Origin of the sequence: uncultured Psychrobacter sp., from assembly GCF_947488565.1 — a bacterium.
Taxonomy (GTDB): Bacteria; Pseudomonadota; Gammaproteobacteria; order Pseudomonadales; family Moraxellaceae; genus Psychrobacter; species Psychrobacter saeujeotis.
In genome coordinates this window covers 519,043-576,713 of the sequence record NZ_CANKZC010000001.1, presented here as the reverse complement: position 1 = coordinate 576,713, position 57,671 = coordinate 519,043, and the positions used below count along the sequence as shown (strand labels likewise).

Below are 57,671 nucleotides of genomic sequence, written 5' to 3'. Positions count from 1 at the left end.
CTGGGTTCAAACGACGCCTTTATCGTTTTAGAAGATGCCGATTTAGAGCTTGCTGTACAAACTTGTACACAAGCACGTCTCATCAATAATGGTGAAACCTGTGTGGCTGCAAAGCGCTTTATCGTCGTTGACAGCTTATACGATGAGTTCCGTAAACGTATCGTTGAAGAATTTGCAAGCAAAAAAGCTGGCGATCCGATGGACGATAGCTCAGATATTGGCCCATTAGCGCGTAAAGATTTACAAGAAAAACTGCATGAGCAGGTAGAAGAGAGCGTAAGCAAAGGGGCGACAATCTCTGTTGGCGGTACGCTACCAGAAGGCAAAGGTAGTTTCTATCCTGCAACTATCTTAGAGAACGTCGAGAAAGGTCAACCAGCTTACGATGATGAGTTATTTGGACCAGTAGCCTCGCTAATACGTGCTAAAGATCAAGATGATGCTTTGCGTATCGCTAACGATAGCCGTTATGGTTTAGGTGGTGCAATTTTCTCTAAAGATGAAGACAAAGCTATCCGCTTAGCCAATGAAGAGTTTGATACAGGTATGGTCTATATCAATGGCTATGGTCTTGCCAATCCAGCACTACCATTTGGTGGCGTAAAAAACTCAGGTCATGGCCGTGAACATGGTGGCTTTGGTATTAAAGAGTTTGTTAACATCAAAGGTGTACACGTCCATAAAGGTTAATAATGCATAAAAGTATTGAGAGCTAAAACCCTCTAAATACTCTTTAAAAGTAAACAGTAAAAAGCCCAGTTATTCAAAGTATGAATGACTGGGCTTTTTTATGATCGATAGTTTTAAATGGTTAATATCTTTTTTTGCTTCTTACCATTGCTTTAACTGTTTAAATATAGCTTCAAAGGTAATGTCGGCATATAGGTAGGTTTCTGATTTGATAATTGCTCATTGTTCAACGATAAGACACCTTTGGATATTAGCAAGATTGTCCAAGGCAACAATTGATGCTCAAGCGTTTGCACACGTGTTTGCAAACTATCAGCAGTATCTTTAGGATTGATTTCTAGCAGTGCTTGGGTCAAAACAGCACCGGCATCCAGCTCAGCTGTAACCACATGAATACTACAGCCATGCTGACGCTCGCCTGCTTGTATGACGCGTTGATGCGTAACAAGCCCTTTATAGGCCGGCAACAAAGAAGGATGTAGATTAATCATTGGCGCTGACATATTGTCGATAAATTCGGCGCTTAGCACCCGCATAAAGCCCGCCAATACAATCAGATCAGGTTGCCATGTCGCTATCTGGGCGCTGGCATGAGTCTCAAAAGTCTTAATCCCCATGCGTTTACCGCTCGCAGCATGTGACAACACCGCTACTGGAATAGAAGCATCTTTTGCGCGTGTGATGGCATAAGCGTCATCGCGGTTGCTGATGACCCCGACTATCTCAACTGGTAGTGTACCTGCTTGCACCGCGTCTATTAACACTTGCAAATTGCTACCGCTACCGGATACTAAGACAGCCACTCGCAATGGTTTGTGGTTCCCTTTTTTATGACTATCTTTTTTATGACTGTCTGACATTAACGGTATACCACTGCGTCTGCTTCACGGCTAACCATTTCACCGATTTGCCAAGCGTTTTCACCCGCCTCGTTCAACGTTTTAATAGCGATATCTGCTTTGTCTTTTGGTACTACGATGACAAAACCAACCCCACAGTTAAAGGTGCGATACATCTCGCTTTGCTCAATATTACCTTGGGTTTGTAGCCACGTAAATAGCTCTGAGAACTGCCAGCTACTCGTATCAATACTAGCAGCCAAGTTATCTGGTAATACCCGTGGTAAGTTATCTGTTAAGCCGCCACCAGTAATGTGTGACATGGCATGTAAAGCCGAGCTACCAAGCGTATCTTGCAAAGCTTTAATGGCTTTTACGTAGATACGAGTCGGTGCCATTAGGGCATCTTGAATAGGCTGGCCGTCTAGCTGCTCATCGCTGCTAGTGACATCAACGCCGCTTACCTCAATAACTTTACGTACAAGAGAGTAGCCGTTTGAGTGCGCGCCACTTGAAGCAAGTGCGATCAATACATCGCCCTCGCTGACATTTTCACCAGTGATGACCTTGCTTTCTTCGACTACGCCGACACAAAATCCAGCCAAGTCATAATCATCATCTTGATACATGCCTGGCATCTCAGCTGTCTCGCCACCGATAAGTGCGCAGTTGGCAAGCTTGCAACCATCGCCGATGCCAGTGACTACAGTTGCCGCTACATCGACATCCAGCTTACCAGTCGCATAATAATCTAAAAAGAATAATGGCTCTGCACCGCATACTAGTAAATCATTAACGCACATGGCGACCAAATCAATACCAATAGTGTCATGACGGTTTAGTTGTAACGCCAATTTAAGCTTGGTACCGACACCATCAGTACCAGAGACCAGTAACGGAGAAGTATACCCTGTCGGAATACGACATAACGCGCCGAAACCGCCCAGACCACCCACAACTTCAGGGCGAGTAGTGGCTTTTGCTACGGATTTGATTCGTTGAACCAACGCATCGCCTGCATCAATATCAACACCGGCATCTTTGTAGCTTAAAGAAGGCTTGTCACTCATAGTCATCTCACAATTGGGGATAGATAATTGGAATCAATAGTTGAAGTCGTTCATCAAAATGAATAATTGTAGTCAATATTAGGGAATCTGAATGTAGTGCGCGCATTATACCCAAAAATGGGCCACACTCGCAAAGCAACTTACCAATATTTAGCCAAGATTCGCTATAAGTCACAAATAAAAAGCTAAGACACAAAAAATGACTGCTTTTTTACTGTACTTTGCGATAATAAGACGCCTAAGTCATTATAAAATTAACGCACTAATGATGGCTGCTATAGTAAATTATTCTATAAATGACATAACCAAACTTGGTAACGTTATTATTTTTAAATCAGATTAATTGTAGGATTGTCCTTAATGATAAACCAACCAATAGATCCATTTTTTCGGCGCTTATTTATTGTCGTTGCTATTGTTGTAACCTTATTTCTGTTGTATTTAATGTTGCCGGTTATTATACCGTTTTTAATTGCTTTTATATTGGCATATTTGCTAAATCCGTTGGTTAGACGTTTATCCAAATATGTCAGACGTTGGATAGCGATAATCGTCGTTTATGCCATATTGACGTTGAGTATGATACTGCTACTTTGGTTGATTGTGCCAACGTTGTGGCATCAATTGCAGGCAGCTTGGGAGTATCTACCTAAGATTTTGAACTGGTATGATGAGGTTGTGCGCGCATGGTTTAGTGCCAATACTCGTTTTCGTCTACCAGAGTTAGAGGCCAAAGGGCTGTCTGAGACATTAATGGACTATATGCAAACACATTATAGATTTTCAGACGCCAGTACTTGGATGACTCAAATAATCGCCTCAAGTATGAATTTTATTAATAGCGCTGGACTTATTGTGCTAGTGCCCATTTTGACTTTTTACTTTTTGTTTAATTGGGACAAACGTTTACTTAGCTGGAAAGTTGCCATCCCCAATGCTTATTGCAAAACAGTGATTGAGGTTGCTCAAGAGTGTGATCGTGCATTGATGGCTTTTATCAAAGGTCAGCTGTTGGTCATGGTATTATTGGGAATCATTTATGCTGTACAATTACAACTTATTGGGCTTGAGCTTGGTATAATCATCGGTATGGGTGCAGGTATCGCAAGCTTTGTTCCTTATCTAGGCTTTGGTCTTGGTTTTATTGCTGCTGTTATCGCTTGTCTCTTCCAGTTTGGTTTGAATTGGACTTATCTGTCTTTGATAGTGGGTGCGTTTTTGGTAGGTCAGGCAGCAGAAGGCTATATTCTACAGCCGTTGTTGCTGGGTGATAAGATTGGCTTGTCACCACTTTGGGTGATATTTGCAGTATTGGCAGGCGCAAGTATCTTAGGGTTCGTTGGTATGTTGATTGCCTTGCCTGTATCCGCTGTACTAAACGTATTGTTTCATCATTTATATGATTATTACCGTTCTACGGATCTTTATAAGGGACGTAAACAGTTAAACTTATTCGAAAAAAAGTAAATCATATAGTATCGGAGTTCATAGCCTACATTGATGGCGGTAGTCAGACAGCAGTCTGCATACAAATGGTTAATGTAGGTTAGGGAGCAAAAGAGTTGTCAGTCATTTTATAAATATGTTATATATAGGCGCAGTATTGACTAGAGTAATTGCTTATTCATTGTTCTTAAAAAAGACATTCATTAATAAGATGTCGGTTAAAAAAGCCACAGTCAATAGCAGCAAATTCATGTTACACAGTATTCAAGTCAGTTAAAAGAGAGTCATTAGTCAGGTGGTTTTTCTTTTTTTTGTACGATGCAAAACGAGTTGATGATTCATGGCAGAAGCACAGCTAAGTCTTAATCTAGACATTAAACACGATGCAAGCCTCAGTGACTTTTCAGGTCCAGGTTGGATGTCGATTATTGATGCAGTGCGGCAACTACATGTCGGCCTGATAGGTCAGCTGTACTTATTTGGTAGCCCCGCTACTGGCAAGTCTCATTTATTATCGGCTATTTGCGAGTCATTTATTGAGATGGACAAGACTGCAATTTGTTTATCGCTTAATGAATTGATCCATACAGATGTCCATGTACTGTCATCTCTAGAAAATTTTGATCTTATTGCTATTGATGATTTGGAAGTATTAGAACATAGTAGTCAATGGCAAGAAGCCTTATTTCATTTAATAAACCGTAGCCGAGAAGGGCAGCGGCAGTTGCTATTTGCTGCCAATCGGCCAGCCAGTGAGCTGCCGTTTCAGCTGACTGACTTACTGACACGTTTAGCACAAGCGCCTACTTTTAAAGTACCTAATGGTCATGAGTTGGCAGATCGTCAAGCACTATTACAATCTATATTACGCAGGCGAGGTTGGCAGTTCGATGGGCGTATTATTGATCATTTGCTTACCGATGGTCCTCATCGTATCGGTGCAATGATGGAAGTACTCAATTATATTCAGCCGATGTTCTCTAATCTTGGACGTAGCAATATATCAAAAGCAGTCATAAGCGATGCTTTGCGTACTATTGATGAGCAAACGCTTGCCGCTGAGCTTGCAGACATTGCTCAAGAAGTCCATGACGATAGTGAAGCGGCAAATAATGATAATCATACAATACCCTTAGATTTTTAGATATCAAAGCTCACTAAGGTAAGCTCATTAAAGATAGATAGCTTGATACTGTAACTGTTAATTTTCTCACTAAATTTTTTATCGTGGATAGGATGTCTTATGAAAATCTCTGCTTCTTTGCTCAAAAAAATGACCACCAGTATGCTATTCGTAAGCGTAGGTGCGGTATCTATGCTCTCACATGCAGAGGTTACTTTAAACGTTGATGATCATATCAAAGTAACGGCTATCAACGGACAGGAAGTCAAACAAAGTGCATTTCAGCCTTTAACGAAGACGTTTACTTTGCAGCCGGGTCAACATGCTATTACTGCTAAATACGACCGTTTATATAAATTATCTCATGATGAGCATGATTATTTGCGTTCAGGCAACATCAGCGTAACAGCAGGGTTGGCTGACAACCAAACATACCGTTTGGCTATGCCTAATCAACCAGAAGACTATAAAGCCGCCAAAGAATATGCTGAGCGTCCAACACTGGCGATACTAAGCAATGACACAGTGATTGCGAGTCAACAAAGTCTTGGTGGGAATAACGGTGGTTTACTCTCAGGCATCGGTAAAGCTCTAGGCGGCGTATTCGGTGGTGGTGATGATGCTGAACTACAAAATCAGCGTGCCATTGCTGCAATAGAACAGCCAAGCACATCACAAATTGTGACCACACAGCCTAGAGTAAACACTGGCGCGATAGGCTCTACAACTACAGCACAGACTACAAATACGCTTGATAGCTTTATGCAGATCTGGCTTAATGCAACCCCTGCTGAGCGCGAAAAAATGCGTCAATGGATCCAAAAATAAAGTCTTAGTATTAAAAAGCTTCACTATTATAAAAATAAGCAATAAAAAAGCACCTAATGATAGGTGCTTTTTTTGTCTTGATTTCTATATGTTTTAATCAAACTATTAACCTAAGAATGCATTGTACATCCATATCAGTTTTTCTTGCTCTTGTACGTATGCATCTATCAAATCAGCAGTACCTTGGTCATCACCTTCTGCCGCTAGTGAAGACACTTGGCGTTGTTCTGCGATTAATGCTTGCAACCCTGAAACCACGCCTTTAACGCAGCTTGTACCATCTTTAACGTTTTTATCTTCACTGATGCTAGTATGCTGCGTAAAATCGCTATAAGCATGGAGTGGCGTACCACCCAAGGTCAAGATACGCTCAGCAATCTCGTCAATCTGTAATTGTAGCGACGTATACAATTCTTCAAATTGAGGATGCAATGTAAAAAAGTGCTCGCCTTTTACGTTCCAATGATAACCGCGTACGTTTAAATAAAATACATGATACGTTGATAGTAGATTGTTTAACTGTGCAATGACTGCGCTCATGTCTGCTTTTTCTAGACCGATCTGATTAGTAGCGTTATTAGAATTACTCATAGTATCGTCCTTATAGTGTGAGTGTGGTTATACGATAATAAATAAAGAAGAGCAGGTGTTCTACTAAATTTGGTTATAGATAAAATACTTCGCCGTTCATCTATATCTATCAATATATACTCTATCTCTTCCTTTGATGCTTATAATAATAGCAAACTATGATGCATTGGTTAATTTTAATAAATATAACTATATGATTGATTCTATAAAACCTTACTGTGAAGGTGGTTGTAAGCTTTCAGGGTTTAAGCCGCGTATCGGCACGACTTCTTGTAAGTGCTGGCGGACAGTATCGATAGGGAATTTCTGTGCTTGTAAACGTTTGGGTACAATTTGACTGCCTTGTTGCCCTTTCATTTCAAACATCATAAAGATATAGTCATCAGTCTCATCCCAGCTTTTTATGGCAGTCCATGGGATGACCGCTTGTTGGGTAGCGCCAGCTCGCATCTGCATACCGCGCATCTTATTACTGTTCATCAAGTCTGGCTGATTGGAGGGCATTGCCATGACTAAGCCGTGTTTTTGCACGCCAAGCTTCATTTGACGCATCTCATCTGGCATCTCTTGTTCAGCGACTTGTTTATCAAACTGTTTTTTGACATACCATTTAAAGCCTAAAGTACGAACCAATAGGTAAATGACGACCGAGACCAGCATGACCCAAAATATAATAGTGGAATAGCCTGTCACGAATATTAGCCCTGCAACCGCCAGTATGACGACCACCGCCATAATAATCCATTCTTTTATTTTGATACTTTTTAGACCGAAAGAGGGGCTGGCACTGGCAAATAGCTCATACTGTGCTTGATGAAATTCAGCCTCAGTCAGGTTTAGGGGGACAGGTTGTAGCGTGTAGGGGTACAGGGCCATAAAGGTTTCTCAAATACTTATATTAAAAGTGTTGGGTTGAAATTGCCAAAACGAAGCAGCTACGCATATTTGGCTGAAAGTGGAGTAAAGGTATGCGCTTATCTTACCGAAAAGTACTCTTAAATGGAACATATAAGGATATCTGTTCACTGATAGATGCCATATTAATGATATTAATGCACGTATTTATAGCTCAGTTGATTAAATAGTAAGCTCTACGTGTCAAAAGGGTAGTATAAAACCACTGCATTTTAGCGTGTTGCAATTGGAATAATTCAAATAATGTGCTGCAGGTAATGTACTGTAAATAATAATTAATCATCTTGTTAAAAAATGGTCGAAACTCAGTTTAAACAGGGTCGAAACATGGTCAAATCTGCTAGGTCTTGGTATTATAGCGACTACTATTGATTCTCATAACTAAATCAGCTGCCATCAAGTTTGATTGTCACTCTCAGCTGTACGATTCTTATATTAATAATATTATTTAAACCTTTTATTCACACTCATCGTTACAGGCAACTATTATGATTGATCCAAAACTCTTGCGCGGCGACTTAAGCGATTTACAGCAACAACTTGCCACTCGTGGCTACGAGCTTGACATGGCGTTCTGGCAAACCATCGAAAATGAGCGTAAATCGCTACAAGTCAAAACTGAAGAGTTGCAATCGCGCCGTAATATAGGTGCAAAACAAGTGGGCGCGCTAAAAAAATCAGGCGAAGATGCCAGCGAGCTATTGGCTCAGATGCAAAGTGTCAGCGGTGAGATTAAAATAGCAGAAGATGACCTGCGCACCCTACAAGAACGTATCAATCAAGTTGCCCTGCAAATCCCAAATATTCCAGCAGCAGATGTGCCAGTGGGGACGTCAGAAGATGATAACGTCGAAGTACGCAAGTGGGGCACGCCACGCGAGTTTGATTTTGAGATTCAAGACCATACTCACATTGGTGAGACGCTCAGTATGCTTGATTTTGAAGCCGCAGCGAAGCTTACTGGTAGCCGCTTTAATGTATTAAAAGGTCAGTTGGCACAGCTTCACCGTGCCTTGATTCAATTTATGCTCAATACGCATACCATTAAGTACGGCTATACAGAAACGTATGTGCCTTATATTGTCAACTCTGAGAGCCTGACTGGCACCGGTCAGTTGCCAAAGTTTGAAGATGATTTGTTTAAATTGACCAATCATACCAATAACGATGAGATGGATTTTTATCTCATTCCAACGGCGGAAGTACCGATGACCAACTTGGTACGCGGTGAGCGTCTGGATATCAAAGAGCTACCGCTTAAGTTCACCGCGCATACGCCCTGTTTCCGTAGTGAAGCCGGCTCACACGGCCGCGATACTCGTGGTCTTATCCGTCAACATCAGTTTGAAAAAGTTGAGATGGTCAATATTGCCTCAGCTGAGCAATCTGATGAGCTATTAGAGGCGATGACGGGACAGGCTGAGTATGTTTTGCAACAGCTTAACTTACCATATCGCACCGTCAAATTATGTACGGGCGATATGGGGTTTGCTGCACAAAAGACTTATGACATCGAAGTATGGTTACCGAGCCAAGAGACCTATCGTGAAATCTCAAGTTGCTCTAACTGCGGTGATTTCCAAGCACGCCGTATGGGTACACGGGTCAAAGACGGCAAGCAGACCAGTCTTGCGCATACGCTAAATGGCTCAGGTTTGGCAGTCGGCCGTACCTTACTTGCGGTGATGGAAAATCATCAGAACGCTGACGGTAGTATCACTATTCCAGAAGTATTGCGTCCATTTATGGGCGGTGCTGAGACTATTTCAGTTTAATAAGTGTTTTGAACATATAAATGGCAGTTTATAATGCAAACTTGTCATTTGTTATTTTTAGCCAGTTGTTTGATAGAACCGATATAAGTCATGGGTTAAATACGAACGATTTTATGATACCGTTTTTGGTTTGGCTTATGGCAAATATGTTAATATTGCACCTTAATTAAATACCTTATTAGCAAGAGCGTTTATCGCGCTTTTATTTCATTGTTCAATCGATTTTCCTCTTATCCTCCATACTTCTCATTCGAATATTAGGACACTCTATGCCCACCCCAATTAACGAACGTAAATTAGCCAATGCCATCCGTGTACTCTCATTTGATGCGGTTCAAAAAGCCAACTCTGGACACCCAGGCGCGCCGATGGGTATGGCTGATATTGCTGAAGTTCTGTGGCGCAAATTTTTAAAGCACAATCCTGCTGACCCGCAATGGCACAACCGCGATCGCTTTGTGTTATCGAACGGCCATGGCTCGATGCTTATTTACTCGTTACTACATTTATCAGGTTATGATGTTAGCGTTGACGACTTAAAAGGCTTTCGTCAGCTACATTCAAAAACCCCCGGCCATCCTGAGCTTGGCTATACACCAGGTGTAGAAACCACGACTGGTCCACTCGGTCAAGGTATTGCCAATGCGGTTGGTTTTGCTATCGCTGAGAAGACGCTAGCGGCACAGTTCAACCGTGACGGTCATAATGTCGTCGATCATCATACCTATGCATTCCTAGGTGATGGCTGTCTCATGGAAGGTATCAGTCATGAAGTGTGCTCATTAGCGGGTACGTTAGGGCTTGGCAAATTGGTATTTTTCTATGATGACAACGGTATCTCTATCGATGGTGATGTCGAAGGCTGGTTCACTGATGATACTGAGGCCCGTTTTGAGTCGTACGGCTGGCAAGTCATCAAAGTTGATGGTCATGATACCGATGCGATCACGCAAGCAACTGAACAAGCGATTGCAGAGAAAACTCGTCCAAGTTTAATCATTTGTAAAACGACTATCGGTGCTGGTAGCCCGAACAAACAAGGTCTAGCCGCTAGCCATGGTGCGCCACTTGGTGATGATGAAATTGCCTTGACTCGTGATGCGTTATCTTGGAAGCATGCACCGTTTGAATTAGATGATGAAATCTATGAAGCGTGGGATGCCAAAGCCAAAGGCGATGTCCAACAAAAGAACTGGGATGCGGACTTTGAAGCGTATAAAAAGGCTTATCCAGAATTGGCAAGCGAGCTATTACGCCGTTTAAATGGCGAATTGCCAGCTGACTTTGACAAGCAAGCAAAGGACTATATCCAACAAACCCAAGAACAGGGCGGTGATGTTGCCAGCCGTAAAGCCAGTCAAAACGCGATTAATACGCTACAGCCATTATTACCAGAGTTGTTAGGCGGCTCAGCAGATCTTGCTGGCTCAAACTTGACGCTATTTAAAGATGCTAAAGGTATCGAAACTGACAGCGACGGCAACTATGTTTACTATGGCGTGCGCGAGTTCGGTATGACGGCGATTGCCAATGGTATTGCGCTCCATGGCGGCTTTATCCCTTACGTGGCAACTTTCTTGATGTTTATGGAATACGCGCGTAATGCGGTCCGTATGGGTGCATTGATGAAGCAACGTATCATCCACGTCTACACCCATGACTCTATCGGCCTGGGTGAAGATGGCCCAACGCATCAGCCAGTTGAGCAATTGACTAGCCTGCGTACCACGCCAAACCTACGTACATGGCGTCCTTGTGATGCGACCGAATCTGCTACTGCTTGGGTAGAAGCGATTAAATCGGAAAACAATCCATCAGCGCTCATCTTTAGCCGTCAAAGCTTGCCACATCAAGCACGTGACAATGAGCAAGTCGCTAACATTACCAAAGGTGGTTACGTACTAGCGAAGGAACAAGGCGAGCTAAAAGCCATCATCATCGCCACGGGTTCAGAAGTTGGCTTGGCTATGGAAGCGCATAAAACGCTTAGCGAAAATGGCGTTGGCGTGCGTGTGGTCTCTATGCCATGTGCTGAAATCTTTATGGAGCAAGACGCCAGCTACCGTGACGCTGTATTACCTGCCAATATCCGTGCTCGCGTCGCTGTCGAAGCGGCCCATGTCGATTACTGGTATAAGTTCGTCGGCCTAGATGGCAAAGTCATCGGCATGACCACTTATGGCGAATCGGCACCTGCTAGCGACTTGTATAAAGAGTTTGGTATTACAACTGATGCTGTGGTTGATGCGGTGAATAATTTGGTTTAGGGTTTAGGCTGCGGCTTTAGCCCAGCACTTAGCTATGATTTTTAGTTAAGTTAATAATGTTGCACGAAAGAGAGCTGCTGGATAATTCTGGTGGCTCTTTTTTTGGTTGGTTTTTGGCTTTTAATTGATATTTGTTTGTTGTTCTGCTTAACTAAATGGAAATCTGCTTAGTAAGCAGTATGCTTCTTTGCAAACTAAGTTTTTAGAATAATACTTTAGGATAATATTATGGCAGCCTATATCACTGTTGGCGCTACAACTACATATGGCGGTACAGTTATTACGGGTTCACCGCATACCACGCACAATGGCGTGCAAGTCTCACGTAAAGGGGATAAGGTCATTTGTAGAAAGTGCAAAAAGGTCACTACTATTCTGACAGGTGATCCTACTTTTATCGTCGATGGTGCGCCTATTGCACGCGGTGGTGATGTGACGAGCTGCGGTGCGAAATTGATTGCTATTCAGCAGTCGTTTGCGGAGTCGGACTTTGAAGTGTTTGGCGTTGAGCAGCCTACATGATGAATAACGATTAATATTATGTTTGGTTTACCAATTTAAGGGCGCTTTGCGATGTGTATTTGTTTTGTACTAACACGTTGATTAGACAATGATATTAACTTAACATCAAGTATCCAAACAATTTATACAATACAATTGAGGAGTTGCCTTATGTCAGACAAATCTGCTAAGAATAATACAAAAGATGATATCACACTCAGTAAAAAGGTTAAGAAACAGCTGAGTAAGCTTGATAAGTTGCGCCAAAAAGAACAAGATAAAATAGACAAGGCGCGTCAAAAGGAGCTTGGTAAAGTAGATAAGAAACGTCAAAAAGAGCAAGACAAAGTAGATAAGATGATTCAAGGCTTAATTGACGATATCAATCAAAAAGCTAGTAAAAAACAGGAAAAGATAGACACCAAAATTCAGAAAAAAAGAAATAAATTAGACACGGCTGGTATAGAACAAGACCAACCATGGCAGTATTAAGTAATATATAAAAGTACCAAAATAAATATAAATTTGGTAGCACTCATTCAGACTTAGATGTGTATGACTTTATAGTTGCAATATTACCTTATTCGGTAAATGAAAACTTTAATGTCAGCGCGTCTAAGTCTTTTTTTATCTCGTATTTAACATTGTATTGCAGACCCAAGTCTAGGCAATTATTTATCTCAACCATAAATCTCTTCCAACCGTAAACAAGACACCAATCGACCATCCCACTCTCGTAGCTCGGGCTCTATTTCACTACATTTAGGCTTAGCATAAGGGCAGCGTTTATGCAGTGCGCAACCACTTGGCGGATTAAGTGGGCTTGGAAGCTCGCCATGTAAGGTTAAGTCGTTTTTTTGACCTGCTACTGTCGGTGCAGCCGCTAACAAAGCAATGGTATAAGGATGTTTTGGCGCATTATAAATGGCCTTTTTAGGCCCGTGTTCGACCGCTTGGCCTAAATACATTACCATCACATCATCGGCGACATGGCGTACCACTGAGAGGTTGTGCGAAATAAAGACGTAAGCAGTACGATACTCATCCTGCAAATCCATAAATAAATTTAGGACTTGCGCTTGAATCGAGACATCGAGCGCGGAGGTTGGCTCATCAGCGACCACAATTTTTGGATTGAGCATCATAGCACGGGCAAGGGCAATCCGTTGACGCTGACCACCTGAAAACATATGTGGATAACGGCCAGCATGTTCGGGACGTAGACCAACATGCCTCATCATCTCATTTATCTTACTACGCTTTTCTTCCTTTGATAGCTTAGTATGGATATCTAACGGTTCAGTCAATTGATAACCGATAGTATGACGCGGATTTAAGCTGCCATAAGGGTTTTGAAAAACCATCTGAATCTCAGTGCGCAAATCTTTTAATGCTTTTCGGCTGTAGCCAGTCGTTGCTTCATCATTGATAAATAACTCACCATCAGTAGGCTGTTCAATCAGCGTCAACTGGCGGGCAAGCGTTGATTTACCGCAGCCTGATTCACCAACGACCGCTAGCGTCTTACCAGCTTCAAGCTCAAATGAGATGCCGTTTAGTGCTTTAACATAAGCTTTAGGTTTGCCCAAACCTTGTGAGACGGGATAATGCTTGTGTAAATTGTCTGCTTTTAAGACCACTTTATTACTCATGCTTGGGACTCCAAAGTAGCAGCGTTGGCGATAGAAGTGTGAGAAGGTAAGTCTGGCAGATCTGAGTGAATACAGCGCACGTTGCCAGTAGGCGTCGCTAAAATGGGCGGTGGTACATCACAAGCTGGCTCTTTATACGGACAACGAGGAGACAGTAAGCAACCATTTGGCCGATCGTATTGACTGGGTACCACACCTGGCAAGCTGTTGAGTCGGTCTTGACCGATAGCCAGCTCAGGAATAGCCTGTAACAAAGCTTCAGTATAAGGATGCGCAGGTTTTTGAAAAATCTCTGGTACGGTACTGGTTTCAACCACTTGTCCGGCATACATGACGACGACATCGCGTGAATTTTGTGCGACGAGGCCTAGGTCGTGAGTAATAAGTACCATGGCCATTTGTTTTTCGCGTTGTAGTCGGCTAAGCAGATCCATGATTTGCGCTTGGACTGTAACATCGAGCGCGGTGGTTGGCTCATCAGCGATAAGGAGTTTTGGCTCACAGGCAATTGCCATTGCAATCATGACCCGTTGACTCATGCCACCCGATAGCTGATGCGGATAGACTTTAAGACGATTTTTGGCATCAGGCATCTCGACCAATTCTAGCAGCTCCAAGATACGTGTTTGAACCGCCGAACCCCGCAAACCAAGATGCTTGCGTAATACTTCACCCAATTGCATCTCAACCGTAAAGCTTGGATTTAGACAAGACATCGCATTTTGAAAAATCATCGAGATGTCTTTGCCAATAATGCCGCGTTTTTCTTTGGCTGGCATACTTAGCATGTCTTTATTATCGAACATTACCCGCTTAGCACGAACTGTCGCAGAAGGTGGCAGTAGACCCATCAAGGCCATCATCGTGACGGATTTTCCTGAGCCAGATTCTCCGACTACTGCCACCACTTCGCCTTGCCTGATCTTCAATGACACATCGTCCACTGCGCGAAAAGCACGCGCTCCTTCACCGAAAGTCACCGAAAGATTCTCAATATCTAGCAGTAATGGGGTATTGGTTGCCGCAGTATCTGTTGAATTTACTACAGCAGCATTGTTCAAAATCTTTGTCATTAGGTCACCTGCTTCAATTTGGGATCTAGTGCATCGCGTAGGCCATCACCAGTTAAATTAATTGACAAAGCAGCTAAGAAAATAGCGACACCTGGCCAAATGGCTAGCCAAACATTACTTTGAATATATTGACGCGCTGTACCAAGCATCGCGCCCCATTCTGCATCTGGCGGTTGTACGCCAAAACCTAAGAAACCAATCGCGCCTGCTTCTAAAATAGCAGAGGAGAAAATCATCGTCGCTTGTACGATAAGTGGGGCCATACAGTTGGGCAGAATGGTCACAAACAATAAACGCAACACGCCAGCACCCATCACTTGTGAGGCAACAAAATACTCACGTTGTAGCTCTACCATCGCGGTAGCACGTGTCAGGCGGATAAAAGGTGGCGTACAAACCAAGGCAATGGTGATAATCGTATTGGTCATAGAAGGGCCTAGGATAGCTGCAATAATGATAGCCAATAGCAAGCTTGGATAGGACATCAAAATATCATTGACTAGCATCACCGCTTTGCCCCAAACCTTTGGCCAAAATGCAGCGCTAAGTCCTAATGAAACACCGACCAGCATAGCGAGAGTAGTGGCACTTAGACCAATAAACAATGAGTAACGTGCGCCATACATCACCCGAGATAAAGTATCTCGACCTGCATCGTCAGTGCCGAGCCAAAACATCGCATTGCCACCGTCCAAAAAAGCGGGTGGGAGCTGCTCTTGGCCGGTGAATAGCTCATAAGGATCGTGAGGCGCAATAGCGGGCGCAAGTATGGCGATAATCACCATTAACGCGAGTACAATAAAACCAAGTACAGCGCCTTTATTTCGGCAAAATGTCGATAAAAACAGCTGCCAAGACGAAGGCGGTGTGGCTGCTAGATTGACATCGGAGGGAAGAACAGAAGGCTTCATGAGCAATTCCTGTAGTGGTCGGCGCTTTAAAGGCGTTTAGAGTCTTATTCCTAAAAAATACTTAAAATTTTAAAATTGCTCTAAAGCATATAAGCGCCAATCATCACTATTTGTAATATAATTATTTATCAATGTTAAATTAAGAAGTATGTCGAATACGTGGATTAATAAGACCATACAAAATATCAATAAATAAACTAACCAAAATCAAGGCGGTGGCGACCAGTAAAATACCGTTTTGCACAATTGGATAATCACGAGTAAAGAACCCATCAAGTAGCCAATTACCAACACCTGGCCAACTAAAGATAGTCTCAGTGATAATGGCGCCAGCAAGTAATGTGGCCATCTGTAAGCCAACGACAGTAATTACCGTAATTAAAGCATTACGCATAACGTGCACTAATATCACTCGGCGCGGCGATAAGCCTTTGGCTCGTGCTGTACGTACATAGTCTTCATCTAGCACCTCTAGCATTGCAGAGCGCGTCATCCGCGCAATCATCGCTAGAGGAATGGTTGATAAGGCAATAGACGGCAGAATAAAGTGTTTTACCACATCCCAAAATGCACCAGGCTCTCCTGACGTCAAAGAACCCAATAGCCATGAGCCATACAAGGGCTGAACATCCAAAAACTGAGCGACAGATATCACCCCAGCAACTGGTAAAAGACCTAAATAATGGGCGAATATACCTGTTAGGATGGGTCCCAATAGATAGATAGGCATAGAGTATCCTGCCAGCGCCCCTGACATCAAAGTATAATCAATCCACGTACCACGCCTGAGTGCGGCAAAGATACCTAAGCTGACACCAATGACGCTAGCAATGACAATGGCGCACAAAGCCAGCTCTAAGGTTGGGACAAAATGGGCAAAGAAATCTTGCAATACTGGAGTACGTGTACGAAAGGACTGACCAAAATCACCGGTCAAAATACCGGTTAGGTAATCCCAATATTGGACGATGAGAGGTTTATCTAAACCAAGTCTTTCTAAGGCACGAGCATGTAATTCTGGATCGACCATACGCTCACCCATCATAATCTCAACGGCATCGCCAGGGACGAGACGAATCAGGGTAAAGGTTGATAGCGTTAAGCCAAGGTAGACAGGAATTAAAATGGCAATACGACGCAAAATATAAAGTAGCATGGGCTGCTCAATAGTTGTGGTTCAATGATTAGAGTGTTGACAGTGAAAAGAGTGCCCGTGACAAAACAGTTAGTTTATATAAAATCGGCTAGAGCAGAGGGTCTGACCTAGCCGAATACGAATTAAACAATCGTGTATGTCGTACCGGACTTTATCAGTTCAGGTTATTCAACCTTGACACTATCGAAGCGTATTGAACCCAGTGGACTAATCTTATAATCGACAACGTTTGGTGCTGTGAATACGGTCACCACCGAATGCGCCATCGTCGTCCAAGGCAGCTGCTCTTTGAATATCTGCTGAGCTTGTACATAATCACTGACGCGATCATCTTGATTGGTAATCTGGCGGGCGTTGGTCACTAAACTGTCAAAGTCCTTATTACACCAGCGTGAGTAGTTGTTACCACCGACAGCATCGCAAGATAATAACGTGCCAAGCCAGTTATCTGGATCACCATTGTCACCAGTCCAGCCAGCTAAAATAACATCGTGCTCACCTTTAGCAGCTCGATTTAGGTACTCGCCCCATTCATAAGTGACAAGCTTGGTATCGACGCCAATCTTCGCCCAATCTGCTTGTAGCATCTCAGCCATGAGCTTGGCATTAGGGTTGTATGGGCGTTGAACTGGCATATACCATAGGTCAATTTCAAGATTATCAGCGCCGGCTTCTTTGATGAGCGCTTTGGCTTTTTCAACATCATAAGAAGCGTCTTTAAGCGACTCATCATAACCCCACTGTGTTGGCGGCATAGGATTGGTCGCTTTGAGTCCCTCACTTTGATAAACCGCATTGATAATAGCGTCTTTGTTGATGGCCATATCCAATGCTTGGCGAACTTTTAGGTCACTAAGCTTCGGTTTTTCGACATTGTAGCCCACATAGCCGACGTTGAAGCCAGGCTGATCAAGCACCGTGGCCTTACCAGATTTTTTGACAGAGTCGATTTCAGCAGGCTTAGGGTAGGCGGACACATGGCATTCACCAGCTTGAACTTTTTGGGCGCGAACCGCTGAATCTTTGGTAATGACAAACACTAGGTTATCGATGTGAATATCATCTTTGTTCCAATAGTCTGGGTTTTTGGTATAGCGAATTTGCGCGTCTTTTTGATAAGAAGTAAAGACGAAAGGTCCGGTACCAACAGGTTTAGTATTGATATCAGCGGCATTGTCTGCAGCCATTAGCTGATCTGCGTATTCAGCAGAGTTGATGTAAGCAAAGGCCATCGCTAGGTTCTGTAAAAACGGTGCGTTGGTCTCGCTGAGGGTAACTTTTACCGTATAGTCGTCAACCTTTTCGATATCAGAGATGATATCAGGCAGCCCCATACCAACCGAATATGGGAATTCAGCAGGATAGGCTTTGTTGAACTCAAAGTCTGGATTGGTGATACGTTCTAGCGTAAAGACAACGTCATCAGCGTTAAAGTCGCGGGTTGGGGTAAAGTAGTCTGTTTTACCAAATTTGACCCCTTTACGTAGATTAAAGGTATAGGTTTTGCCGTCTTCGCTAATATCCCAGCTTTCAGCCAGCCCTGGTTGAATCTCGGTGTCAGCTCTTTTGAATTCTACCAAGCCGTTATAGATAGGGTAGGCGCTGGCATCAAAGTCAGTACCAGAAGTATACTGTGCTGGATCGAAGCCAGCAGGGCTGCCTTCTGAGCAATAAAGCAATGTTTTAGCCGCTTTGGCATCTGAGCTAGCAGCGGATTCATCAGTGGTTTTGTTGTCGCCGCTACAAGCGCTGATACCTAAAATAACCGTAGCCAACAAAGTAAATTTGAAGAGTGATTTTTGCATTATTACATCCTATGTAAATGATAAGAAGTTTGCCGATATATGCACAGGTTCATACCTAAACCATAAACACAGTTGGCAAACTCTTAATTCCCTTTAAAGTTTTTATCAATATAATATTTTTAATATGCAATGCAGAACAAGAGTAATGTTTTGACCACTTTAGGTCAAGCATGCAAGAAAACAAATATAAATAAGTTGTTTGAATATACTCTTTTAAACAGCGGCAATGCAAGTTATCTGTAAACTAAATTCAACAAACACTGCTTTATATTAAGAACGTTTGTTTTTTAATTGAGTATAAACAACTAAACAGTAACCAATATTTAAGCAAAATAAATAAATAAAAATGACTAAGGCGTATGAATTAATTAGTACATCTTTGACAGCACAGGCATAACGAGCCAAGTTATTAAATCACTTATATTTCGCATATCTCTGAGCGCACGATAAAACGTTTGCCCTCTGGTATCTCAAGTGAAAAACTCGCTCCGCGACCGTCTACCACATCAATAGTTAGATCGGTATGCTGCCATAGTTTATATTGTGCTTTACCCATATAAAATGGACAGCCAGCAAGCTCACCGACTAACACGTCTTGCCCGCCAACTTTAAACTCGCCTAACGGATAACACATCGGCGAGCTACCATCACAGCAGCCGCCTGATTGATGAAACATCAGGTCACCGTGTTTAGATTTTAGTAGCTCGATTAATGCTTTACAGGATTCTGTCGCTTCAAGTTTCATGTCGGACTCCTTATCATGATAGTAGTTTATACAATGTACTTTACAGCAGTTTTATCGCTGGTTGGCTTTGATCTAGGGTTGGTAGCTCTTGCTCGTCCTTTAAGTCAACACCCGATAATTTAAGCTCACAAGATTTTTTCATTAGAGCCAATAGTCGATTTGCTGCCATTTTAATGGGCAGTCCAGCTGCTCGCACATTAGAGATACAGTTACGCATGGCGTCATGGCTATCAACATGCGCGTCCCAAGTATAATAAATGCCTAAACTGTCAGGGGAGCTAAGACCGGGCCGCTCACCAATAAGCATGATCAGCATTTTAGCATTGAGACGTTCTGCAATTTTGTCGCCTAAAGCCACACGGCTGCCAGTTGCAATGACTAAGGGCGCGATACTCCAGCCCTGCTCTTTAAATAACGGAATGAGCTCTGCTACCAGCTTTGGGCCATTTTCTTCTAGTGCCCGTGCTGACAGACCATCTCCCATCACCATGATGACATCATAAGATTTATCCGTGCCTGATTGCTCTAAAAAGTGCTCTAACTTGTCAGAAGATTCAGTGTTTAATAGCTTGCCCCAATCTGGGCGTTTGAGATAGTCAGATTTGTTTTCTGCCTGACTCATTACTTTGAATAGCTCCCAAACCTTATTTGATTGCTCCAAAGATGGTTCGTCACTTTTTTCTGAATCTGCTGCCGCAGCTTCTGTGTCCATATCTTTAAAAGTAAGATGGCATTGTGTAGATAAATCATTAACCAAGCGTTCGGTATCCAAATCTTGTAGTACCGCATCTTTGGCTTCGGCATGATCAAGCTGAAACTTTAATAAAGGCTTGGTAGGAATACTACAGCCAACTCGTCCTAGCGCGATTCTAGAATCTGTATATTCTTTGAGCTTCTGCCAAGGATCTAGATGAACCAATTCAGATCGTTGACTCGTTTCAGGTTTGTCTTCGTCAATAATCGACTGCTTAACTTGCGAATCATTCATAGACATAGCATTCTCCTTTATGATTCGGTATTGCGTGACTTTATAGATTTATTTTAATCATTATTATAGGGTTACATAATGCCAGAAAGCAGGGACGATGGTTTGTCTGACCACTGAATATGGTTTTGCGTTTGAGTATAAACGCCGTTTTCACTGAGCCAATGCGCAAACTCAGGGGCAGGGGTCAGTCCAAGTAGCTGCCGAGCATAGAGTGCATCATGGAATGAGGTGGTTTGATAATTGAGCATGACATCATCGGAGCCTGGAATACCCATAATAAAGTTGATTCCAGCGGTCGCAAGCAAAGTCAATAAGGTATCCATATCATCTTGATCGGCATCAGCATGATTGGTATAGCAAATATCACAGCCCATGGGGACGCCAAGCAGCTTGCCACAGAAGTGATCCTCAAGGCCTGCGCGAATGATTTGTTTGCCATCAAACAGATATTCAGGACCAATAAATCCAACGACCGTATTTACTAACAGTGGATTAAATTCTCTAGCCACTGCGTAAGCCCTTGCTTCAAGCGTTTGTTGATCGACATCGAAGTGTGCATTGCTTGACAGCGCACTGCCTTGTCCAGTTTCAAAGTACATAACATTTTGCCCAACTGTGCCACGATTTAAGCTAAGCCCCGCTTCATAGCCTTCTTTCAATAGCGCCAAATCTATACCAAAACTGGTATTGGCTTTTTCGCTGCCAGTAATTGACTGAAAGACTAAATCAACAGGCACTTTTTTTTCAATCAATTGGATAGCGGAGGTGATGTGAGTCAATACGCAAGATTGAGTAGGAATTTGATATTCAGATATCACATGGTCTAGCAGCTTTAGTAATTCTGATAAGTTTTGTAGATTGTCAGTGGCGGGATTGATGCCAATCACAGCGTCCCCGTTGCCATACATCAAGCCGTCGATAATACTGGCAGAAATCCCCAACATATCATCGGTAGGATGATTGGGCTGTAAGCGCGTAGACAAGCAACCATCAAGACCGATAGTGTTGCGAAACTTAGTAACGACTTGGCATTTCTTGGCGACTAGAATTAGATCTTGCACGCGCATTATTTTACTAACGGCAGCTACCATCTCTGGGGTAAAGGCGTATTTTAATTGGGCTATTTCATCTCTTGTGGCAGATTCCCCCAATAACCAGTTTCTTAAGTCACCAACGGTAAAGCTGGATATTTTGGCAAAGGCTTGTTTGTCGTGCTGTGCCATAATGAGCCGAGTTACTTCATCGTCTTCATAGGGAATGGTAATATCATCTAAAAAGTCGATTAATAAACAATCCGCTAAAGCCATTTGCGCCGCTACACGTTCAGTGGCATCAGAGGCTGCAACCCCAGCCAGCTCATCACCTGATCGTCGCGGTGATGCTTTGGCAAGTAACACTTTTAAACTCTCAAATTGGTAGGTTTTCTGCCCTACAGTATGTTGATAAGCCATTTTGTTCACCTTCTATCTATCAATTTTATAGGCTATAAAATACAAGCTCTATAAACATCATTAACTCAAATCATCTGACGCCGCTTGAATTTCTGCGAACTCTTCTTCTGGCGTGCCACTCACTAAGTGATGACGGCTGAATATGACAAAGTAGAGAATAAATACGACATAAATCCCCGCCGCCATAAACCAAACTTTGGGATCGACCATCAGTCCTGCGATTACGGCAAAAAAAGCGAGCATAAGCGCTATACCTGACGTCATGATGCCGCCCGGTGTCTTATAAGGACGCGGCAGGTCAGGACGCGATAAACGCAGTTTAATGTGCGAGGCCATCATTAATACATAAGAGATGGTCGCACCGAATACCGCCATAAGAATCAGAAGATCTCCTTCGCCAGTAAGCGATAACAGAAAACCTATAATGCCAGGGACAATTAGAGCCAAATAAGGCGCTTTATTGCTATTAGTGAGCGATAGTTTTTTGGGTAAATAACCTGCACGCGATAAGGCGAAAATCTGCCGAGAGTAGGCATAAATGATGGAAAAGAAGCTGGCAATCAGACCTGCAAGACCAACGAAGTTTACAAAACTTGCCAACCACGTATTCTCACCATATACGGCGATCAGGGCATCAACCAAAGGCGCCCCTGAATCTTTTAAGGTATCTGCACCCGCAGCACCTGGCCCTAAGAATAAAATAAGCAGCGCGAATGACGCTAAAATCAACATGGCACCGATTAGCCCACGTGGTAATGACTTAGCAGGATCTTTAGCTTCTTCAGCCGCTAGAGGCACACCCTCAACCGCTAAAAAGAACCAAATCGCATAAGGGACGGCAGCCCAAATCCCGATATAACCAAAGGGTAGAAACGGACTTGCTCCTGCTTGTGTACCAACGGCAATATCAAATAAGTTTTTACTATCAAAATGCGGAAACATCGATACGATAAATACCACTAAGGCAATACAGGCAACAGCGGTAATGCCAAACATAATCTTTAATGCTTCGCCTGCGCCTTTTAAGTGAATAGCGATAAAGACGATATAGCAGGTCAAATATACGATCCAGCCTCCGATACCGAACAACGACTCACAATATGAGCCAATGAACACTGCAATAGCGGCTGGTGCAATGGCATATTCAATCAAAATCGCAGTACCAGTTAAATATCCTCCCAAAGGCCCAAAAGCGGTACGGGCGAAACTATATCCGCCGCCTGCTGTAGGCAACATGGTGGACATCTCTGACATCGATAAACACATGCACAGGTACATGAGAGCTACGGCTATCAAGGCCACAAACATTCCGCCCCAACCACCTTGTGCTAGGCCAAAGTTCCAACCAGCAAAGTCTCCTGAGATGACATAGGCAACGCCAAGACCTATCAATAAAACCCAACCAACCGCGCCTTCTTTAAGTTGACGCTTGGCGAAATAATCTTTTTCAGCCTGAGTGCTGCCAGAGACCGCGCTTTTTTGATCGTTAGGCGTGCTTGTCATGTTGTTCCCCTACATAAAGACTATAAGTAAACTGAGGGTACTGCTAATTCATACTGTAAATAACTTCTTATTAAAAATTATTAACAACTGACCTCTAAAAGCTGAAAATAAAAAGGTCGTATCCCTTCAACTCAAACTGCTAGTAACGCATGGTTGAAATGATACGACCTGTTGTTAATGATTAGAGACAATAATCATTAGACCAATGTCAAAATGTCACAAAGCTATAAGGCTACATAGCGTAGTCAATCACAATGCGACCTTCAATTTTACCTTGGCGCATACGTTCAAGAATATCATTGATATTCTCAAGCGGTTCAGCCGCTACGGTCGCTTTTACTTTGCCTTCCGCTGCCATATCGAGCGATTCTTGCAAATCAAGCCGCGTACCAACGATTGAACCACGAATAGTGATGCCGTTTAGTACCGTATTAAAGATAGAGACAGGGAAGTCACCTGTTGGCAGACCATTACAGACCAAAGTACCACCGCGTCGTAACATCGTTAAAGCTTGATCAAAGGCCTTAGAGGATACGGCAGTTACGAGCACCCCATGAGCCCCGCCAATCTCTTTTTGTAGATACTCACCAGGATCAGTATTCTTGGCATTAACGGTGACGGTCGCACCCAGTTTTTTGGCAAATTCAAGCTTTTCATCGTCAATATCGACAGCGGCAACATTCAATCCCATAGCAATAGCGTACTGTACCGCCATGTGACCAAGTCCACCGATACCTGAAATAACGACCCAATCACCCGGCTTGGTGTCGGTCATTTTTAGACCTTTATACACCGTAACACCTGCACATAGGACTGGTGCAATCTCAACAGAATCAACACTCTCAGGGATGATGCCCACATAGTCAGCATCTGCCAATACGTATTCTGCAAAGCTACCATTTACTGAATAGCCAGAGTTTTTTTGTTTTAGACATAGAGTCTCCCAACCGCCCAAGCAATGGGTGCAGTGACCGCAGGCAGAGTAGAGCCAAGGGACACCGACACGGTCGCCTTCTTTGACATGATGTACGTTTTCGCCAACAGCGGTAATGAGGCCGACGCCTTCGTGTCCGGGGATAAATGGTGGGCTTGGTTTGACTGGCCAATCTCCTTCGACAGCGTGCAGGTCAGTATGACAGACACCTGATGCTTGCATTTTTACCACGATCTGACCGGCGCCTGGGGTCGGGATGTCAACTTCTTCAATCTGCAAAGGTTGATTGAACTCATGCAGAACAGCCGCTTTCATTTTATTACTCATGAGGTAACTCCTTATTAATAGCAGTTACTAACGCTCAACTCAATCGTTCAAACCGCCAATTATTTTATCTATAAATGCTTAGTAAGCATCAAGGTCGCACTTTACGGTTTTGCCATAAAGTGCTTTGAGAGATAGAGTTAAAAGAATCCCATCTTTTTAGGACTATAAGACACCAGCATGTTTTTGGTTTGCTGATAATGATCAAGCATCATCAGATGGTTTTCACGGCCGATACCGGACTGTTTATAACCACCGAAAGCAGCATGCGACGGATAGATATGATAGCAGTTGGTCCATACACGACCTGCTTGAATACCGCGTCCGAAACGATACGCTTTATGTACACTCCGAGTCCATACACCAGCACCTAGACCATATAAGGTGTCATTAGCAATGCTCATCGCTTCGTCATCGTCTTTGAACTTCGTGACAGCAAGGACTGGTCCAAAGATTTCCTCTTGGAACACGCGCATGTCATTGGTACCTTCAAAAATAGTCGGCTTAACATAATAACCGTCTGATAGGTCGTCATTATGTTTGGCTTGTTCACCGCCGACTAAGACTTTGGCACCTTCTTTTTTGCCAATATCTAAATAAGAGAGGATTTTTTCTAACTGATCTGAGCTGGCTTGTGCGCCAATCATAGTATCGGTATCTAATGGATTACCCATTTTGATGGCTTCGACACGAGCAATACAGCGTTTGATAAATTCATCATAAATACTTTCATGTACCAGCGCGCGCGATGGACAAGTACAGACCTCACCTTGGTTCAAGGCAAACATCACTAGACCCTCGACTGCTTTATCTAAGAAGTCGTCGTCTTCATCCATGACATCAGCAAAGAAGATGTTGGGGCTTTTGCCGCCAAGCTCGAGCGTCACAGGAATGATATTTTCACTAGCATACTGCATGATGAGACGACCGGTGGTCGTTTCGCCAGTGAAAGCCACTTTATTGATGCGTGGGTTAGAAGCCAATGGTTTACCTGCCTCGACACCAAAACCATTCACGATATTTAGTACGCCTTTTGGCAAAATATCAGCGATACCGATGGTTTCTAGCATGAACAAGACAGACGCTGGCGTTTGCTCAGCAGGCTTCATGACGATACAGTTACCAGCAGCAAGAGCTGGGGCTATTTTCCATACGGCCATTAGGATAGGAAAGTTCCATGGGATAATTTGACCGACGACACCAAGCGGTTCATGAAAGTGATAAGCAACCGTGTCTTCATCTATTTGGCTAATACCGCCTTCTTGGGCACGAATCGCGCTGGCAAAATAGCGGAATTGATCGATAGCTAATGGAATATCTGCCATGAGGGTCTCACGTACAGGCTTACCGTTCTCATAGCATTCGGCAATAGCGATAGACTCTAGATTGGCTTCCATACTATCGGCGATTTTGAGTAGTAAGTTTGCGCGTTCAGCAACGCTGGTCTTACCCCAAGCGTCTTTGGCAGCATGAGCCGCATCTAACGCAGCTTCGATATCTGCTTCTTTTGAGCGAGCGACCTGACAGATGACTTTACCATCGACAGGACTTGGGTTGTCAAAATATTCACCATCAACAGGTGCAACCCACTCACCGTTGATAAAGTTGTCATATTTTTCGCGGAATTGGACAGGACTGTCTTCAGTATTAGGGTAGGCGTATAGCATCAACGACTCCTTGTTGTGTTGTGTGAGAGAGGTCACAGGAAAGTTTATTTATTGTTTTATAAAATATTATAAAAAATATATACTTACGTGTTTCATAATTAGTCTTCCTGACTAATTACTCACTCTATCGTACTTAGCTTTAAGACAGAGTGATAATGACTTTTTATAATGATATATTCTGTATCGCATAACTTTACGTTATATAAGCGCTGAAGATTAAAGTGGTTCGCAAAACTGGCGTAACTGTTATAATCGTTGCCAAGTAATTTAAGCGGTTGTCTTCAAAGCACTTATCCTTTGTATGGACTTCAATCTTGTCCAGTGTGCGCAGTGTACTTTTTATATGCAGCCGCATTTACTTATTTGTTTTTTAAGTTGCCTCAATTATACGTATACAATCGGTGACTTTATTTTTTTTACTTTTTTCTCATTGTTAACTTAATTGGTTTGAATATATGCGTCAATCTTCTGCTCTTGATATTTTAAAAACAGGTCAAAATGTCTTTTTGACAGGCTCAGCAGGTTCAGGTAAGACTTATACGCTCAACCAATATATCAACTATCTGCGTGCACGCCGCGTACCAGTAGCAGTTACGGCAAGTACAGGCATTGCAGCGACGCATATGAACGGCACGACTATCCATAGTTGGTCGGGTATTGGCATTAAAGATGAGCTGACGGACCGTGATTTAACCAATTTGTCGCGCAAGCAGTTTTTGGCAGATAGATTAAAAGATACAGCGGTACTAATCATAGATGAGATATCCATGCTGCATGCCAAGCAGCTCAATTTGGTCAGTCAGGTGCTCAAGTATGTGCGCAAAAATGACAAAGCATTTGGTGGTATTCAGGTCGTCGTCGCTGGTGACTTTTTTCAGCTGCCACCGATTGGTAGTAAGGGCGAGAGTAACCGTGAAAAATTTGCCTTTATGTCGGAGGCGTGGCTCGATGCCAAGTTTCATATTTGCTATCTGTCAGAGCAGCATCGACAAGTGAGCGAGGTGGCCAATGGCGGTCTGGATTTGGATGATATTTTGAACCAAATCCGCCGGCAAGAAGTGACCTTTGAGGCCATTGCGGCGCTTGAGGCCACCTTTGATCAAAACGTCGATATTAAGCGCACCCGTCTTTATACACATAATCTTAACGTCAATAAAATCAACGACAAAGAGCTGGTCGCATTGGCGGGTGAGACGATGCGTTTTGAGGCCACATCTACAGGTGATAACAAGCTGGTTGAGACCCTAAAAAAAACCGTACGTACTCAAGATGAGTTGATTCTCAAAGTTGGCGCTAAGGTGATGTTTATTAAAAACAATACTGAACTTGGCGTCTCTAATGGTACGATGGGTGAGCTAATAGGCTTTGCCGCTGTCAAAGTTGACGACAGTAAAGACCATAGTGATACGTTGATTGAAGACGATGAAACCAATAGCGATAATGAAACTAAGACTGCTAAAGAAAAAACCAAAAACAGTAAGAAAAAAGATACAGATACCGAGCAATCAAAAAATAAAAAAACCACCATGCAAAAAATGCCCGTGGTGAGACTCAATTCTGGTCGTGAGGTCATCGCTGAGCCTGAAGAGTGGATCATCGAAGATGAAACAGGAGATGTACTAGCAAGCTACCATCAAGTGCCGCTCTGTCTGGCGTGGGCGATTACCATTCATAAGTCACAAGGCATGACATTAGATGCGGCTGAGATTGACTTGTCGCGTACCTTTGAGCTTGGGCAAGGATATGTAGCTTTGTCACGATTAAAATCGCTGGCAGGACTACAACTGCTAGGTATGAATGATATGAGTTTACAGCTTGATCCGTTAGCGCGTGGCGCCGACAAGCGGTTTTTGGTACTATCTGAGGAAGCCGATGCCAACTATGCGATGCTTGATGAAAAAAGCATGAAGCAGGCGCATGATAAGTTTGTTTTAAAATCGGGCGGTACGCTGAGCCAGTCTGTGATTGATGCCTATACAAGCCTACAAAAAAGACGCCGCGAAAAACAGCAAGCGCAGCAAGATAAGAAGCTAAAGTTGGGCAATCAAGTCTCAGATAAGTCAGAGAGCACCTTGCTTGCAACGCGGCTATTGTTAGAGGAAAGCTTGTCCATCGCTGATATTGCTCAGACACGTGAGCTTGCGCAGTCAACGATTATGCGCCATATTAGTGATCTAAAACGTCAAGACCCAAGTCTTTCTTGTGATTATCTACGCCCTGATGACGATACAATGATGGCAGTAGGTAATGCTTATGTGGCAATCAAAGTGGCCAACAATCCTAATGATTTTAACGATAATGGCAGTGTAAAAATTAAGCCTATTTACGAGAGTCTTAAGCAAAGTATTGATTATAATACCATTAGATTGGCGCTGATTTTTATTACACCATAGACTTGCTATTTTTGCTCCTACATCATCTCCTACCTTTATAGCGATACTTTGTCATGCCTGAATTCTCTAATACCACTTACCACTTAAGCTCTAAACCTATAAGAGCGACGACTCATGCTGCTGGCGAGCACGCACAGCCATTGAGAGTGGCCATTAATGGCTTTGGACGTATAGGTCGTAACGTATTACGTGCGTTGCTAGAGCGCTTTGAGGTACTTGGACGCGCCATTCATGTGGTGGCTATCAATGATTTGGCCCCAGCTGAGACTTTGTTGCATTTATTGAAGTTTGATAGCACGCATGGGCGTTTGAGCAGACTGGGGGTCAGTGCCGAAATTGTTCAGGACGGCATCACTGATAAGGAACAAAAACCATCTGCTACTGCAAAAAGTGACATCCAGCTGTGCCTAACAAAAAACAATCTAACCTATTGTATTCGTCTATTATCAAGGCATGATCCAAAAACGCTGCCTTGGGACACTCTTGGTATCGATGTGGTATTGGAGTGTACAGGACATTTTCGCTCTTATGCTCAAGCCAATCTACATATTGAAGCAGGTGCGCAACAAGTTATCATCGGTGCTGCACCCTTTGACGATGTTGACGCTTGTATCGTAATGGGAGTTAATACTGAGCTACTGACGCGTGAGCTACCGATTGTCTCAGGTGTCTCTTGTACCACGCAAGCGCTAGTGCCACTGATTGATACGCTCGATAAGGCCTTTGGCGTCAAGTCCGCAATGATGACTGAGATTCATGCTGTCACAGCTGATCAAACGGTCCTTGATCAAGCACATCGTGACCCAAGACGCGCGCGAGCGTCTGGTCATAATATTATTCCTACAACATCTAGTAGTATTGCCGCCTCAGAACGCGTGTTGCCAGCGATGATGGGCAAGATTAATGGGCATTCTATTCGTGTGCCCACTATTGATGTTGCAGCAATCGATGTAACGTTTGTATTTAATGCATCGGGCATCAGTATCGATGCCATACGCGAAGTACTCAAGTCCGCCAGTCGAGCGCATTTGCTAGATATTATGGCCTATACTGATGAACCATTGGTCTCAAGTGATTTCATCCATCAGACAGAATCACTTATCATCGATGGGCAGCAACTCATGCAAGTGGATGATCAATACAAGGTTTTTGCGTGGTACGATAACGAGTGGGGCTATGCCAATAGACTACTTGATATGTGTTTGCACCTGGCTTCTAGCAAGCAGACATTCACTAAAAAACAATGAGAAGTAAAATAATTTAATTTATTTTAGATATGCGCTTGCAATATGAAACGATATCTATATAATGATGCACCAATGGAGACGTGGCAGAGCGGTTGAATGCACCGGTCTTGAAAACCGGCAAGGGTTCATAGCCCTTCGAGAGTTCGAATCTCTCCGTCTCCGCCAAATTTAAAAGACCCTAATCAGTTAATGATTGGGGCCTTTTTTTATGGCTGTTTTTTATATAGTTATAAAAATTAATCATCACATAGATAGTAATAAAACGTTCTATCTGTCGTATAAATAGTATATAGGTAGAGCCATTTATTTCTTAATAGTCTCTTTAAACTCAATTTGCTTTCCACTGGTTAAAAGTAGAACACCCTCACTAATCTCTATTGTGACATCTTGTGCATTCCTAATCGCACGCATGACATTCACATCCTCAATACTACTTTCAATGACAATTTTACCTGACTGTTCAGGTTCAATAGCAGGTTTGAACTGCGTAAGCGGAACATTGAATTTTTTACCTTCTGTCAGTTTTGCGTCTTTCATCAGCAAATTCCCTTTAAAGCTTTCAATAGGCACCAAGCCATGATTGGATAGCATAAACTGCAGCTTTACCTGATTTAGGCTGTCACTATCACTAATTTTTACAGGTAACAAGGCGAGAGGGTAAGTCGATGTATTCATAGCATCTATCCGCTGATTGACCGCAACAGGGCTTTTTTTGCCAGTCGGGTTGTTAGGGTGTAGACGCTCATATTCACGTTGTTGTACCAGTGCTTGCTTAATCGTTATACGCGGCATGGCGCCAGACTCGTAAGCATCGCTAAGCTTCATGCGTAGCATATAGCGGCTAAGAAGCTGTCTATCACTCTCAGGCAATTGCTCAAAAGTAGCGCCTAGCTTTTTTTGCCACTGATCAGAGTTCGTCGGTATGGTTTGCTTACTCGGGTCAGTTGGCGGCTGTGAGCAGCCACTCAATAAACCCGCTGCCACTAGTGACAAAACAAGCAACATAGCGGTACCTAAGCGCTGATAAAAGTGCTTATTATAAGGTATGGGCAGGAAGTCAAAGCTACGGAATAAGATAAGTGTACTTGCTATCATGCGCTTTTTTAAAGGCCTTACCATGATCTACCTCCTTGTTATAGTTGATTCACTATAAGATAAACAAGAGCCACTAAAATAAGTTATATACAGCAACGAGCTGCGTGTGCACAGCAAGCAAAGAAATGGTCTCAACAGTGTTTTTTAATCTTTGTACTGCTTTTATTTAAGACTGACTATATTTTTTTAATCAATTCTATAATCGATCTTAATTAAAATATACCTTACTTCGATAAATAGTATTAGGAGCCATCATTAGCTATTGTGTTAAATTATGCTTAATACTAGTGACTTATATGAGAAGGCGACAACAAGGGGAAATAAGAGGCAAAATATCGCAAAGTGGTGGGAGGGCAAAGTGAATGGTAAAGACAGTGGTGGAGAATAAAGTAACTAGGATACTTTAAGTAAAAAAGCCGGTCGCTAAGTGTATTTTAGTCACTTAGCGACTGGCTTTTTTAGGGTCATCTTAAACTATCAATAACAACGATCAGCTCGATAAAAATCTCAGTGCTAGTCGTCGTTTTGTAATTCCGTCAACGGATGCGTGATACTATTATTGTGCGTGACCACGATCGCTTCATCAATGATACGTTGGCTGACACCACGCTTACGCAGAGTCTCGATGAAAACTTCATCATGCGCTAAAGTATAATCTTGATGATCACGGTCAAGACCTTGGCGAATATACAGACGAATCAGCCCTTGAATACGTTTGAATCCAAGCTCTGATGAGGTTGCCTCTAGTAGCTCGATCATCTCTTCAGAAAGACGAATGCTGACTGGGCGCATGATTTTTTGCGGATGATCAGAGAACTTATTTTTTATGCGTACAGGTATCATAATAAACCATTACTTTTAGTGACTAAAAACAAAGAACTTCAACGAGAATGATAGTAGCTATTCATTTGCAATAAGTGCTTGAAGTCGTTACTTATAAACATTTTAGATAGCTGTCATAAACAAACAGTTATCAATACTACTTACCATACAACAAAACCACTGCAAAAAACACTACAGTAGTAAAAATAGCAACCATAAAAAAACCTTCATCTAATATTGATGAAGGTTTTCATTATATGGCTCTCCAACCTGGGCTCGAACCAGGGACACACGGATTAACAGTCCGTTGCTCTACCAACTGAGCTATTGGAGAATAAGCTGTGATAACGGCAAACCTACTGGATGTGTCTGACATAGCAAGCACTAAGCTCGTTTGCGTTATGTGGGGCACATTTTAGCCAAGTAGCTGTAGACTGTCAACCAAATAAATCATTAATCATGGTTATTTATTATAATTTCTTTTTTAATGAGATTTAAGAGGTACTGTACGACGTATTTGACAGTTCTGATAAGCTGTTTTAGTCAATGATAAACATAAGACCTAGTATTATAGGTAGAGCACTCATAAAAAAACCCTCATCAAATCGATGAGGGTTTTGGCAAATGCCATAATTGAATTACAAATAATTCAAGATTTTACTACTAAAATGTGGCTCTCCAACCTGGGCTCGAACCAGGGACACACGGATTAACAGTCCGTTGCTCTACCAACTGAGCTATTGGAGAATAGGCTGTAAGTATGTAATGACTTACAACGAGCTTAGAAAGTCTCTAACGAGTTCTTGCTAAGTGGGGCGTATTCTAGCAAAGATAAAAAATACGTCAAGCTTTTTTTTGCATAATTGGTAAAAATTATTATTTTAATGATGTGATAGAGGGTTTTTATCAAAAAAAGACTAAAAACATCATGAAAAAGCCACTTTATAGAGTGTATAAGTGGCTTTTTTAATAGAAGCAATGGTGGAACCAGCTGTTCATTGCAATTTATTCAGTAACGTCTAAATCAGCCACGGCTTTTTCGATGCGTGACAAGGCATCTTTTAGTGTCGCTTCGTCCGTTGCGTAAGAGATACGCATATAGCCGCCAAGGCCAAAGGCGTCACCTGGTACGACAGCTACGCCAACCTTATCTAATAACCATGCTGAAAACTCAGTACATGATGACAGACCAGCGGCTTTGATTAGGGGTTTGATTTCAGGATAGACATAAAAGGCGCCATCAGGACGCAGGCAAGTAATGCCCTTGATAGCATTTAGACCATTGACGACCAAATCACAACGTTTCTCAAAAGCTTCTACCATTGGCGCAAGTACGCTCTGGTCACCGCTAATAGCAGCTTCGGCGGCGACTTGGCTGATAGAAGCGGGGCACGAGGTTGATTGTGACTGAACTTTTTTCATTGCGCCGATGAGTTTGGCAGGGCCACCTGCATAGCCGATACGCCAGCCTGTCATGGCATACGCTTTTGAGACACCATTTAGGATGATGGCACGCTCTTTTAGCTCAGGTGCAGCGTTTAAGATATTGTAGAACTTATCACCGGTCCAGCGAATGTGCTCATACATATCATCTGAGGCAACATAGACGTGTGGATGCTTCTTCAATACTTCCGCAATGGCTTTTAGCTCATCCAAAGTATAAATCATGCCTGTTGGATTTGATGGGCTATTTAATACCAACAGTTTGGTTTTGTCTGTGATGGCGGCTTCTAACTGCTCAGCTGTGATTTTAAAATCTTGCGACGCTGGGCATTCGACGATGACAGGTTTGCCTTCTGCGATAATAACCATGTCAGGATAACTGACCCAGTATGGCGCTGGAATGATAACTTCATCACCTGGATTGATAAAGGCTTGAGCAAGATTAAAAAAAGACTGCTTACCACCGACTGACACTAGGATTTCATTTGGCTCATAGCTAATGTCGTTATCACGCTTAAACTTCTCAATGATAGTTTGTTTTAGCTCTGGGGTACCATCGACAGCAGTGTACTTGGTAAAGCCATCGTTGATAGCGTCAATAGCCGCTTTTTTGATGTGTGCTGGCGTATCAAAGTCAGGTTCGCCTGCGCCTAGGCCAATGATGTCCTTACCAGATGCTTTTAGTTCTTTGGCTTTATTGGTAATCGCTAGGGTGGGTGAGGGTTTGATGTTGTTGACACGGTCAGAGAGTTGCAATTCGCTCATGAGAAATCCTTTTTAGCTGAGAGTGGAATTTGGATAATTGAGACTAATTATATAGCGTGATTCATTATCGTTAGTACGCGACAAAAACTAAAAGGCTGAATGGAATAAAACGCTGTAAATGTCTTCATACTAACTTTAATAAAAGCGTCTTAAGCATTGTAGCATGTTGATTTTATACTGTCTTATTAGGTAATAAGACATTGTTTTGGTTAATATAAGAATGAATATTGGTTCTAAAAAACAACATTTATCAGAAATATCTTGCGAAGTTACAACAGTAAAAATCAGACCTTAGACTATAATTATCGGACAGCCTATTATTCAGTTTTATTAAACGAATTGGGTATACAAGCAAGATTATTGCTGATAATAATATCTGGTATCACCTCCTAGCATAATAATATTGTTGATGCTCTATAAAGCTTTGTCATTTAAAAGCGACTGACAAAATGATTGCGAAAATTACCAAAAAAAGGATTTTATAATGACTGATTCTACCGAAAAGCTACATATTCTTATCACTGGTGCAACCTCTGGTATCGGCTATCAATTGGCAAAAGACTACTTACAAGATAACCATCAAGTGTATGCGGTTGGACGTGATGATAAAGCATTGGCAGAGCTAAAAGACTTAGGCGCAACACCGATTGATTTAGATCTGATGGATCGCGACAAAGTCATAGCAGCCTTTGAGAAGGTTGAGAGAATTGATTTAGCGATTTGTGGTGCTGGTATGTGTGAGTACTTAGATATGCCAAACTTCGATAGCGCTGCCCTGATGAAAGTGATGTCGGTCAATATGGGGACGCTTGCGCACGCTATTGAAGGCGTATTGCCAAAGCTTATCGCTTCAAAAGGACGTTTAGTAGGTATTGGTTCTGCATCGGCCTATGTGCCGTTTGCGCGTGCCGAAGCTTATGGCAGCTCGAAAGCGGCTATTCATTACTTAATGAAAACCTTGCAAATCAGCCTAGCACCGCACAATGTTGATGTGAGTTTGGTGGTGCCAGGTTTTGTCGAAACGCCAATGACTAAGCAAAACGACTTTCCAATGCCGTTTATACAAACGCCTGAGCAAGCAAGTTTTGCTATTCGTCAAGGTATCAAAGATGGCGATGAGGTCATCGAGTTCCCTAGAAGGCTAACGATACCACTAAAAACGTTGGGCGCTTTACCAGATACGGTCTGGCAACAAGTTAGTGAAAAAATGAACAAAAAATAGCGAGCCGAGTAATACCTTATTAAATAGAACATCAAGGAAAGTTTTATGCCGTTTTTTCACCGTCACCGTACCTCTAAGCAGTCACAATCTGTAAAGCGACAAACTGTAAAGCAAAAACTGGCACAAACTGATGAAGCCGTCGATACACAAGCAAAAAAACGTGTCGCTATCATTGGTTCTGGGGTAGCAGGATTAACTTGTGCGCATTATTTGGCTAAGCTTCATGACGTGACAGTGTTTGAGGCCAGCGATTATATTGGCGGGCACGTAAATACCATCGATGTGACCTTACAATATGGTAAAAAGGCAAAACAAGATAAAGTGGAGAGTAGCGCCATAGACACAGGTTTTATTGTTTTTAACGAGCGTACTTACCCAAACTTTTTTCGCTTACTGCATGACTTACAAGTGCCATATCAGGCAACGGATATGAGTTTTTCAGTGAAAAATAGCGCTCGCAACTTTGAATATAATGGTCATACGCTAAATACTTTGTTATCGCAGCGCAAAAATGCCCTTAATCCTAAGTTTTGGGCGTTTATGACTGATATTTTGCAGTTCAATAAGCATGTTCGACAATTGCGTCAAGATTATGAGATGGCGCGTGTACAGGGGCAAGATATTCATACCTTTACTGAGCAAACGCTAGGTGGCTATTTGGCAAGCAAGCGCTACGGCACTTTGTTTACTGACAACTATCTGTTGCCAATGGTCTCAGCAATCTGGTCGACTGGCTTAGAAAAAGTAAAAGAGACACCTTTAGTCTTCTTTGCACAGTTTTTTGATAATCATGGTTTGCTTGATGTGGTTAATCGTCCGCAGTGGTTCACTATCAAAGGTGGATCCAAGCAGTATGTCAACAAGCTAGTCACACGTTTTGTGAAATCTGGCGGTACAGTACGGGTCAATAGTCCGGTGCAATCAGTCATTCGGCATGACAATAAAGTGACCTTAACCGTCATCGATAATAACGCTAATAGCGGTACGCAACAGCTCATATTTGATGACGTTATCTTTGCTTGTCACGCAGATACGGCGCTAACATTACTAAAAGATGCCAGTCCTGATGAGCGTGAGGTACTGGGACAATTTCAGTTTACCAATAATACGGCGGTGCTGCATACAGATACTGAAGTGCTGCCAAAAAAATCACTGGCATGGGCAAGTTGGAATTACCTGATTGATGACAAAGCTCAACATAAGGCTGGTGAACAACCAACAGCTGCAAAGCCAGTACTGACATATCATATGAATATCTTACAGCGTTTGACCAAACAGCATAATTATCTGGTCACGCTCAACAAATATATTGATCCTACACAAGTCATAAAAAGTATTGATTATAGCCATCCTGTGTTCGATAACGAGATGATAGCTGCACAAGCCCAGTGGTCGCGTATATCGGGTAGTGGTCTACAGACCCACTTTTGCGGGGCATATTGGTTCAATGGCTTTCATGAAGATGGTGTACGCAGTGGTCTGCGTGTCTGTCAGGTACTCGGCAGTACAATAGACATCAAAGATGAAGTTGATTTGAGTCATCTACTCAGTAGCGATAGCACGCACACGCCATTTCGTTATAGAGACTTGCCAGTAAAGGCAGATAAAAAAGCACGCAAGCTCAATAAGCGTCGCGTAATGACAGCGACTACCAATCAAGAATTGGTAAACCATATCGCAACTTTACAACCAGCTGCACAAGCATTCAATAGTAAGACAAAACGCGGCTTATTCGGCCGTCACAAAGCCAAAGATGTATAGCAGTGCAACGCATTATCACATAAGAGTGCATTATGATTATCTCAGCTTATCCGTCTGATGCGACGTCAACACATCAGTTGCCTCATACCGCTGATAGACTGCCGCATCAGTTATTTCATGGGAGCACATGGCACAGCCGGTTATTACCAAGCATGCATAAATTTGCTTATCCATATCGTTATTGGGGTGTCAATATTACTGCATTAGCAGCAGGAGAGGTACTGCCAGAAATAAGTGTATCATCAGCAGTTAAACCAATATCAAATAAACGCAGCCGCATAGAAAGTTTGTCACTGTTTTCAGCGCAGCGTAAGGCATTGCAGCAGTTTTGTGCAGAGGATTATTTATCGTCAAGTGTAGAAAACAGTGATGTTGATAGTGATGATAGAACGGGCTTAGTCAGTGCTAACGCTCTCGAACAGCGCTTAAAAACATCGTTTATTGAACACACAGGGAGTGCTCCAGCAGGTGAAATAATTGGCATGTTAGTTTGCCGCAATGTTGGACTATATTTTAGTCCGGTCAATTTTTACTTGGGCTTTGATAAGGCGCAGACGCCTACACATTTGCTTGCCGAGGTCTCCAATACGCCATGGGACAAACGTCACTATTATGGAGTGTTATTAGAGGGCACTGATACTGAGTTTTGTCACGACAAAAACTTTCACGTATCACCATTTAATCCGATAGATCAGCAGTATTGCTGGCAGGTAAAAATAAAAAAACAGGCAGATAACTGTTTGCAAGTTCGCATCGCGATCAATATAAGTGACGCACGTGGCGATGTGCTAAAGACAGGTGTAAAGATGTCTGGTATACCGATGACTAAACAGACGATTCGAGACAGTCTGCGACAAAATCCTTTCATGAATTTTACGTCGCTCACTCGTATTTATTGGCATGCTTTTAAACTCTACGCTATCAAAAAAGTCCCTTATGTCAATTATGATGAAAAGCTTGCCGATAGTCAGCAGCAACAGGACTATAAGTAGACGAAATTATGTAGTTGTAGCGTTAAATTTAGACATTAATAAGACAATATCTTTACTCATCAACGACACTTTTTACTTGTTAGCTACACTAACAAAAATTACATTTTTAATGAATTAAATTAAATAATTATACGTTATTATTCTGGCTCTATTTTATTAAAATCCATCTACATATATTTTTTAAGGACTTATGTATGCGTCTGTTATCCAATCGTTTTGCTAAAGCTTTATTGGCTGTCACTGTACTAGGCTGTGCAACCAATGTTTCAGCTGCTCCGGCCAAGGCCTCATCTAATCTTGTATTACAACAGCCAAATGTATCTTTGACATTAGCCAATCAATTGATTGATGCCACGATGCAAGCTTGTCATGCAGAGGGCAAATCTGCTGTCGTAGCAGTGGTCGATCGTGCTGGCAATCTTATTGCCTTGCAACGTGATGACAACGTAGGTCCGCACAATACGGATGCAGCTATTCGCAAAGCATTTACTGCGCTATCTACCAAAACCCCTTCGCGGACATTAGCGAACAATGCACGTGCCAATCCAGACTCGAGCAATTTAAATACGGTGGATGATTTATTGCTTATCGGTGGCGGTGTACCATTAAAATTCGGTGATGATGTTATCGGTGCCATAGCTGCAGGTGGGGCTGGTGGTGCCGTACAGGACGAAAGTTGTGCACTTAAAGGAATAGAAAAAGTCCTTCCTCAGAAAACTCGCTAGAACAAAGCAGAAGGCGTTTGATATTCGTGATTTAAGCTTTTATTAACATTTTCTATAGAAGTGATGCTCGGATATCAAATACGCTGTGACAATCATGTAGGATGATGATCGTAATAGGATTCTAGCGATTATGAATAAGGATATGAGAGTAATGTCAGTACGCCCAACCGACCGCACGCCCACATCAAAGCTGGATAAAATTACTGCGCGTTTGAGCCAAACGATCCGTCATAATGCTGCTTTAAAACCAGTTAACAACGGGGTAGACTACTTGGCTAGAAAGGCAATATTTCGTGCGCTTAACTACCTTCAGTTTGGTAGCATCACTTTGATAGAAGGTTTTGCTGAGCGAGCACCGAAGACAAACGAATTTGGTAGTAAACAGTCCAGCACGATAAGTAGCTCAGCAGTGGGTCGTCACTCATTGGATGTAACTTTGACGATTCGCGACAGTCATGTCTATCGTCGGCTGTTATTTGGTGGCTCTATCGCTCTTGCTGATAGCTATATTGAGGGTGAGTGGGATACTGATGATCTGACTGGTCTCATACGACTGGCGGCACGCAATTTAGCTGTGCTGAACAGCTTAGAAAATCGCTTTGCAGGCCTAAGTAAAACTTTAGAAAAAACCAAGCATCAACTGCGCGGCAATGATCAAGCTGGCTCCAAATCTAACATCTTAGCGCATTACGATTTGGGTAATGCCATGTACGAGCGCTTTTTAGATCCAACTATGATGTATTCATCCGCGGTATACAAAACGGCTGATGTAACACTGAGCGATGCGCAGCAACATAAGTTATCTTTGATATGTCAGCGTTTGCAATTGACGGCTGATGATCATGTCATTGAAATCGGTACAGGCTGGGGCGGTTTTGCAATTTATGCAGCCACTCATTATGGTTGTCAGGTAACCACGACGACTATCTCTGATGCGCAATATAGTGAAGCTAAGCGCCGAGTAGAAGCGGCTGGATTATCGGACAAAATCACCTTACTCAAACTGGACTATCGTGAGCTGACAGGACAGTACGATAAGTTGGTCAGCATTGAGATGATCGAGGCAGTTGGGCACGAGTATTTGCCGACGTTTTTTGCAAAATGTAATGGCCTACTTAAACCGACAGGGCTAATGGTGCTTCAAGCCATTACCTTTAATGATCAAAACTACACAGAGTATTTAAAGTCAGTCGACTTTATTCAGACTCACATCTTCCCAGGTGGCTGTCTGCTATCCAATCAAGAGCTAAATACACAATTTACTGAACAGACAGATATGGTAATTAAGCAATTGCATGATTATGGTTTTGACTATGCTTATACTTTGCGAGATTGGCGTACGGCTTTTATGGCACAGCGTGAAGAGATCAAAGCGCTTGGTTATGATGAGGCCTTTATCCGTTTGTGGGAGTTTTATTTCTGCTATTGTGAAGGCGGCTTTTTGGAGCGTACGATTGGAGTAGTGCAGGTAACGGCAGTTAAGCCGGACAATATTGACTTACTACATTTTTCTGACTCGCCAGCAGCGATGGTATCGGCTTAAGTATAATTAGCGTAATACTAGGCAAAGTTGCGAGCGTGTTTTGTGCTTAATCACCATTATAAAAGGAGATTGTCATGGGTTATGTATTTATCTACCTTGCTGCCGTTGTCATATTCTTAGGTATTGATACAGTTTGGCTTAAGACTATGAAAGGCGCATTTTATGAAAAGCGCATCGGACACTTACTTGCCGATGAGCCAAATATGATCGCAGCTGGTGTATTTTATATGTTCTATCTGCTGGTACTTTGCCTATTGATTCTGTATCCGCAAATCAAAGCTGGCGCCTCGATCGGCCATATTTTCTTACTAGGCGGGTTAATAGGATTGATGGCTTATGGCACTTACGACTTCACCAACCTTGCATTATATAAAGGTTTTACGCTCGATACGGCGTTAGTAGATTTCGTATGGGGTGGGTTACTAACAGGTTCTGTCAGCGCGGTCGTGGCGTGGATGGCCTATCACTTTCATTGGCTAAGTTAATTATCCTAGTAACAATAAGTAGCTTAAAGTATGGACTAGCCACTGATGATGCTTAATCGAACATGAGCATAAAGCTGTCAAAAAATAGGTGGTTTGCGTTACACTAATGCAAATCACCTATACTACTTTTAACTGCTCATAGCGAAACGGGAAGATTATGCCACAACTAAACACTTCGTCAACAGCCAAAAAAGCGCCTCTAAATCATGAGCTGTACATGTCAGTACTGATGACACCTGATATGGCCAACTTCATTGGTAATGTGCATGGTGGCGACCTGCTAAAAATGCTTGATCAGGTTGCTTATGCTTGCGCCAGCCGTTATAGCGGTAGTTATGTAGTGACACTCTCTGTTGATCAAGTGATGTTCCGTGAGCCCATTTATGTGGGTGAGCTGGTCACTTTTGCTGCAAGCGTTAACTATGTGGGTACCACCTCAATGGAGATAGGCATTCGTGTCGAGGCAGAGGACGTGCGCGCACGTACTATTCGGCATACCAATAGCTGTTATTTCACAATGGTTGCTATCGATGACAATGGCAAACCCAATCCAGTTCCACCGCTTGACATCAAAAACCCTATGCAGCAGTGTCGCTTTGATGCAGGTTTGGCGCGTAAAAATTTGCGGATGGATAGCTCACAACGTCCTAGTTGCGATATTAACAACATGATTGAAAGTCCAGAAAATACGACTAACAGTAAGCCTAAATAAGCCTATACCTCAGCTCAATGCCCTTTGACATGACTCACTAAAAAGCTACTGATATTTTTAAGGCCTTATCTTAAGCTAGGTCACTATTTATTATGAGTAGCATGGCTTTTATAAAGCGCCCATGCATTATTACATAACGTTTTATTGAGTTTAGTATGAATTTAGAGCCGCCTAATACCGACCTGAAATCCCAGCCTATTGATGATTCCAACACAACAAGTACTCGCACGCGCGGTAGCGGTATTAGGAAGTCTGATGATAATACTTCTGCATCCGAGCATAAGTCTTCAAGTTCGCTGACAACAGTATTGATCGCAGTGGGGGCAAATCTTATTATCGCTATTGCGAAAACGGTGGCCGCATTTATGACTGGTTCTGCATCGATGATAGCGGAGTCAGCGCATTCTTGGGCAGATGCGGGCAATGGGACACTATTGATTGTCGCTGAAAAAAAAGCAGTGAAACCTGCTGATAGAAGTCATCCTTTAGGTTATGGTAAAGAGTCGTATGTTTGGTCAATGATTGCCGCTTTTGGTGTCTTTATGGCAGGCTCTATTGTGTCTATTTATACAGGTATCACTGAGTGGAATGCAGCGGAGAGTGAGACCAACTATACCATTGGTTTTATTATCTTGGCGATCGCTTTTGTACTTGAAGGGTTTTCGTTAGTACAGGCTTATCTACAAAGCAAAAAATATGGTGAAGCGATTGATGTCAGTGCGATTGGTTATGTCGTTGATACGTCGAACCCAACGCTACGCGGCGTGTTTTTTGAAGACTTGGCAGCTGTGATCGGTTTGGTTATCGCTGCTGCTGCGATGGGTATGCATGCCTATACTGGTCAGCCATTTTGGGATGCGCTTGGCTCTATCGTTGTTGGTTTGCTTTTGGGCGCAGTCGCCATATTTTTAATCAGTCGTAACCGTGACTTTTTAGTAGGCCATAAAGTCTCTGATGAAATGCATCGTTATGTGCTAGGCAAACTACTTGAACATCTAGATGTCGATAGCGTGTCGTATTTACATTTGGAATGGGTCGGTCCCAAAAAAATATTTATGGTGGCAGCAGTAGATATTGCAGGCAATCAACGCGAAGAACACCTCGCTCGCAAGTTTGAAACCATCGAAAATCAATTCCGAGCCAATCCATTGTTTCAAGAGGCTATTTTAACCTTATCAGTACCTGACGCTGAGGTTTTGAGTTTAGAGAATAGTGAGGCTGTTTGATATTTCTGATAACTTTCACAACGAGTGATAACGCTTCCTAATACCTCACAACAAATGACAAATTGGTGAATCTCTAACGCTTATTAGATAGATATAAAAAAGAGCCACTTATTTAAAGTGACTCTTTTGGCTTTAGCTTAATATTTATAGAACAAATATTATTTTTTTGGTGCGTTAGCGCCGATGAACCAAGCATCTTTATCAATAATACGGCTGACTTCAGTAAATAAATCCGCTGTATCTTCGTCACCAGCTTCTCCAGCAGTATCAATGGCTTTGCGCAGCTCTTCTGCAATCTTCTTATAACGATTGGTCAACTCACGAACATGCTGATCAACTTCAGTGATGTCAGTAGGGTAAGTCTCTAGTACAGAGTCTTCAACGACACGTTTTGAGATACCATTTGCTTTACCACCCAAAATAACAATACGTTCGGCTACAGTGTCATATGCTTCTGTTAAACGCTCGTAGGTGTCATCTAACAATTGATGCACACCGATAAAGCCAGTACCTTGTAGATTCCAATGGCACTGTTTGCTATCCATGCTCAGATCAATCAAATTGGCTAAATTAGAGTTTAGCAAATCTACCATTTTTTCCGCTGTATCATCAGTAATACCGCTTGCGTAACGTTCTCTCATATTTTACTCCATTATTTAAATTTATTTTGCTGAGTTTAAAATTTTAAGATGAATTGTTCTTTATTAATATTTTCTTAAACAGCTGTCTCACGTTAGCCTTTGTGTTTTATCTAAAAACAATTCTAAGATTGTGACGATTGATTTGTGACAATCTATTAATAAGATAATGACTAACGCTTCGCTTGGATGTTACCAGTCAATTCATAAACGATGATAGCAGTTTACATGAATGATTGAACCCTCAAGCGTTATGCTTTATTAAGTGGTCGTGTAATGACTTTGTTAATCGTGAAAAGCTTTGTAAATTTGGTCGTGGTTATTGGTCGTAATTAAAGGTACTGTGACTAGCATTATCAGCTAAGAATTTCTCTATCTATTATTAACGAATATGAGTCTGTCGAGAGTTGATACTTGAAGGCCCATTTTTAACAGTTTGCTCAGTCATAATGTTAGTACACCTGCTATCTATAACTAAGGATAAAACTTGCTATTATCCTTTAAAAAGAGCAGTTTAACCCCCATATTATTTTAAACTTAACGAGGAAGAAAGCCATTATGCGAATGCCTGAACCGCGCTCGTCGCGTCAGTTAAACCAATTGGCCACTCAGCTTCAAGGCGAAGCTGAAATCGTTGGTGTCAATGCGTCTGGGACGCAAATATCAAGTCGCGCCTTTGAGATGGTCACCGATTTTGAGCCGGCGGGTGATCAGCCGCAAGCGATTGAAAAACTGGTCAAGGGTATCGATAAGGGTATGGATGAGCAGTTGCTACTTGGGGTGACCGGTTCTGGTAAGACTTATACCATGGCTAAGGTCATCTCCGAATGCCAACGTCCAACCATTATCATGGCACACAACAAAACCTTGGCTGCTCAGCTATACGGTGAGTTTAAAGCGTTTTTCCCTAATAACGCGGTTGAGTACTTTGTCAGCTACTACGACTATTATCAGCCTGAAGCTTACGTTGCAGCGAGCGATACCTTTATCGAAAAAGACAGCGCCATTAATGATCATATTGATCAGATGCGTCTATCAGCGACACGTGCGCTACTTGAGCGCCGTGATGCGATTATTGTGGCTTCAGTATCTTGTATTTACGGTTTGGGCGATCCAGAAAGCTATCTAAAGATGCTGTTACATGTGGTGGTCGGAGACAAGATAGACCGTACTGCAACCATTAAACGTCTGGTCGAGATGCAATATACACGCAATGAATTGGACTTTGGGCGTGGTACTTATCGATTGCGCGGTGAGCTATTAGATATTTATCCTGCTGAATCTGAGCAGCTGGCTGTACGTGTGCATCTATTTGACAATGAAGTCGAAAAAATCACATGGTTTGATCCCTTGACAGGTAAAACCGTACGTAGCGTACCGCGTATCACTATTTATCCAAAATCTCATTACGTAACCCCGCGTAATAAATTAGAAGCAGCCAGTCATACCATTCGCGAGGAGCTTGAGCCGCGTCTTGAGTATTTTCGCGATAATAACAAGTTGATTGAAGCTCAGCGTCTCAAAGAGCGCACCCAGTATGATCTTGAGATGATTCAGCAGCTTGGCTACTGTAATGGTATCGAAAACTACTCGCAGCACCTCTCCGGTCGTCCATCAGGAGAGGCCCCGCCGACTTTGTTTGATTATATTCCAGAGGATGCGTTATTATTCCTTGACGAGTCACATGTGACGGTATCCCAGATTGGGGCAATGTATAAAGGCGATAGATCGCGTAAAGAAAACTTGGTCAATTATGGTTTTCGTCTGCCAAGCGCGATGAATAATCGTCCGATGAAGTTTGAAGAATGGGAACGTATTAAGCCCAAAACCATTTACGTGAGTGCGACGCCTGCATTATATGAGCTTGAGCACAGCGAGCAAGTGGTCGAGCAAGTAGTGCGTCCGACTGGTCTGATTGACCCAGAGATTGAGATTCGTCCTGTACTCACGCAAGTCGATGATGTGCTATCGGAGATTATCAAGCGCCGTGAAAAAGATGAACGCGTACTGATTACGACGTTGACCAAGCGTATGTCAGAAGATCTGACCAGCTACCTTAAAGAGTATGATGTCAAAGTTGCCTATCTGCATTCAGACATTGATACGGTTGAGCGGATGCAAATTATTCACGAGCTGCGTACTGGCGTACACGATGTGTTGGTCGGTATTAACTTATTACGTGAAGGTTTGGATATGCCAGAGGTGTCGTTGGTGGCGATATTTGACGCCGATAAAGAAGGCTTTTTGCGCTCAGAGCGCTCCCTTATTCAGACTATTGGCCGCGCTGCGCGTCACTTAAATGGTAAAGCCATTCTGTATGCCGATCGTATTACGCCAAGTATGCAAGCGGCGATAGATGAAACGGATCGTCGCCGTGACAAGCAAATTGCTTTTAACCTTGAGCACAACATCACACCAAAAGGCGCGCGCCGTAGTATCACGGACAAGATTGACACGGGCGAAAGCTTGGATGCCAATGACAATCAAGTGATTCCAATTAAGAGTCATCTGCCTGATGTTGATATCAGTATCTTGCGCAGTCCTGATCTGCTGGCTAAAGAAATCAATCGTCTTGAGAAGCTTATGAAGCAGTTTTCGCGTGATTTGAAGTTTGAGGATGCAGCGAAAACAAGAGATAAAGTGTTGGAGTTAAAAGCGCATTTAATCTAATCGGTTATTTAAACCGTAGTGAGTATCTGTCTTACTTAGCGGTTAAAGGATAAATTGCATCTTTGCAATTTATCCTTTTTTATTGGCTGTTAAATGCTTGAAAGTAGAAAGGTTTTTGTGAAACATAACTAATAACTAATGTTTGGGGTCTAGAAAACTTGTAATCATACCAAATGCCACTTAATATGATATCAATCACCAAATTTGATTTTATCTTCCACTGATATTTAGGCGTATCGTTCCTATGCATAATAATAAATTTTTGGAGTTAAACGCGAACGAAAATTCGCTCGGCATGTCAGATTCTGCCAAACAGGCCGTTATAGAGTCTTTAAGTGCAGGTTTTCGTTATCCAGACAATCCACGTAATGCACTCATTAGCAAAATTGCCACTATGCATAATGTGGCAGAAAACCAAGTCTCATTAGGTAATGGCTCGACTGAAAATATGCGAGCTACCATTCAAATGCTGCAACACAAGGCATTTAAAGAGGGCAAAGAGTTCCAAATGGTAATTCCTGTGCCAACGTTTGATTGTGCTGAGATGTACGCAGACTCTATTGGCGCCTTGGTAGTCAAAATACCTTTAACGGCCGAAAATTATGATTTAGACTTACAGAATCTGCAAAAAGCTGCTGATGAGTTTGACGGAATTAGTTTGCTTTATCTTTGTAATCCTAATAATCCGACAGGGACTATTACCTCAACGGCCAAGCTTAAAACTTGGATAAGTAACGCACCAGACAACCATTACTTTTTATTGGATCAAGCGTACTTAGAATACGTGACAGACCCAACCTTTGAAAGTGGGTTTGAGTGGGTAAAACAAGGATTGTCAGATAACCTTATTGTCATTCATACTTTTTCAAAGTTATATGCTTTAGCTGGTATGCGAGTGGGCTACGCGATTTCTAACCCGCAGGCTATCGCTGCTGTTGAAGCGTTTATGTCTATGGATAACACCAACTTGTCAGGTGCGGTCGCTGCTCTTACGACCTTAGATGATATAGATTTTTTGAAGCTAAGTTCACGCACAACCAAACAATCCCGTCAAATGGTTGAAGCAGCATTAGACGAGCTTGGACTTTGCTATTTACCTTCACAGACCAACTTTATTTTTCATGAAATCAAAGGAGATTTGCGCACATATATCAATAGGATGCGCGATAGTGGCATCAAAGTTGGTCGCGAGTTTCCTCCTGTGACAGGGTTCAACCGCTTAACACTTGGCACACCTGATGAGATGACAGTATTTATTAAAGTACTAAAGTCATTTCGTGAAAAGGGCTGGGTGTGATTAATGGTTTAAAAGATTAGTGCGTTTAACAGGACCAATCAATATTGAAAACGGTGAGTTACATAAGTTGCGTCTCACCTTTTTTATGGCGTTTTCAAAACCAAAAAATGCTCTTTTGACCATGTTAGTTACTCTAGAAGCTAGGTAAAATTGCTTCCAGTAGCACTTAATTTTTTTAAAATAAATCAATAGGAAGAAACCTTGTAATCAGAGGCAATGCCACTTAATATGACACCCATTCACCCCATCATTTACTTCCAAATCAGGTCTATTATCCATTGTGCATACTTATAGCTTACTAGAGTTAAACTCTAACGAAAACTCACTTGGTATGGCAGATTCTGCCAAACAAGCTATCTTAGAATCTTTTGATATCGGGTTTCGTTATCCAGACGATCAGCGCGCAGCTCTTATTAATAAAATTGCTGAGGTCAACGGCGTGACAGAAAGCCACGTTTCACTAGGCAACGGCTCTAGCGAAAATATCCGAGCCGTCGTGCAAATGCTACAAACCAAAGCTTTAAAAGCAGGCAAGCGATTTCAAGTCATCGTGCCTGACCCTACTTTTGCTTATGCAGAATTGTATGCACTCTCTATCGGTGAGTCTGTCGTAAAAGTACCACTCACGCCTAACAATTACGATTTAGATTTTGACAACCTGCAAAAAGCAGCCAATGAATTCGATGGCATCAGCTTGTTTTATCTTTGCAATCCTAATAATCCAACGGCAACCATCACCGTAACGGACAAGCTAAAAGCCTGGATAAAAGATGCCCCAGCGAATCACTATTTTTTACTAGATCAAGCTTATTCAGAGTACATTACTGACCCAAGTTTTGAGAGTGGGGTTGAGTGGGTAAAGCAAGAGCTATCAGCTAATCTGATCGTCGTTCGTACTTTCTCAAAACTATGTGCGCTGGCAGGTATGCGCATGGGCTATGCCATTGCCAATCCGCAAACGACCGCTGCTATCGAAGCTTTTATGTCCATAGATAACACCAATTTATCAGGTGCAGTGGCAGTCCTTGCGACCCTAGACGACGAAGAGTTTTTGGCGCGCAGCTTACGCATTACTAATCAATCACGTGAAATGGTTGAGACGACACTAGACGAATTGGGTCTGCGTCATTTGCCTTCACAAGCCAACTTTATTTTTCATGAAGTTAAAGGCGATGTAAAAGTCTACATGGACAGAATGCGAGAGCATGGCATTGTGGTCGGACGCGAGTTTCCACCAATTGAAGGTTTTAGCCGCCTAACACTTGGCACACCTGATGAGATGGCGGTGTTCATTAAGGTATTAAAGTCATTTCGTGAGAAAGGTTGGATTTAGTTGACGATGTAAAAGAGATTCATTAGCACTAGAATCAATACGTAAAAAGGTGAGTTGCATGGTTTGCAGCTCGCCTTTTTTATATGATTTTTATTTGATAATTATATTGTCTAAACTCATCTGACTTTTATAAGCTGACATTTGTGAACCTACTTTAATATCAAGGCTAACGACTGCCTTTCACTATTACTAACTGCAAACGCACAATTACATTTTTTGTCTTAAAAACAAAGTGGACATCTTATAATATGAAAGATAAGACAGGGTTTAGATCATAACTATATGTATGATTATAATCAATTTATTGACAATAGACACAAAGGAGTATTTGACAGATGGATATTAAAGACATCTTCAAAAAAGAAGTAGAAAAACAGCTGCTCGATGTGGAAGATTACATTTTTACGCCTGAACGTATTGACATGGCTATTGATAATGGTGAGCTCAATTGCGTGTTGAACAGTGACGGCTCTGTAAATATGTTTTATACCAAAGAAGGCATTACAGATGTGCGGGCTGCAGCGCGAAAGCATCCCTTTACTGCGTTTGAAACTGAGCTGCAACATGGTATTTATGATGATGTGATTGAAGATTTAGTCGATGGTGTAAACGACATTATCAGCAGCCATTCTAAATATTTCCGTCCGTCTAGGGTCTTGCCTATGGGTGCTTCTTTAGGTAATGATGGGGTAATTACAGATGCTGATAAGTACTAGACAATAAAAGCTAAACAGAATTGACGTTAGAAGTATCAGATGCCAGAGAGGTTAAACGCTATTAATTGCCCACACCCAATATGCTTATTTACAGAGCACATTGGGTTTTTTGCTTAAATGAATGGATCACTTATTGAGTGAAGCTTGCGTAGCAAGACTGCAATGATTTGGCAACCACACGCGTGACCAGTTGAGTGCGGTAGGCTGGGTCAATTGCCGCATTGCCCAGCTCAACCACTGTCACATGCTGGGGAGCTTGCTCACTGACGCAGCCGCAGACCTTGCTTTTCACCGCTTCTTCTTGAGTCTCAGTCATAGCTACGCTCGCAATACGCCAGGCATTTTGTTTTTCAATTTGAATACGGCATTGGTTATCAATAGCGGCTTTAAACACGTTCATACCGATTTCATTGGCGGTACCTATTGCCGTGTTTGCATTGGTATTGGTCCCTGTTGTTGTACATCCAGCCAATATCAGTGAGGCAAGAAGTGCAGTTGAGGCTAGGGTTTTTTTCATGATTTTTCCTTCAAGGTTTTAGGAGAGGGTAAATAAGACATATTAAACGACAGCTATAAATACTTGATACTGCCTAATTATATATTTTGGCGGATTAAAACCTAAAAAACCAGCTAAGATAAAGTATCTTAACTGGTTTTATTTCATCATTACAGTGAGTTGAATATTCAACAGTCTCTAATGGTTTTAAACATTTTTACCGTGTTGTTTTTTCTGAATATCTTTTGCCAGCTTGTAGCATTCGTTGATATGGTCAGTCGCAATCTTTTTGAAAATCATGTAGCCCATCGTAGCTGCTACCATCTGACCGCCAAGTGGAATGAACTTAGTGACTTGTTTCGCCGCAATACGACCACCGAAGCCTTGTACGGTCTTTTTGACGATACCGCGCGTTGCCATAAGTCCTGCAAAATCAACAGTACGATCTTTTAAAGCGCTCCAATGGATTGCCCGTGAATCTAAATCTACCGCTGACTCACGTCCTTCAATCAGACCAAAACGTTCGCTAATCTCAGGTAACAACTGAGTAAGCATACCAGCATCAACCGCAACATCAAAAAATGGCACAGGGACGACCGCGACACCAGCAGAGTATTTGGCACGCTTTTTGACCAATTTTTTACATTCTTTTTTGACTTGTTCTAAGTCTAAGTTTGGATCGATGGTATTTGGTAGTTTTTCAGCTGCTGGAGTGGTTTTCATAAAGCTTCCTTATAAAAAATGAAAAGTTTAACAGATAACAAATATCTCAGATGGTTACCATTTTATGGATTTATAGTCCGCTTACAATCATTGCTTTGTATCAAAATGCAGAAAAACACACTTACTATGCACAGTTTTTGTAAAAACGTAAATTCTGAAATATAAATTTGGGTTAGAATCACTAAAGGGCATGGGCAAGTTAAAGCGTATAAATTGCTATAATTATTTATTATGTACTCAATCGTTATAAATTCCCGTTGTGACCCTTTGTGAAAGCCAGTAGAATACGGCTATGCTAAATTTGACTCCTCGTTATACCAGCACTCGCATCGACGAGCTGCCCTCTGCCTTGCAACCCCTTGCTACTCAATCACTTACGCTTGCACGTTTGTATGCAGGGCGCGGTATTACTGCGCTTGATGAGCTTGAAACGGGTTTGTCTGGACTCCTGCCAGCTGAGAGGCTGCGCGGCGTTACCGAAGCGGTGCGTTTATTAGATATCGCCATTGATGAAGGTCAGCGTATTCTTATCGTTGGCGACTTTGATTGTGATGGCGCGACCAGTACTGCACTGATGATGCGTGCGCTCACCAAGATGGGCGCGGTCGTTGATTTCTTGGTACCAGATCGCTTTAAATATGGTTATGGTCTGACACCTGAGATTGTCGAGCTGGGTATTGAGACTTATAAGCCCGATATGATAGTTACTGTTGACAATGGTATCTCAAGTCATGAAGGGGTTGCCCGTGCGCAGGCTGAGGGCATTATCGTCATTATTACCGACCATCATCTTACGACCAAAGAGACACCGCCTGCTGAAGCCGTAGTGAATCCTAATCAACTCGATTGTGATTTTAGCAGCAAAGCATTGGTAGGGGTCGGCGTGGCGTTTTATGTACTTGGACGTTTGGCAAAACTACGCCGCGAAGCTGGCAAATCTACTGTCCAAGTCAGTCAATATTTAGATTTAGTGGCACTTGGTACGATCGCCGATGTTGGCGTGCTTGATAAGAATAACCGTATCTTGGTACATCATGGGCTAAATGCCATTCGTCAAGGGCGCTGCTGTATGGGTATCTTAGCCCTGCTTGAGCAAGCGGGTCGTAACCCTAAACAATTACATGCACAAGACTTCGGTTTTGTTTTGGGTCCGCGTATCAATGCCGCTGGGCGTATGGACAATATGCGTATCGGTATTGAATGTTTATTGACTGAGGATTGGGGCACTGCCCAGCGCCTAGCGCAAGAGCTTGAACAGCTAAATCGTACGCGCCGTCAGGTAGAAGGCGAGATGCGCGCGCAAGCTGATGGCATTGTTCAGGCATTGACGGCTGATACAGACAACGATAAAGATAACGAACAAATTATTCACTCTGGTAGCCCTATTAACAACAAATCTAGCTGCTCTAGCAAGCGTAGTATTATTTTATATCAAGACGATTGGCATCAAGGCGTCATCGGTATCGTTGCTGGACGTTTAAAAGAAAGTCATTATTTGCCCAGTATCGTTTTCGCACCAGCGGATATAGAGCGTACTGGAGATGATGATGCGATCAAAGGCTCAGCGCGTTCAATTGCTGGCGTACATATTCGTGATGCCATTGAGCAAGTAGCGGAGCGCTATCCTGATTTGATCAGTCATTTTGGTGGTCATGCGATGGCGGCAGGTTTGACTATCAAGCGTAGCAACTTTGATGGTTTTGTGACGGCGTTCAATGAAGTCATGGCAGAGGTGGACGATGCAGTATTCGCCGAGCAAAAATTCACCGACGGACCACTACAGGCAGGCGATTTTAGTTTATGGTTCGCAGAGCATTTAGCCCATGCCAGTATTTGGGGTCACGGGTTTGTACCACCGATATTTGATGGTGTATTTGAAGTGTTAAGCTTTAAAATATTAAAAGACAAGCATCTTAAATTGTCGTTGCGCTATCCTGATGTGCAATACCCAATTGAGGCGATTTATTTTAATTTTGATAGCAGTGCTTGGGATTATCGTGCTGAAAAAGTGCATTTGTTATTTCAGCTAGATATTAATGAATGGAATGGCAAACAAAGCTTGCAGCTTATGGTGAGAGATTTGGCACTTGTAAAAGAGACGGTAGCAGCAGGCTAAAGGATTAAATAGGATTGTTATTGCCTATCTTTAATACTTCCATTCGAGAGTTGGGAACTGCCAGTCATAGCGAATGGCAAGCATCCTCAAGGTAAAGATAGTTGTCATAGCAGAGATATCAGCAACCCAGTCAGCTACGCCTAGATTCTGCAACGCAAAGTAGAGAATACCGCCCGTCAATGCAGCAGTAATATAAATCTCTTGCTGAAGCACCAACGGAATTTCGTTGCAAATCATATCGCGAATGATACCGCCGACAATGATTGTAATGACGCCCAGTAATAACGCCACGGGAACATTGGTTCCCATACTATCGGCAACCTTGATACCGATTAAAGTAAACGCTGATAAACCAATCGTATCAGAGAGTTTTAAAAACTTATCGACCCGTTTTGAATTAGGATGAAAAAATATCTGCATCGCTAATGAAGAGATAGTGATAACCGTAAGGTAACTCATGTCCACCATCCAAAATAACGGATGACGATCCAAAATCACATCACGTACCGTACCGCCACCAATGGCCGTCACTATCGATACCAGTAAACAGCCAAAGACATCGAAGTTTTTATGCTTGGCCAGTATTGTGCCTGAAACACTACAAGCAATAATGCCAATCATATCAAACAGATATATCAAAGAGCGCGGGTCAAAAGTGGTGATGAGCGTAGGGTCCAATGCTATCGTTAACATGAGAAAATCTCACTAAAACTCATTTTAATCAACCAAACGAATAGAAGGCAGATGCCAATCAAAGCGCAATGCTAGCATTCGTACTGCAAAGATCACACCAAGCATGATAAATTCGTTAAGTCCTGCATTTACGCCCAAACGCTCAAGTAGTAAATAAACGACTGATCCGGCGATACTGGCAGAGATATAGATTTCACGCTGTAGTACCAGTGGTATCTCATTACAAATAATGTCACGTAGCATACCACCGATGATTGCGGTCCAAACTCCCATCATAATGGCAACGATCGGAGACACATCTTGGTGTAATGCAACTTTAAAACCAATGACGCTAAAGGCGGCTAAGCCAATGGCATCGAAAAGCTTGAGCGCGTTATCGATCTTATGATACAAATGAAAAAAGATTTGTAGAATCAAGGACGTCACGGTAATGACAATCACATAATTGAGGTCGGTCATCCAAAATAAAGGATGGCGATCTAATGCCATATCACGTATCGTACCGCCGCCAATCGCATTAACCATCGATACCAAGATACAACCAGCAATATCGAAGCCTTTATGCTGTGCCAGTAAGGTACCAGCGATGGCGCACGCGACCACGCCGATCATGTCCAAAACATACAGCAAAATATCGGGAAACAAAAACGCACCCAGCATTTACAGCCCCTTAGCCATCTTTGGCAAATAATACCAGCCCAAGCATAATAAGCCCAATGCCGATCAGCCCCATCAGTGAGGGCACGGTGTTGCCAAGCAACAAGATACCACCGATGAGCGCAAATATCACCTCACTCGCTTGCGTTGAGTCCACACCCGCCACCTCGCTTGAGGTCTGCGCCTGCTCGCGTGCAAACAAGAAAATACTGGTGGCCCCAACCCCTGCCAGTATGGCCACCAATAAGGTATTAAAGACCTGCGAGGTACTGGGCATGTCTGGGCGGATGATGAGGCCCAGCACCAGCCAATACGGAATGCTGCCAAGGGTCATCAGCCACACTTTATTAAACGCATCTTGCAACAAGTCGGTCTCTAATGCTGGGATTTTGGCAATCAGCAGCGCTAATTGAGACGGCGGTTTTTTACTCTGTGCTGCAGGCTTTGCGGTTGTCTCCAGCTCAGCGACATCATCATGGGCAGCTGGGTCGCGCATCCGGCGCAGTTCGGCTGTGTGCTTGCGCGAATTAAACGACACCTGCCACACCAGCTGATTGCCAATCGGATAACTAAAGGCGGCGATGAGCGCAGGCAGAGCCCCAAATATCAGCATATCGGTCATGGAGGCCGCCGCTAGCTGTACCTCTGATGCGCGCAGACCTTCGCTGACATTGACCAAGACCACACCCAAAAACACCAGCAGCGCGTAGATGATGAATTTTTTGTCAAAGCGCTGGCCAAAGGCGAGCAGCACCAAAAGACTGGTCACCACCGTAAACATAAAGGTCGCGGCCACCACCCAGCCTGCGACATGGTCAGCGGCAAAGCAAATGCCGGTATAAAAGACCCCAAAGCCGATGCCGCCTGTCACACACCAAAAGCGCCAGTGCGCTATAAAAATCGCCAAAAGCGCCTTAACACGTCCAAAGCCATGCTGAAAGACGATAAGGGCGGTGATGATCAGCCACATAAAAATATAGCGCAGGCTCGCCGACCAAAACCAATGACCGCCTGCATCGCTCATAAACTCGTTTAAAATAAACGTTGAGCTAAACAGCGCCCCTGCCAACAAGCCGAGTAATATCAGTTTGACCATAACGCGCCCTTATGATTGTTATTTACCTTTGGCATCCGCCCAAATGATCTTATGTAATTGCAATTGAAAACGCACGGGAAGCGCATCCGCCAATATCCATTCGGCAAGCTGGCGCGCGAGTACAGGCACGTCAGGACTAGTCTCATCACTGATATCATCGGCGACATTGAACATAGGTGAAAACCAAACAGTACCGACCAATGTATCAAGCTCATGCTCAAACAGTTTGGCCTTTGCCCAATCGTAATCAGTGCGATTCATAATGACAAACTTAATTTGATCGTGCTGAGTTAAGTGGTCAAGATTTGTCCATAGGTTTTTATCGACTTCACCTGAGCTTGGCGTCTTAAGATCCATGACTTTGCTGACCGCTGGCGGTATGTTTTCTACCGTGAGTGCACCTGCTGTTTCAAGAGAAATTTCATAGCCGCCGTCTAATAGGCGTTTAATCAGTTCAATGGCATTTGGCTGCGCTAAAGGCTCGCCGCCAGTAAGACAAATGCGCTTGCAAGGATAACCTTCAATCGTGGTCATAATGGTTTCTAATGCTTGACGTTCACCGCCGCTAAAAGCATATTCAGTGTCACAATAGACACAGCGTAGCGGGCAGCCAGTCAAGCGCACAAATATCGTCGGTAAGCCGGAGGTAATCGCCTCGCCTTGGAGGGAGTAAAAAATCTCTGTCAAGCGCAGGCCTGCGGTCGGATCAGTGACGGGAATATAAGTGTTTCTTAGAGAAGACTCATTCATAGTATTATCAAACAGAATAAGATGTCGATACCGTGGTTAAACGTCTCAAATATACAAACTAAAAGTAAGAAATAGGCTAAATCAGAGAGGCTGTTACCATATGGTTGTCAGACAATATAAAAATAAGACACAAGAGAGCTGACAAGTTTAGGGACTTGGCAAGTGACATGTGCAAGTTGGGTATTACTTTTTAGATAGGATAGGCATATTTTATGCCGAATTATAGCGTAAGATGGCTTATTAAGCTGCAAAAAAGATGCTGAAGCTTATCTTCAGCACCTTGATGTTTCTCTTGGCTATCTGGTTAAATGATTTTATAAAAACGCTTATGCCAAGCGTAATAGCTCGTTAACTGAAGTTTTAGCACGTGTCTGCGCATCGACTTTTTTGACGATGATAGCGGCATATAAGCTATACGTACCATCTTCAGAAGGTAGTGAGCCTGGTACAACAACTGAACCTGCTGGTACACGGCCGCGATAAGTCTCACCAGTTTCACGATCATAAATACGCGTAGACTGACCGATATAAACCCCCATAGAGATGACAGCACCTTCTTCAATGATCACGCCTTCAACGATCTCAGAGCGCGCACCGATGAAGCAGTTGTCTTCAATGATAGTAGGATTGGCTTGTAGTGGCTCAAGTACGCCGCCGATGCCTACGCCGCCTGATAGATGCACGTTTTTACCGATTTGCGCACACGAGCCAACCGTTGCCCATGTGTCAACCATCGCCCCTTGATCGACATAAGCGCCGATATTGACGTATGACGGCATCAGTACCGCACCTGCAGCGACAAATGAGCCTTTACGGGCGATTGCTGGCGGTACAACGCGAACGCCAGCTTCTTTAAACTGCGCTTCAGTCCAATCGGCAAACTTAGTGGGTACTTTGTCATAAAACTGTACATGTTCGCCAGCTGGCATGACATAGTTGTCGTTAAGGCGGAACGATAGTAAAACTGCTTTTTTGGCCCATTGATTGACGACCCATTCACCATCCTTTTTTTCAGCAACGCGTAGGCTACCATTATCAAGTTGCTCTAACACTTGCTCAATGGCGGTGCGTACGTCTTGTGGCATCGTACTTGGGCTGTATTCGTTGCGGTTTTCAAAGGCTTGTTCAATGGTTTGTTGTAATGACATAAAGGGTTCCTAAAATTAGTAAAAGGGAGAGCTTGTAGGGAAATAAGGACGTTAACTTAAAGTCGATTCTAAATAAAACAGATACATTATATGTCAACGCAGAACTGGTATAAATTTTCTGGCGTGCTGTGTCTGCCCAGACAGAGGCTGCGTAAATTCATCCCAGTCCCCCTGTATCGCTTTTATACCGAACTCACTATAGACAAAAAACATACTTGCCGTATTGTCGCTAATTTAGCAAGTTTTAGCAAACCAAGTCAGTATTCATTACGCACTTAAATGTTTTATCCAATTTAAAATATCATGATAGACCACGCTATGATTTTGCTCATGTAGCGGTTCGTGACGCATGTTGGGGTATAAACGCGCGTCAGTATTTTGAAAACCTTGCTTGTTTAAGTTTTTGATGATGTTCCGAATACCGCGCCCCATATTGCCGATGGGGTCGTTTTCGCCACTGACAAATAACATGGGGAAGCTCTTGTTGATGGTGGATGCCCAGCGTTTATGTAGTCCAGCCTTCATCAACGCAAACAGAGTCATAAAGCCATTGTTGGTAAATTCAAAGCCAGTTAGCGGATCGGCCTCATAAGCTTCGATGTTGTCAGTATTTTCACTTAGCCAAGCAAAGGGAGAAGAAGACAGGCGTTCAC

At 42.8% G+C, this 57,671-nt stretch carries 50 protein-coding genes and 3 tRNA genes (2 of these 53 only partly in view); 24 read left to right on the top strand and 29 right to left on the bottom strand.

The genetic code is table 11. From position 1 onward, the window contains the following. Window positions 1–690, top strand: partial view of an NAD-dependent succinate-semialdehyde dehydrogenase gene (locus Q0890_RS02235; RefSeq protein ID WP_299217025.1) — the 3' portion only. 690 nt of this gene lie to the left of the window's left edge; 690 of the gene's 1,380 nt are visible here — the last part of the coding sequence; its start codon lies off the left edge, out of view; it ends in the stop codon at window positions 688–690. A gap of 152 nt (window positions 691–842) precedes the next feature. On the opposite strand, the gene purN is transcribed toward Q0890_RS02235, so the two are convergent. Both purN and purM read right to left on the bottom strand, forming a co-directional pair. Beyond that, complete coding sequence (gene purN, locus Q0890_RS02230; RefSeq protein ID WP_299217022.1) at window positions 843–1,550, bottom strand: phosphoribosylglycinamide formyltransferase; 708 nt, start codon at window positions 1,548–1,550, stop codon at window positions 843–845. Then, on the bottom strand, window positions 1,550–2,599 hold the full coding sequence (purM, locus tag Q0890_RS02225; protein ID WP_299217020.1) for a phosphoribosylformylglycinamidine cyclo-ligase: 1,050 nt from the start codon (window positions 2,597–2,599) through the stop codon (window positions 1,550–1,552). Before purM ends, purN begins: the two co-directional genes overlap by 1 nt. A gap of 360 nt (window positions 2,600–2,959) precedes the next feature. On the opposite strand from purM, the gene Q0890_RS02220 reads away from it, so the two are divergent. From Q0890_RS02220 to Q0890_RS02210, 3 genes are all read left to right on the top strand, one after another. Further along, window positions 2,960–4,066: an AI-2E family transporter gene (locus tag Q0890_RS02220; protein ID WP_299217018.1), complete on the top strand. Its 1,107-nt coding sequence runs from the start codon at window positions 2,960–2,962 to the stop codon at window positions 4,064–4,066. A 319-nt stretch (window positions 4,067–4,385) separates the two neighbouring features. Continuing rightward, window positions 4,386–5,189, top strand: a complete 804-nt coding sequence (hda, locus tag Q0890_RS02215) for a DnaA regulatory inactivator Hda (RefSeq protein WP_299217015.1) — start codon at window positions 4,386–4,388, stop codon at window positions 5,187–5,189. A gap of 99 nt (window positions 5,190–5,288) precedes the next feature. After that, a complete protein-coding gene (locus Q0890_RS02210) occupies window positions 5,289–5,996 on the top strand; it encodes a DUF2057 family protein (RefSeq protein WP_299217012.1) in 708 nt (235 codons plus the stop codon). 105 nt (window positions 5,997–6,101) lie between these two features. Here the strand turns inward: Q0890_RS02210 and Q0890_RS02205 are convergent, their stop codons facing one another. After that, window positions 6,102–6,587, bottom strand: a complete 486-nt coding sequence (locus Q0890_RS02205; RefSeq protein WP_299217009.1) for a Dps family protein — start codon at window positions 6,585–6,587, stop codon at window positions 6,102–6,104. Window positions 6,588–6,800: 213 nt separating this feature from the next. Next, a complete protein-coding gene (locus Q0890_RS02200) occupies window positions 6,801–7,463 on the bottom strand; it encodes a YcxB family protein (RefSeq protein WP_299217007.1) in 663 nt (220 codons plus the stop codon). A 527-nt stretch (window positions 7,464–7,990) separates the two neighbouring features. Here Q0890_RS02200 and serS point away from each other — a divergent pair. The 4 genes from serS to Q0890_RS02180 all read left to right on the top strand — a co-directional run bounded on the left by serS (window position 7,991) and on the right by Q0890_RS02180 (window position 12,537). Then, window positions 7,991–9,277: a serine--tRNA ligase gene (gene serS / locus Q0890_RS02195; protein WP_299217004.1), complete on the top strand. Its 1,287-nt coding sequence runs from the start codon at window positions 7,991–7,993 to the stop codon at window positions 9,275–9,277. Between the two features lie 269 nt (window positions 9,278–9,546). Next, window positions 9,547–11,544 carry a transketolase gene (gene tkt / locus Q0890_RS02190; RefSeq protein ID WP_299217001.1) on the top strand — a complete coding sequence of 666 codons (1,998 nt, stop codon included), beginning with the start codon at window positions 9,547–9,549 and terminating at the stop codon, window positions 11,542–11,544. A 228-nt stretch (window positions 11,545–11,772) separates the two neighbouring features. Beyond that, on the top strand, window positions 11,773–12,066 hold the full coding sequence (locus tag Q0890_RS02185; protein WP_299216998.1) for a PAAR domain-containing protein: 294 nt from the start codon (window positions 11,773–11,775) through the stop codon (window positions 12,064–12,066). A 150-nt stretch (window positions 12,067–12,216) separates the two neighbouring features. Further along, window positions 12,217–12,537, top strand: a complete 321-nt coding sequence (locus tag Q0890_RS02180; protein WP_299216995.1) for a hypothetical protein — start codon at window positions 12,217–12,219, stop codon at window positions 12,535–12,537. A 188-nt stretch (window positions 12,538–12,725) separates the two neighbouring features. On the opposite strand, the gene Q0890_RS02175 is transcribed toward Q0890_RS02180, so the two are convergent. The 11 genes from Q0890_RS02175 to Q0890_RS02125 all read right to left on the bottom strand — a co-directional run bounded on the left by Q0890_RS02175 (window position 12,726) and on the right by Q0890_RS02125 (window position 26,254). After that, window positions 12,726–13,697: a peptide ABC transporter ATP-binding protein gene (locus Q0890_RS02175; RefSeq protein ID WP_299216992.1), complete on the bottom strand. Its 972-nt coding sequence runs from the start codon at window positions 13,695–13,697 to the stop codon at window positions 12,726–12,728. After that, complete coding sequence (locus Q0890_RS02170) at window positions 13,694–14,770, bottom strand: ABC transporter ATP-binding protein (RefSeq protein WP_299216989.1); 1,077 nt, start codon at window positions 14,768–14,770, stop codon at window positions 13,694–13,696. Before Q0890_RS02170 ends, Q0890_RS02175 begins: the two co-directional genes overlap by 4 nt. Further along, the gene (locus tag Q0890_RS02165) at window positions 14,770–15,681 is read right to left on the bottom strand and encodes an ABC transporter permease (RefSeq protein WP_299216986.1); all 912 of its coding nucleotides are present in this window, start codon (window positions 15,679–15,681) and stop codon (window positions 14,770–14,772) included. Before Q0890_RS02165 ends, Q0890_RS02170 begins: the two co-directional genes overlap by 1 nt. A 139-nt stretch (window positions 15,682–15,820) precedes the next feature. Further along, window positions 15,821–16,837 (bottom strand): ABC transporter permease, encoded by a 1,017-nt coding sequence (locus tag Q0890_RS02160; RefSeq protein WP_299216983.1) that lies wholly within the window; start codon window positions 16,835–16,837, stop codon window positions 15,821–15,823. A gap of 164 nt (window positions 16,838–17,001) precedes the next feature. Continuing rightward, the gene (locus Q0890_RS02155) at window positions 17,002–18,642 is read right to left on the bottom strand and encodes an ABC transporter substrate-binding protein (RefSeq protein WP_299216980.1); all 1,641 of its coding nucleotides are present in this window, start codon (window positions 18,640–18,642) and stop codon (window positions 17,002–17,004) included. A gap of 418 nt (window positions 18,643–19,060) precedes the next feature. Further along, a complete protein-coding gene (locus Q0890_RS02150; protein WP_299216977.1) occupies window positions 19,061–19,387 on the bottom strand; it encodes a DUF779 domain-containing protein in 327 nt (108 codons plus the stop codon). Between the two features lie 40 nt (window positions 19,388–19,427). Beyond that, window positions 19,428–20,375: an ethanolamine ammonia-lyase subunit EutC gene (eutC, locus tag Q0890_RS02145; RefSeq protein ID WP_299217983.1), complete on the bottom strand. Its 948-nt coding sequence runs from the start codon at window positions 20,373–20,375 to the stop codon at window positions 19,428–19,430. A gap of 71 nt (window positions 20,376–20,446) precedes the next feature. Continuing rightward, the gene (locus Q0890_RS02140; protein ID WP_299216975.1) at window positions 20,447–21,826 is read right to left on the bottom strand and encodes an ethanolamine ammonia-lyase subunit EutB; all 1,380 of its coding nucleotides are present in this window, start codon (window positions 21,824–21,826) and stop codon (window positions 20,447–20,449) included. A 60-nt stretch (window positions 21,827–21,886) separates the two neighbouring features. Next, a complete protein-coding gene (eat, locus tag Q0890_RS02135; protein ID WP_299216972.1) occupies window positions 21,887–23,329 on the bottom strand; it encodes an ethanolamine permease in 1,443 nt (480 codons plus the stop codon). 232 nt (window positions 23,330–23,561) lie between these two features. Continuing rightward, on the bottom strand, window positions 23,562–24,590 hold the full coding sequence (gene adhP, locus Q0890_RS02130) for an alcohol dehydrogenase AdhP (protein ID WP_299216969.1): 1,029 nt from the start codon (window positions 24,588–24,590) through the stop codon (window positions 23,562–23,564). A gap of 137 nt (window positions 24,591–24,727) precedes the next feature. Further along, window positions 24,728–26,254 (bottom strand): aldehyde dehydrogenase family protein, encoded by a 1,527-nt coding sequence (locus Q0890_RS02125; RefSeq protein ID WP_299216967.1) that lies wholly within the window; start codon window positions 26,252–26,254, stop codon window positions 24,728–24,730. A 455-nt stretch (window positions 26,255–26,709) separates the two neighbouring features. Between Q0890_RS02125 and Q0890_RS02120 the strand changes: the two genes are divergently transcribed. From Q0890_RS02120 to Q0890_RS02110, 3 genes are all read left to right on the top strand, one after another. Next, a complete protein-coding gene (locus tag Q0890_RS02120; protein ID WP_299216964.1) occupies window positions 26,710–28,647 on the top strand; it encodes an AAA family ATPase in 1,938 nt (645 codons plus the stop codon). A 53-nt stretch (window positions 28,648–28,700) separates the two neighbouring features. Then, window positions 28,701–29,894 (top strand): type I glyceraldehyde-3-phosphate dehydrogenase, encoded by a 1,194-nt coding sequence (locus Q0890_RS02115; RefSeq protein ID WP_299216961.1) that lies wholly within the window; start codon window positions 28,701–28,703, stop codon window positions 29,892–29,894. Window positions 29,895–29,968: 74 nt separating this feature from the next. Beyond that, a tRNA-Ser gene (locus tag Q0890_RS02110) sits at window positions 29,969–30,059 on the top strand. Window positions 30,060–30,197: 138 nt separating this feature from the next. Here the strand turns inward: Q0890_RS02110 and Q0890_RS02105 are convergent. From Q0890_RS02105 to Q0890_RS02085, 5 genes are all read right to left on the bottom strand, one after another. After that, window positions 30,198–31,013, bottom strand: coding sequence for a hypothetical protein (locus Q0890_RS02105; protein ID WP_299216958.1), 816 nt, complete (start codon window positions 31,011–31,013; stop codon window positions 30,198–30,200). 489 nt (window positions 31,014–31,502) lie between these two features. Further along, window positions 31,503–31,832 (bottom strand): CopG family transcriptional regulator, encoded by a 330-nt coding sequence (locus tag Q0890_RS02100; RefSeq protein ID WP_299216955.1) that lies wholly within the window; start codon window positions 31,830–31,832, stop codon window positions 31,503–31,505. A 237-nt stretch (window positions 31,833–32,069) separates the two neighbouring features. Next, a tRNA-Asn gene (locus Q0890_RS02095) sits at window positions 32,070–32,145 on the bottom strand. Between the two features lie 337 nt (window positions 32,146–32,482). Next, a tRNA-Asn gene (locus Q0890_RS02090) sits at window positions 32,483–32,558 on the bottom strand. Between the two features lie 258 nt (window positions 32,559–32,816). Beyond that, window positions 32,817–34,019: a pyridoxal phosphate-dependent aminotransferase gene (locus Q0890_RS02085; protein WP_299216954.1), complete on the bottom strand. Its 1,203-nt coding sequence runs from the start codon at window positions 34,017–34,019 to the stop codon at window positions 32,817–32,819. Window positions 34,020–34,503: 484 nt separating this feature from the next. On the opposite strand from Q0890_RS02085, the gene Q0890_RS02080 reads away from it, so the two are divergent. From Q0890_RS02080 to Q0890_RS02045, 8 genes are all read left to right on the top strand, one after another. Continuing rightward, the gene (locus Q0890_RS02080; protein ID WP_299216951.1) at window positions 34,504–35,241 is read left to right on the top strand and encodes an SDR family NAD(P)-dependent oxidoreductase; all 738 of its coding nucleotides are present in this window, start codon (window positions 34,504–34,506) and stop codon (window positions 35,239–35,241) included. Between the two features lie 45 nt (window positions 35,242–35,286). Next, window positions 35,287–37,002: an NAD(P)/FAD-dependent oxidoreductase gene (locus tag Q0890_RS02075; protein WP_299216948.1), complete on the top strand. Its 1,716-nt coding sequence runs from the start codon at window positions 35,287–35,289 to the stop codon at window positions 37,000–37,002. A gap of 32 nt (window positions 37,003–37,034) precedes the next feature. Beyond that, complete coding sequence (locus Q0890_RS02070; RefSeq protein ID WP_299216946.1) at window positions 37,035–37,994, top strand: DUF1365 domain-containing protein; 960 nt, start codon at window positions 37,035–37,037, stop codon at window positions 37,992–37,994. 194 nt (window positions 37,995–38,188) lie between these two features. Next, window positions 38,189–38,719, top strand: a complete 531-nt coding sequence (locus Q0890_RS02065) for a heme-binding protein (protein ID WP_299216944.1) — start codon at window positions 38,189–38,191, stop codon at window positions 38,717–38,719. Window positions 38,720–38,870: 151 nt separating this feature from the next. Then, the gene (locus Q0890_RS02060) at window positions 38,871–40,262 is read left to right on the top strand and encodes a cyclopropane-fatty-acyl-phospholipid synthase family protein (RefSeq protein ID WP_299216941.1); all 1,392 of its coding nucleotides are present in this window, start codon (window positions 38,871–38,873) and stop codon (window positions 40,260–40,262) included. 74 nt (window positions 40,263–40,336) lie between these two features. Continuing rightward, the gene (locus Q0890_RS02055; protein ID WP_299216938.1) at window positions 40,337–40,747 is read left to right on the top strand and encodes a DUF2177 family protein; all 411 of its coding nucleotides are present in this window, start codon (window positions 40,337–40,339) and stop codon (window positions 40,745–40,747) included. Window positions 40,748–40,904: 157 nt separating this feature from the next. Further along, on the top strand, window positions 40,905–41,459 hold the full coding sequence (locus Q0890_RS02050; RefSeq protein WP_299216935.1) for an acyl-CoA thioesterase: 555 nt from the start codon (window positions 40,905–40,907) through the stop codon (window positions 41,457–41,459). Window positions 41,460–41,614: 155 nt separating this feature from the next. Continuing rightward, window positions 41,615–42,685 (top strand): cation diffusion facilitator family transporter, encoded by a 1,071-nt coding sequence (locus Q0890_RS02045; protein WP_299216932.1) that lies wholly within the window; start codon window positions 41,615–41,617, stop codon window positions 42,683–42,685. Window positions 42,686–42,843: 158 nt separating this feature from the next. Here Q0890_RS02045 and dps read toward each other — a convergent pair whose 3' ends face one another. Further along, complete coding sequence (gene dps / locus Q0890_RS02040; RefSeq protein WP_299216929.1) at window positions 42,844–43,326, bottom strand: DNA starvation/stationary phase protection protein Dps; 483 nt, start codon at window positions 43,324–43,326, stop codon at window positions 42,844–42,846. Window positions 43,327–43,881: 555 nt separating this feature from the next. On the opposite strand from dps, the gene uvrB reads away from it, so the two are divergent. The 4 genes from uvrB (at window position 43,882) to Q0890_RS02020 (ending at window position 49,339) form a co-directional block, all read left to right on the top strand. Next, complete coding sequence (gene uvrB, locus Q0890_RS02035) at window positions 43,882–45,993, top strand: excinuclease ABC subunit UvrB (protein ID WP_299216926.1); 2,112 nt, start codon at window positions 43,882–43,884, stop codon at window positions 45,991–45,993. 244 nt (window positions 45,994–46,237) lie between these two features. Further along, entirely contained in the window at window positions 46,238–47,290 is a 1,053-nt protein-coding gene (locus Q0890_RS02030; RefSeq protein ID WP_299216923.1) for a histidinol-phosphate transaminase, read from the top strand. Window positions 47,291–47,570: 280 nt separating this feature from the next. Next, a complete protein-coding gene (locus Q0890_RS02025) occupies window positions 47,571–48,623 on the top strand; it encodes a histidinol-phosphate transaminase (RefSeq protein WP_299216921.1) in 1,053 nt (350 codons plus the stop codon). A gap of 335 nt (window positions 48,624–48,958) precedes the next feature. Next, window positions 48,959–49,339 (top strand): hypothetical protein, encoded by a 381-nt coding sequence (locus Q0890_RS02020; RefSeq protein ID WP_299216916.1) that lies wholly within the window; start codon window positions 48,959–48,961, stop codon window positions 49,337–49,339. Between the two features lie 130 nt (window positions 49,340–49,469). Here the strand turns inward: Q0890_RS02020 and Q0890_RS02015 are convergent, their stop codons facing one another. Together Q0890_RS02015 and Q0890_RS02010 are read right to left on the bottom strand one after the other, a co-directional pair. Beyond that, entirely contained in the window at window positions 49,470–49,856 is a 387-nt protein-coding gene (locus tag Q0890_RS02015) for a hypothetical protein (protein ID WP_299216913.1), read from the bottom strand. Between the two features lie 186 nt (window positions 49,857–50,042). Next, window positions 50,043–50,558: a hypothetical protein gene (locus Q0890_RS02010; protein WP_299216910.1), complete on the bottom strand. Its 516-nt coding sequence runs from the start codon at window positions 50,556–50,558 to the stop codon at window positions 50,043–50,045. A gap of 292 nt (window positions 50,559–50,850) precedes the next feature. Here Q0890_RS02010 and recJ point away from each other — a divergent pair, with 292 nt between their 5' ends. Next, a complete protein-coding gene (recJ, locus tag Q0890_RS02005; protein ID WP_299216906.1) occupies window positions 50,851–52,674 on the top strand; it encodes a single-stranded-DNA-specific exonuclease RecJ in 1,824 nt (607 codons plus the stop codon). Window positions 52,675–52,704: 30 nt separating this feature from the next. On the opposite strand, the gene Q0890_RS02000 is transcribed toward recJ, so the two are convergent. The 6 genes from Q0890_RS02000 to Q0890_RS01975 form a co-directional block, all read right to left on the bottom strand. After that, window positions 52,705–53,367 (bottom strand): trimeric intracellular cation channel family protein, encoded by a 663-nt coding sequence (locus Q0890_RS02000; protein WP_299216903.1) that lies wholly within the window; start codon window positions 53,365–53,367, stop codon window positions 52,705–52,707. A 24-nt stretch (window positions 53,368–53,391) separates the two neighbouring features. Further along, complete coding sequence (locus tag Q0890_RS01995; RefSeq protein WP_299216900.1) at window positions 53,392–54,027, bottom strand: trimeric intracellular cation channel family protein; 636 nt, start codon at window positions 54,025–54,027, stop codon at window positions 53,392–53,394. A 10-nt stretch (window positions 54,028–54,037) separates the two neighbouring features. Beyond that, complete coding sequence (locus tag Q0890_RS01990; protein ID WP_299216897.1) at window positions 54,038–55,120, bottom strand: multidrug resistance efflux transporter family protein; 1,083 nt, start codon at window positions 55,118–55,120, stop codon at window positions 54,038–54,040. An 18-nt stretch (window positions 55,121–55,138) separates the two neighbouring features. Then, complete coding sequence (gene queE / locus Q0890_RS01985; protein WP_299216894.1) at window positions 55,139–55,870, bottom strand: 7-carboxy-7-deazaguanine synthase QueE; 732 nt, start codon at window positions 55,868–55,870, stop codon at window positions 55,139–55,141. A gap of 326 nt (window positions 55,871–56,196) precedes the next feature. Continuing rightward, on the bottom strand, window positions 56,197–57,018 hold the full coding sequence (gene dapD / locus Q0890_RS01980; RefSeq protein WP_299216891.1) for a 2,3,4,5-tetrahydropyridine-2,6-dicarboxylate N-succinyltransferase: 822 nt from the start codon (window positions 57,016–57,018) through the stop codon (window positions 56,197–56,199). Window positions 57,019–57,285: 267 nt separating this feature from the next. Then, window positions 57,286–57,671, bottom strand: the 3' end of a protein-coding gene (locus Q0890_RS01975) for an alpha/beta fold hydrolase (protein ID WP_299216888.1). 541 nt of this gene lie beyond the right edge of the window; 386 of the gene's 927 nt are visible here — the last part of the coding sequence; the start codon falls outside the window, past its right edge — the gene reads right to left on this strand; its stop codon occupies window positions 57,286–57,288.

Bases quoted from the DNA above. Each gene is read 5' to 3' on its own strand.
- Q0890_RS02205 (WP_299217009.1), bottom strand. From the start codon at position 6,587: ATGAGTAATTCTAATAACGCTACTAATCAGATCGGTCTAGAAAAAGCA.
- Q0890_RS02030 (WP_299216923.1), top strand. From the start codon at position 46,238: ATGCATAATAATAAATTTTTGGAGTTAAACGCGAACGAAAATTCGCTC.
- Q0890_RS02125 (WP_299216967.1), bottom strand. From the start codon at position 26,254: ATGCTATACGCCTACCCTAATACTGAAGACAGTCCTGTCCAATTCCGC.
- Q0890_RS02080 (WP_299216951.1), top strand. From the start codon at position 34,504: ATGACTGATTCTACCGAAAAGCTACATATTCTTATCACTGGTGCAACC.
- Q0890_RS02165 (WP_299216986.1), bottom strand. From the start codon at position 15,681: ATGAAGCCTTCTGTTCTTCCCTCCGATGTCAATCTAGCAGCCACACCG.
- Q0890_RS02180 (WP_299216995.1), top strand. From the start codon at position 12,217: ATGTCAGACAAATCTGCTAAGAATAATACAAAAGATGATATCACACTC.
- Q0890_RS02050 (WP_299216935.1), top strand. From the start codon at position 40,905: ATGCCACAACTAAACACTTCGTCAACAGCCAAAAAAGCGCCTCTAAAT.
- Q0890_RS02105 (WP_299216958.1), bottom strand. From the start codon at position 31,013: ATGGTAAGGCCTTTAAAAAAGCGCATGATAGCAAGTACACTTATCTTA.
- Q0890_RS02010 (WP_299216910.1), bottom strand. From the start codon at position 50,558: ATGAAAACCACTCCAGCAGCTGAAAAACTACCAAATACCATCGATCCA.
- Q0890_RS02085 (WP_299216954.1), bottom strand. From the start codon at position 34,019: ATGAGCGAATTGCAACTCTCTGACCGTGTCAACAACATCAAACCCTCA.
- dps (WP_299216929.1), bottom strand. From the start codon at position 43,326: ATGAGAGAACGTTACGCAAGCGGTATTACTGATGATACAGCGGAAAAA.
- Q0890_RS02075 (WP_299216948.1), top strand. From the start codon at position 35,287: ATGCCGTTTTTTCACCGTCACCGTACCTCTAAGCAGTCACAATCTGTA.
- Q0890_RS02100 (WP_299216955.1), bottom strand. From the start codon at position 31,832: ATGATACCTGTACGCATAAAAAATAAGTTCTCTGATCATCCGCAAAAA.
- Q0890_RS02060 (WP_299216941.1), top strand. From the start codon at position 38,871: ATGTCAGTACGCCCAACCGACCGCACGCCCACATCAAAGCTGGATAAA.
- Q0890_RS01990 (WP_299216897.1), bottom strand. From the start codon at position 55,120: ATGGTCAAACTGATATTACTCGGCTTGTTGGCAGGGGCGCTGTTTAGC.
- Q0890_RS02140 (WP_299216975.1), bottom strand. From the start codon at position 21,826: ATGGCTTATCAACATACTGTAGGGCAGAAAACCTACCAATTTGAGAGT.
- Q0890_RS02160 (WP_299216983.1), bottom strand. From the start codon at position 16,837: ATGCTACTTTATATTTTGCGTCGTATTGCCATTTTAATTCCTGTCTAC.
- Q0890_RS01995 (WP_299216900.1), bottom strand. From the start codon at position 54,027: ATGCTGGGTGCGTTTTTGTTTCCCGATATTTTGCTGTATGTTTTGGAC.
- uvrB (WP_299216926.1), top strand. From the start codon at position 43,882: ATGCGAATGCCTGAACCGCGCTCGTCGCGTCAGTTAAACCAATTGGCC.
- Q0890_RS02170 (WP_299216989.1), bottom strand. From the start codon at position 14,770: ATGACAAAGATTTTGAACAATGCTGCTGTAGTAAATTCAACAGATACT.
- Q0890_RS02185 (WP_299216998.1), top strand. From the start codon at position 11,773: ATGGCAGCCTATATCACTGTTGGCGCTACAACTACATATGGCGGTACA.
- Q0890_RS02000 (WP_299216903.1), bottom strand. From the start codon at position 53,367: ATGTTAACGATAGCATTGGACCCTACGCTCATCACCACTTTTGACCCG.
- adhP (WP_299216969.1), bottom strand. From the start codon at position 24,590: ATGAGTAATAAAATGAAAGCGGCTGTTCTGCATGAGTTCAATCAACCT.
- serS (WP_299217004.1), top strand. From the start codon at position 7,991: ATGATTGATCCAAAACTCTTGCGCGGCGACTTAAGCGATTTACAGCAA.
- Q0890_RS02045 (WP_299216932.1), top strand. From the start codon at position 41,615: ATGAATTTAGAGCCGCCTAATACCGACCTGAAATCCCAGCCTATTGAT.
- Q0890_RS02200 (WP_299217007.1), bottom strand. From the start codon at position 7,463: ATGGCCCTGTACCCCTACACGCTACAACCTGTCCCCCTAAACCTGACT.
- eat (WP_299216972.1), bottom strand. From the start codon at position 23,329: ATGACAAGCACGCCTAACGATCAAAAAAGCGCGGTCTCTGGCAGCACT.
- dapD (WP_299216891.1), bottom strand. From the start codon at position 57,018: ATGTCATTACAACAAACCATTGAACAAGCCTTTGAAAACCGCAACGAA.
- tkt (WP_299217001.1), top strand. From the start codon at position 9,547: ATGCCCACCCCAATTAACGAACGTAAATTAGCCAATGCCATCCGTGTA.
- Q0890_RS02115 (WP_299216961.1), top strand. From the start codon at position 28,701: ATGCCTGAATTCTCTAATACCACTTACCACTTAAGCTCTAAACCTATA.
- Q0890_RS02055 (WP_299216938.1), top strand. From the start codon at position 40,337: ATGGGTTATGTATTTATCTACCTTGCTGCCGTTGTCATATTCTTAGGT.
- Q0890_RS02065 (WP_299216944.1), top strand. From the start codon at position 38,189: ATGCGTCTGTTATCCAATCGTTTTGCTAAAGCTTTATTGGCTGTCACT.
- queE (WP_299216894.1), bottom strand. From the start codon at position 55,870: ATGAATGAGTCTTCTCTAAGAAACACTTATATTCCCGTCACTGATCCG.
- Q0890_RS02070 (WP_299216946.1), top strand. From the start codon at position 37,035: ATGATTATCTCAGCTTATCCGTCTGATGCGACGTCAACACATCAGTTG.
- purM (WP_299217020.1), bottom strand. From the start codon at position 2,599: ATGAGTGACAAGCCTTCTTTAAGCTACAAAGATGCCGGTGTTGATATT.
- hda (WP_299217015.1), top strand. From the start codon at position 4,386: ATGGCAGAAGCACAGCTAAGTCTTAATCTAGACATTAAACACGATGCA.
- purN (WP_299217022.1), bottom strand. From the start codon at position 1,550: ATGTCAGACAGTCATAAAAAAGATAGTCATAAAAAAGGGAACCACAAA.
- Q0890_RS02155 (WP_299216980.1), bottom strand. From the start codon at position 18,642: ATGCAAAAATCACTCTTCAAATTTACTTTGTTGGCTACGGTTATTTTA.
- eutC (WP_299217983.1), bottom strand. From the start codon at position 20,375: ATGAATGATTCGCAAGTTAAGCAGTCGATTATTGACGAAGACAAACCT.
- Q0890_RS02210 (WP_299217012.1), top strand. From the start codon at position 5,289: ATGAAAATCTCTGCTTCTTTGCTCAAAAAAATGACCACCAGTATGCTA.
- Q0890_RS02220 (WP_299217018.1), top strand. From the start codon at position 2,960: ATGATAAACCAACCAATAGATCCATTTTTTCGGCGCTTATTTATTGTC.
- Q0890_RS02120 (WP_299216964.1), top strand. From the start codon at position 26,710: ATGCGTCAATCTTCTGCTCTTGATATTTTAAAAACAGGTCAAAATGTC.
- recJ (WP_299216906.1), top strand. From the start codon at position 50,851: ATGCTAAATTTGACTCCTCGTTATACCAGCACTCGCATCGACGAGCTG.
- Q0890_RS02150 (WP_299216977.1), bottom strand. From the start codon at position 19,387: ATGAAACTTGAAGCGACAGAATCCTGTAAAGCATTAATCGAGCTACTA.
- Q0890_RS02175 (WP_299216992.1), bottom strand. From the start codon at position 13,697: ATGAGTAATAAAGTGGTCTTAAAAGCAGACAATTTACACAAGCATTAT.
- Q0890_RS02020 (WP_299216916.1), top strand. From the start codon at position 48,959: ATGGATATTAAAGACATCTTCAAAAAAGAAGTAGAAAAACAGCTGCTC.
- Q0890_RS02015 (WP_299216913.1), bottom strand. From the start codon at position 49,856: ATGAAAAAAACCCTAGCCTCAACTGCACTTCTTGCCTCACTGATATTG.